Here is a 54,298-nt window from a genome sequence, read left to right on the forward strand (position 1 = left end):
AGGTTGAAGGTGGTAACCCCGTCTCCGGCCCCGTAGTAGGTACCGATCGCTGCGAACAAAGCGGCAAACGTGGTGCGGCTGACTGCAGCCCCGTTACAGCGAAGGGTGCCGACAGGGGCAGTACGGGCGAATGTCTGAATCAGTGTTCCCGCCGGCACGATGCTCTCAGGCTTCAGATTACCGGTGTGGTAAAGCTCGACAGTAGGCGTCCACCCGCCTTCGTCGTGGGTGGATCGGGCATAAAGCCGAGCAATGGGGCCACCCTGTGCCAAGGCCAGCTGAGCGAAGTGTTTGCCACTTGCATACGGTACGTTGATCACGCTGCAGTAGTTAACGAGGCTTGTGTCTCCTGATACCCAGGAATAGAACCCCCCATCGAGGCCCAGCGTGTCCACGTGCCCAATCGGCGCCAGGGTACCAGCGAGCCCCACGGAACCACGCTTGATGGCGTCGGTGATGCCGTAGCCTGCCAGGGTCGTAGGCTTGCCACTGATGACCTTCGACCAGTCAAACCCCGTCAGGGTCAGGTCGACAGAGACGTCCTGCGTACCGTTGAAGCTGACCTGCCCAGTGGCTGCGCCCTCAAAAGCGAAGGTTCTCGCCGTCGCCAGGGCCTTGGCCTTGCCGGCAGGCGTCGTGCCGTCCACGAGCTCCACCACTTTGTCCCGAACCGCGTTCACCGCCTTGACGGTGGCGAAGTGGTGGACCAGTGGTCCCTCGGCAGGCACTACCGTGCGCATGTCCACCACTGTGTCGAGGGTGGGTACGTCATGAAGCAGCACGACGTAGTGCTGCTCGCCAGTCGAATCGACATAGTCGGCCCGGTCAGCGGGATCCTGGAACACCGAGAACGAGGCAACACGGTCATTCAGCTGGCCCTGCAGGCAGACATCCAGCCACAGCTTCGAAGGCAAGGCCCCTGCGTTCACCGAGACGATGTCCTCGGCATTCACGCGGATCCCTTCGATGTATGCCAGGCCTGGCTTTACACCCAGCTGCGCGCCGACCTGGGTGAAGGCAAAGGCCTCCCCGATGAAGCACGCTCGCCCGAAGATGTCGCGGTTGCTCTGCCGTTCGCGCTCATCGATGCCGGCCAGGCGCACGGTGAAGTCGTGCTGCCAGGTGCTCGCATCGATCATGATGCCGGTCAGCTCCTTGGCCCCGCTGTACTCGACCAGGATGTTGCGCGTGGTGTTGTTGCCGATCTGATGCGGCGGGATGTAGCGGCGCTTCTGCTGCAGCGGCACATAGGCCACCGCGAACAGCACGCCCTCGGCGGTTTCCAGGCCCAGCCAGTTCCAGTCGAAGTCCCCGATGCTGCTGTTGAGCATCGAGCTGTACACCACCTGGTTGGGGTTCACGTAGCCGGCACTGGTGGCCGGGATCTCGTGGGTGTAGACGATCTGGTCGGCGGGCGGTTTGAGTGCGGCGCGGTCGATCTCGGCCTGGGGATCGAGGCCGGGCACGTTGGCATAGATAAACCGTACAACGTCCAGCAGCTCGCGACCGGCCTGTTTCTGGGCAATGAGGCTTTCGCCGGCGAGGGTGATTATGGCCACATTCGGCTCCTACAGGCGGGCGACCAGCGTCTGCTGGTCGTCGTTGAAGTCCGCCGCGATCACATGCAGCGAAACAGGGGTGGGGGTGATGAAGTCGTAACGTCGGCAGGTGCGCCCGTATTGTTGGATCAGCACGCGCAGTAGCTGGGGGTTGAGGGCCAGTTGGGCGTCGGAAAGCTGCAGGAGGACAACATCCCAGTCGCGATCGTCCGCACGCTCGCTGATCTCGGCTTTGCCTACGCCCAGGCGCACCAGGATGCGTTTCAGCCCGGCGATGCTGCCCGCGTCAACGGCGTTGATGAAGGCGTGCTTCACGCGCAGGCGGTACAGGGTTTCCGGTTCGCCCTTGAAACGTGTGATGTCGCGCTGCCAGGCCAGCAGGTCGAGGATCGTCTGGTGGCAGGTTTCGGCGTCCAGCTGCTGGAGCGGCCAGCGCATCCAATCGGTAACCCTCATCCACCAGGCCTGTGCGGCGTCCTTGAGCTTTTCCAGCTCCGGACCACCGAGCCAGAACGGCAGCTTCAGCGGGGTCATGGCAATGTCACCTGCAGGCTGCTGATCCGGGGAATGCTCAGCTCCGACAGGATGTCTTCGTTGTCGAAGTGCAGCGACTCGATATCGGGAAAGGCCTGGTGCAGCTCCTCGGCCAGGCGACTGAACGAGAACCGCGACTGCGGGTAGGTCAACGTCGGCTGATAGTCGCTGGTGGTGCTTTCGCGGAACGCAGCCCGGATGAACTGGGTAATGCCATCCTGCAGGGCCTCCAGGCGCGCGGCGGTGAGGTTGACCCGGGGCCAGACCGACAGGCTAACAGCGTGCTGGGTCACGGGCATGACCAGCACCAGGAGGTCATCGCCATGACCGTGGTTGCCGCCATCGCGCACGTGGGCGTTGATCTCGCCCAGGAATGACTCCGCCGGCACGTCGGCCTCGAACAGCACATAGGCATTGGCACTGCCCGGGCCTCGCGGGGCGCCGTGCTCGAAGTACACGCCATCAGGGCGCACACCAGGGAAGGCGGCGATCATGGCCCGGTAGACGGCATCGGTGTGCCACTGGTTGACCGCGCTGAACTGGTTGCGCACGCGCAGGCGAAGTTGGTCGTCCGGCTCCGCGTCGGCACCGGGGGCCGTCATCCAGCCATCGGCGTTCACCACCTGGGCAATGCCCGGGATTGGCTCGGGCAAAACGGCGTAGTAACCGGGCGCCAGGTTGTAGCCGCTGCCCACCGCCTGGGCCTGGACCTTTACGGATAGCTGCAACAGCCCATCGGGGAACACTGCGTCCTCGATCGTCACCAGCTGGTAGACGTGGCCGTTGATCGCTGGCGACTGCACCACGGCACCGGCGCGCATCAGGAGCTCGCCGGCGGTGTTCTCACGGGTGAACAGCAACACGCCCTGGGTCTTGGTAGCGCCCTTGCGCTCGACGTTCACGGCCCAAGCCAGGCTTTCCAGCCAGACGCCGCCGGCAGTCTTCACGAAGAAGTTGGGCAGTACGGTGTCGCTGACGAAGCCAATCAGCCACAGCACCGGTTTGGTCACCAGGGCAGTCACCACACGCCAGAATGGCGAGTAGGCGCTGGTGTTGCTCAGCTTGCTGCCCTGGGCTGCCACCTCGGCCTCCCAAGCCTTGTGCAGGCCCGCTTGGGTCGTGGGAATGCCCGCGTCGGCCAGCGCCTGGCGGAAATCTATGTCGCTCACAGGTACACCTCGATGTCACCGAATTTCAGGGTTCGCGCCGTCACCAGGTACACGCCCGAGCTGTCCTGCAGGATCTGCGCGGTACCGGGCACCAGGCGTTCGTCGTTCTCCACCAGCAGCTCCAGCTGCAGGATGCAGTCGGCTTGCCGCTGACGGCTGCGCTCAGCCACCAGCGTCACCAGCAGCCCGCTGTCGCGGATCATGTGGGCGATGTCCTGGGCGATGCTGGCCCTGTCCTCGATCAGCAGCGGCTGACGGGATGGGTCCAGCACCAGGTCGTTGTGTTCAATCAACAGGTCGATGTAATCGCTCATCAGCCCACCGCCATTTCCATCATCTGTTCCAGCTCCAGCGGGTTCATGGCCTTGCCGGTGTGGATCTCCACCTTGTCCACGTGCATGCGTCGGTCCTGGGCCTGGGTGGTGTTCTGGATACGGGTCATCAGGCCGCCCTGGGGAACGCTGGCGGGGCGGTCTGGCGAGAGGCTAGGCGCGGCCTGGGCCAAGCGCTGGCGAGACTGTTCGGCCTGCGCGATCGGCGCTGTGGTCGCCGGCGAGATGGCTGCAGGCATCGGCATCATCAGCGGGCGCGGTTGCTGCACTTGCTGTAGGGCCTTGGAGTCGGGTAGCGATAGCGAGCTGGTCACCGGGGTGATGCCTACCGGCAGCACCTGGCCAGGCACCTGCGGCACGTCCGGCACCGCCGGCAGATCACCGAAACGGGTCTCGATGTTCACCCCTGGGATCTTGTTCAGCAGCTCGATCACCCCGTTGATCGCGTCGCGAAAGATCGCAACGATGCCGTCCCAGGCCGCGCTGGCCATTCCGGCCCAGCCGCCCATGGAGTCAAACCAGGCGCTGAGCTGCTGCAACTGCTCACTGACCCATTTGAAGGCCGCGCTGTCCAGGAGCGCGGCTGTCAGCTCGTCCCAATACGCGGCCACCAGTACGACGGCCGCGACCAGGGCGACGATGCCGGCGATGACCAGGCCGACCGGGTTGGCCATCAGCGCGGCATTCACCAGCCAGATCGCGCCCTGCCAGGCGAGCATGGCGACCTTCACGATCCCCATCCAGGCGAACATGGCGATCAAGCGCACCATGAAGACCGTCAGCACGAAGGTGTGTTTGAAAAACATGGCGATGCTCTTCCAACCGGTCCAGGTGAGGACCTTCCAGACCGCTACCAGGCCGGTCCAGGTCATCTTGCTGATGCCGACCACGATAGTCAGGGTACTCAGCGCGGCGGTGATACCCAGTACGGACAGGGTCGCGATCCCGAGCACCCGGGTGATGTTGGGGAACAGCTTGGTCCAGCGGGTCAGGGTCTTGCCGATGTCCACCAGGCGGTTCATCAGCGGCTGCAGCATCGGAATCAGCACCTGGCCGAACGAGATGCGCAGGGCATTGACCGCCGCACCCAGTTGTTGCCAGGGATCGACCATGTCCTGGGCCATCTTCTCGGCTTGCTCCAACCCGCGAACCTTTGCCAACTGGTCCATGCCGTTCTTCAGCCGGTCGGTGTCCTGAGCCAGGGCACCGATCACCTGGGCGCCTTCGCCGCCGAAGGCCTCAATCAGCTTGGCGTTAGCCGCGGCGCCGCGAAGATCCCCAAACTTGCCCTGCAGCTTGGCCAGGATGTCGAGCATCGGCAGCACCTTGCCGTTGGTGTCGGTGAACTTCATCCCGAGCTTGTCCGAGGCGTTCTCGATGTTCTCGAAGAACGCCTTGTAGCGTCCGCCGGCGTCGCCGCCTTCCATGGTGCTGGACAGGCTGCCAATCACGGCCATCTGCTCGGCCAGGTCGATGCCGGCGGCGGTGGCAATCGCGCCGGCCTCCTTGAAACCGTCCTTCATCTGCTCGCCGCTGGTGCGGAACAGCTGGACCGCCAGAGCGGTCTGGCCGCCCAGCTTCTCGACCCACTGGCTCTTGCCCATGGCGTCGGCCTGCTGCTTCTGCAGGTTGTACAGCGTGCCGACGTACTCACTCATCACGTCCTGGTCGGACTTGGTGGCCTTGGCCAGCACGCTGCTGGTGTTGGTGAAGGTGGCCAGTTGGGAGCCGGCCAGGCCCTTGATCGCGCCTTCGATCTTGTACGCCGAGGCGACGAAGTCGCGGGCGTTCTCGCCGTAGGCCACGGAAAAGTCCAGGGCCTTGGTGTTGAGCGCGTCCAGGGCATCCTCGGCCACGCCCAGGGAGCGTACATCGCCCAGGGCGCGATTCACTTCCAGGGCGGGCTCCAGCGACGCCTCGATGCCGGTCAGCGAGCCCCACAGGCCCGCCACGCCGGTACCGATCTGCTTGATGTTGGCTTCGCTTTTTTCCGCCAGGTCGTTGAAGCCCTGAGTCACCTTGCCCAGCGGCGCGGTGACCTTGTCGGTCAGGGCCAGGATGAACTCCAGGCGGCTGGATGCGTTGTTCGCGCTCATGGGATGGTCAGCTTCCGTTGAATGCTCGGGCGATGCCGTTGGCTATGGCGATTTCCATGCGCCGCCAGTGCTCGTCCTCCAGCCACTTGGCTGTGCCCAGGTTCTCGGGCGTGGGAGCGGCACCGGGCAGCCAGCGATCAGCCAGGGCCAGCAACTGGCCCAGGCCGTCCTCGGTCAGTCGCTCAGCGTGGCCGAGCGCTTTTTTACGGTGACCTCAACGGTCGGGGCGTACTCCTCGACCAGGGCGCCGGCCAGCTGCAGGACGGTCATCGGGTTGGCCAGCAGCGGCTTCAGCTGCTCTTTGTGTTCAGGCTTCACGGCGTTGACCAGCAGGTTGTTGGCCGGGGCGACCTTGTTGGACGGGGTCAGTGCGTTGATGTACTTGGTCATCAGCGCCGGATCGATGGCGAAGTCCAGGGACAGGTCGCCGACTTCCAGGGTGATCTCGGTGCGTTGGGTCATGGTGCTGCTACTCCGTTGGGGGTTGTGGCGCACAAAGTGCGTTCGCGTTCCTGCAGGCCCAGGATCATTTGCCGACTAAGGGCGAGCTGATCCCGGAGGGTGAAATAAGCCGATCGAGCGTCTGCTGTGAGTTCGGCGGTGGCTGCATCAGCCACGCCGGCGCCGTCGGGATCGGCGGGCACTGCGGGGCAGGTGGCGTTGACGAGCAGCCGCTGATCGCCGCGATCAACAGCGCGCTGCAGATCCTGGTTGCGTTGCTGTGCATGGCTCAGTTCCTGGGTGTGTTTGTTGTCGAGTGCGGCGGCGATGGCCAGGCGCTCGCCGGTGATGCGGGCGGCCTCGCGCAGGCCCTTGGCCTCGCCCTGGGCCAGGTCGCGCTCCGATCGGGCGTTGTCGCGCTGCTGCAGGACCAGATCGAAGGCGAACCAGGCCGCGCCGACGACCAGGACAAGGGCCAGCAGCGGGATCAGGCCGCGCACAGTGCTGCCTCTTCAAGGCGTCGAGCATGCAGCCCTGGTACGAAGACCTTGCGCCCCTTGATGTCGGTGACGTAGGCCCACACGGGACGCCCATCGGCGCCCCAGGCCAGCGCTCGGCAGCCTTCCGCGATGCGCCCCGCGTTGATGAGGCCTACGGCCCGGCTTGCACAAGTCGAGGGCGTCCCGACGTTGTGCCCGTGGCTGGACAGCGCGTCGAAGGTGTTCTGGTTGATCTTGTCGTTGGTCAGGCAATCGGCCAGGCCCAGCTGGCCCTTTTCGACCACCAGTTGCTCCACCTCGGCGCAGCGCTCCGGCGACCAGTAGTCACCGACAATCACAGGGTAAGGGCTGGTATGGCGAGTGATGCCCTTGCACACGGTCGGCAGGCCCCGGGCCAGCTTGTCGGCGTAGGCCACGTTCTGGCCTTCGCCTTCCCACTTGCCCAGGAAGGCCATCAGGGTGCTGCTGCCCAGGGCCAGAGTGATCGCGCCGGTGATGATCTTGTTGCGCAGGCTCATCCCTTGGCCCTCCAGTTGCTGAGCATCTGGCGGTATTTGGGGACCAACAGAACGATCTGCAGCACCATGTACAGCGCGGTCAGCATGTAGGCGACCGCCGACCAATCGACGGCGCCGGTCGCACCGGTGGCAGCCACGCCGATGGCGGGCGCCGCCTTGGCCACGGCAATCGCGGTGTCCTGGGCTGCTTGATTCGCGCTCATCGCTGAACCCCTTTCTCGAAAGTGGACTGGCACGGGACGCAACGAGTCTTGCCGCCCAAGGCGCGGCGCGCCTCGGGGATCTCGCCGTCGCAGTCTTCGCAGTGAGTGAGGCTCGGCCCGGTCGGCGCGGTCTTGCCCCGGGCTGCGGCGATCGCCAGGTCACGTTGACGCTGCTCCAAGGCCTGGGCGCGGTCGAACGGGCAGACCATCAGCTCAGGCCCTCGATCTCTTCGGCGGACAGGTACGGCACGCCGTTGATGTGGATAAAGTCCGGGCTGGTGACATCGAACGGCAGCTTGTGCTTGGTCTTCTCGCCGCCCTTGGGATCGATGTTCAGCAGGCTGGAGATCTTCAGCCGGCAGCCAAAGGCCTCCACGCGGATCTCGTCGGTCGGCGTCTTGGCGTAGAACAGTTGGTCGAAGGTCTCCAGCTGACGGAAGCTGCCGGCCTTGCCGGCGGCCTCGATCAGCAGGTTGAAGTTGGTGGTGTCCACCTCCAGCTCGCCGCTGGCGGATACGTCGCCGGCGACCCAGCCGTCCGGCACGCCCTTGGTCTGTGCCACGGCGCTGTTGTCGGTGATGTCGAGGGTGGCGGTTTCAACGTGGATCTTCAGGTCGCCCACGCTGATGTCGAAGTTCATGCCGCTGATCTTGGCCATGGGTTACTCCTGGTTGTCCTGGGAAAGGTCGAGCGCGATGTTCGCGGTGATGTCCTTGGGGCAGTTGTGCGGGCGGATCTTCAGGAACACCTCGACCTGGTTGCGGCTCTTCCAGGCAATGACCAGGTCGCCGTCCTTGGGTGACTGGATCTCGCCCGGGAACACCTCGCCGGCGAACTTCACGGCCTTGGCCATCTTGCGCAGGGGCGCCATCAACGCGCTGGTGTTGGCGGCCATGCTCGCGGCGCTGTTGTTCAGGCGGCGGTCACCGATGCGGCGGATCAGCAAAGGGCGTACCTGGCGGGCGGCCTTGTCGGCCAGGCGGAGGTATTCCAGGACCTGGAAGTCGCTCGCGGCGGTGTCCAGCATGTTGGCGTCACCCCAGTACACGCCCTCGTAGTCCGGGTAGGTCTGGGAGACGGAAAAGCGCGCCTTGTCCAGCTCGCTACGAATGGCAGACGGCAGCGGTACGCCTTCCTTGTCCTGCGGTACCGCGCCCAGGCCCTGGACTGCGCCGCTGGCCACACGCATGGGGCTGTCCGCGATGCTCCAGGCCGCATTGGCCAGGCGCCCGGCCAGTACGCCCAGGTCATTGCCATGGAGCTGGGGCACGGCGACGACGCGCGGGGCGGCAATGCCGGCGGTGATTGCTTTCTGTTCCACCAGGTATTCGGCCCAGGTGGCGACCGGCAGGATGCCGGCGGACGCGGCCAGGACGAAGGCGCGGCGCCCGTATTTGGCGTTGAGCTGATCGGCGGCGGTGTGCATCGCCTCCAGCTCGGCGCCGGTGGTGACCGGCTTGGTGATTACCACGCCCTCGACGGAAAAGCCTTGTTGCTGGGCGTACTCCAGGGCCGTGGACCAATCACCCTCAACGCCGATCGGCGCCGCCAGGCAGGCCCAGCGGTCGCCGCCGTTGGCCCGGGCGGCGATGATCTGGGTTTTCAGGTCGCTGGCCGCCACGCCCAGGTCGTTGTCCAGGTCGCTGTCGGTGTTCAGTGGCAGCAGCTTGCCGACGTTCTTGCCGGCGGGGCCGATGAAAAGGAAATAGCGCTCGATCTCGATCACGGCACCCTGGCCGAGGTTGAGATTGTTCACGCTGACTTTGCCGAGTGCCATGTGATGCCTCGTTAGCGGGGTGAGTGAAGGATTTGGTCCAGTACCTGGTTCACCAGGTCGCTGGTTTCTTGAGCGCTCGCGCCCAGGAACTGGCGTTTCGGCAGCTTGATTTCCCAGCTGTCGGCGCCGGTGGTCTCGCCGCGTTCCTCGTCCAGGACGCGAATCAGGACGCCGGCTTGCATGTAGCTCACGTGCTCGAGGATCCAGGCGACGCTCGGGCGGCTCAGGCGTTTCTTCCCGGGTTGACGGACCTTGAACCCCAGCCGGAGCAGGCGTTTCGCTTGCTTGGCGGTGGACACGGCACCTTCAGGCACGCGGTTCCAGCGGCGCATCTGCTGCGCGGTGCGCCGCTCCGAGGCGCCGTTGTGTTGCTGTCCCGCGACCCAGCGAGTCAGGCCGTTCTTCCAGCCCAGCACTGCCTGGTCGGGGGTCAGGCTGGTGACCTGCAGCAGCTTGCCCAGGCCGGCCTCCATCTTCTTCTGGCCTGGCTGGGAGCGTTTGCGCGGGGCGAAGGGCGTACCGTCCAGGTTCTCCTGGGCGCGGATCCGCCGGCGGCTCATCGAGCGAGTGCGCTTCGACACGTTGTTGAGCAGGCGCCGGCGCAGGCGCGGGGGCAGCTCCAGCAGGGCGAGCTGCTTCTGGGCGTCCAACATCCCCCGGATGTCCTGCTGCAGAACCCTACTGGCCATGGCTGGCCACCTCGCCGCGCTCGGCAACCCACAGGTCGAACGGCACAAACGACCAGGTCCTGCCGAAGGCCTCGATCTCGCCGGCGTCGTCCTCGGCCAGGTACTGAGGCTCTACAAAGTCCAGGACCAGCTCCACGTCGAACAGGTCGTTGCCCAGGTCCAGCGGCTCGACGTTGAACGCCGGCGTCGGCAGTTCGAACCGGTGGCGCTCGGGATCGTGGGATTCCAGCCAACTGCCCACCAGGGCCATGAGGCGCCCGGGGTGGCCGGTGAAGCGCTCGAAGTCGAACACGGCGCGGTAGCGCATGTTGCCCATCTGCAGGCCGCGTTCGGTTTCAGCCCACACCAGCTGCAGGTCGACCTGTTCCGACCAGGCGTCGAGCTGTTCAGGCGGCACCAGCTCGCGCTCGAGCAAGTAGGCGGTCAGCGCTTTCAACTGGTTCACAGCAACGCCGCCGTGATGCGGCTACGGCCCTGCAGGGCACGCACAGCGCCTTGGCTGTAGGCCAGGTAGGTCTCGGCGCGCTCCGGGGCTTCCTTGCCGGTGTTCTCGGCTACGTCGCGACGGGTCACCGTGGCGTAGTCAGCCAAGCCGGCGGCCTTGGCGCGGCAGTACACGGCACGCTTGTACAGATCGGTCTTCAGCTTGCGCTCTGGCAGTAGCATCGGATCAGCGCTGGCCACGGCGGTCATGCCCAGGCCCTGCCAGCTGGTCATCAGCTTCTGCAGGTCCTGGTTGATCTCGGCCATGGCCACGGTCAGATGAGTGACCAGCGTTTCGCCCAGGTACTCGCCTGGCAGGCGGTAAGCCTTCTGGTACTCAGCCAGGGAGAGGTTCGGCCAGAAGCCGTTGTTCTCGATGGTCTGGTCCAAGACCGTGGTGGGTTTGCCTGAAAAGCTCATCGCTGGCCACTCGAAAAGGGCGGGAAACACCGTTGCCACGGGGCGGGCCATAAATGGCCGACTCGTTTCACGGGTTCCCGCTGGGGGGGTAGTCGGTTATTCGGTGCCGCTGGCGGCGGCTTGCTGCTTGTTCAAAGCCTTGCGGGCATTCTCGATGCGGGTGCCTACGCCGACCTTGGGATAGAGCGCCTGGGCGCGTTCCAGATGCTCGATCGCCTTGGTCCACTCCTGGGCCTCCAGTGCACGGATGCCGATCAGCTTGTGGAATTTGGCCGGGATCTGCTCCGTCAGCTCCCACTCGCCATCGACACGCGGCAGCAAGCTGGACAGGTACGGCTCTGGGCTGCGCTTCGCCTGATACTCGCCATAGGCCCATTCGCAGACGGCATCAGCGACAAAGGTCTGGATGTCGCGGCGCTTGAAGCGCTCGGGCATTTCCTGCCCCTGCTCGATCGCGATGTCTGCCAGCTCCAGGGCGTCCTCGAACTGAGCGGTATCGAATAGCCAGACCATGACCTGGACGAGCACTCGGTTTGGAAAGACCAGGCCGGATTCGACATAGCGCTGGACGTAGTCCTGGTACTTGGGCAGCAGCTCGTTGCGCTTGAGGTCCTGGCGAGTGGATAGGCCCTTGATATCGCTCAGGCGGGCCAGGTCCTCGGCCAGGCCGACCTCCATCAGGGCCAGATGCTTGGCGGCATTCGCCGGGCTGCTCAACGCCTCGCTGGGGGAGTAGGGCAGTGCGGCAGCGGCCAGGTTGCTGGCCAACACCGCCACGCCTTCCTCCAGGATCCGCCGTTTGTGGGCCAGAGCCAGGCTCATCACACAAGCTCCACAGAGCTGGCTTCGAGGCCGGCGAACTTACCCAACTGCTCGATCACGTAACCTTCGTTGCGCCCGTTGTAGTCCTCGGTACGGGAGCGTTTCGGGTTCTCGATCAGGTGGCGCCGCCAGCTGGTGTCTTGGAAGTAGATCGATAGGTTGTCCCAGGAGGTAATGACGATGCCCTTGCTCGGGAAGAACGGGATCAAGAAGGACGGCAGCCCGCCATAGGTGGCGATCACCTGGGCATCCTCGATGCGCTCTTTCTCGGTCGGTGTCTGGCCCTGGGCGGCGTACAGGCGGCCCTTGTCGTGGGCCAGCAGATCCGAGCCGACGATGGCCACCAGGTCGCCCTCGTCGCGGAACACCGGGTCGATCATTTGCTTGACGTCATGCACCGCGGAGTCGAGGTTTTCGTAGTCGCCGCCTTTGCCCAGGGTGATCTTCTTGGCTGGGTCCGATTTCAGGATCTGCTCGGGGATCTGCTCGCGGGCGATCTGCAGCCAGCCCTTGTTCACGTCCTGGAGCATCGGGAAGTTGGCCAGGTCGGTCTGCTTCGCGGCGCTGAGGCCATGCCAGCCGATCATGATGCGGTCCAAGGCGATACGCTTCTGCACCGCCGCCAGGTAGCGCTGGGCGAAGTCCGGGAACTTGGCCCAGGCGTCGATGGTGGCGAATTTCAACGCCACGTCAGTCTCGGTGTGGAACAGCTCGTAGGTGTTGTTTTTCAGGTCGAGCAGGTGACGCGGCTCGCGGTCGTTCTTGTCGGTGTCGGTGCGGCTGGTGGCCGGGCCGTTCAGGCCCAGTAGCACCTTCTCGCCCTTGATTTCGCTGACCGGCACGACGTTGATACGGCCCAGGAAGTCCACTCGCTCGGTGATTTGGTCGTTCAACTCCTGGGCATGGGTTGGCTCCACGGCAAAGGTGCGAGCGGCGTCACCAGTGTTGTAGGCCTCGGCCAGATCTTCCTGGAGCTGCAGGTATTGCGCTGCAGCGCGCTGCGACAGGGCGGCCATTAGCGCAGGCCCTTGCCGCGTTTGGTGTTGGCCGGGCCAGTGGTGCGCGGTACCTGACGGCGGTTCGATGTCTGGTTGAACATCTGGGTCATGGTTTCCTGCAGTTCATCCATGCGGGCGCTCAGCTCCTTGACCTGCTTGTTGCCGCCCTTACCGCCCTTGCGGTTGAACTCGCGGTTTTCGTCGGCTTCATCCACCACGTCCTGGACAGCGGCGCCCACGGCATCGACAGCTTCTTTGTTCTCGCTGTCGTCCACTTCTTCCACGACCGGCTCAAGCACGGCCTGCATGCCGGCCAGCAGGATCACGAATTGGTCATACAGCGCTTTCAGCGCCTTGGCAGTTGCTTCATCCATTGGTTGGTTCTCGTCGGGTGAGGGGGTATCGGGAGTGGTGATGTCGGCGAAGCGCTTGCACAGGCCGGCCAGTCCGGAAAAGAAGCGGCGCAGCTCGCCCTGTTGCTGGCCGCCTTCGCGCAGGGAATCCAGGGGCACGGCGGCGCAGTAGTAGGAGGTCTTGGCGTAGCGGTGCCCCTTGCGGGCGCCACGGGAGAAATACAGCTCTTGGGTGCCCAGGCTGGCGGGTGAATCGGTGACGGCCAGACCGGTGAGGTAGAAGCGACCGGTGTTGGCGAAATTCGGGGTGATCTCCACGCTGGTGAACAGCTTTTCGCCCTGGTCGTTCAGGTGCAGCAGCTTGTCGTTGGGCTTGAGCTGCGCTTCCAGGGCCACCTGGCCGGGCTCCAGCTCGGGGTCGTCGCTCTCGGTGACCAGGCGCAGGGCGAACACGGTGCCGTGGGAGCCTGGCCAACGTTCATGCTCGCTCCAGATTACGGCGGTGTAAGTGGTGAGTTTGTAGGTCTCGGCACAATCGACCAGCTCCTGCACGGTGATCTCGCGGTTGTCGGCGGTGAAGCCGCTGAGCGCGACACGCTTCCAGTAGGAGACGAGGGAACGGGGCATTGTGGGTGGCTCGGTGGTGGTCGATGAGCGCCACGATAGGGAGCCGATCGGCACCGGCCAAACGCTTTGCTTGAGCGAAATTCCTATTTCCACGATCTAGGAATTTCACGCAGTTTTACCCCGCGTTTTCAGGGTTTTCGCCGCATAGACTGCGGCCCATGAACTACTCCATCGAAGTCAAAGAGGCCGCGAAACGCCTCTACCTGCGCCGAGCATCGGTGAAGGAAATCCAGGCTCAGCTGAAGCTGCCCAACGTGCGGATCATTTACTACTGGATCCGCCAGGGCGGTTGGGACGACATGCTGACCGATGAAGAGCCGGTGACCGCTGTGAGCCGGCGAATCACCCTCATCCTGGAGAAGCAGGAAACGCTGACCAAGGCCGAACTGGACGAGCTGGACCGTCTGACCTCAATTCGCGATAAGTTGCTGAAACAGTCGAGCCGGCCAGTTGCGCCGGCGGATGGCGGTGCTCCGCGCAAGCGCCACGAACGCGACCAGGAGCCGCGCCAGGAGCGCCGCGAGCGTGGTAGCAAGAAGCGGGAAAAGGCGCTGAAGAACGACATCAGCCAGCTGACCGAAGTGGACTTCCTGGAGAAGTTCACATCCAGGATGTTCAACTATCAGCTGGAGCTATTCGAGGCCAAGAAGAACCCGCTGACGGCGCGGATTCGCAACATCCTCAAGTCTCGGCAGATCGGCCTGACCTACTACTTCGCAGCCGAGGCCTTCATGGACGCGGTGTTGACTGGGGATAACCAAATCTTCCTGTCGGCTAGCCGTGCCCAGTCCGAGGTGTTCCGCAGCTACATCGTGGAGTTTGCCAGCAAGTGGTTCGACATCGAGCTGACCGGCAACCCGATCAAGCTGAGCAAGGACGGCAAGCCCTGGGCCGAACTGCGCTTCCTGTCCACCAACGCCAACACCGCGCAGAGCTACCACGGGCACCTGTACGTGGACGAAATCTTCTGGATTCCGCGCTTCGACAAGATCCAGGGCGTGGCCAGCGGTATGGCCGCCCATGCGAAGTGGCGGCAGACGTATTTCTCGACCCCCAGCGCGGTCACCCATGAGGCCTATCCGTTCTGGACGGGCGAGACCTTCCGCAACAGCAAGCGGGCCAAAAAGGCCGGCGCCTGGCCCAGCGATGCCGAGATCCACGCCGGCACGCTTTGCCCGGATGGGCAGTGGCGCAAGATCATCACGCTGGAAGACGCCATAGCCGGCGGCTGCAACCTGTTCGATATCGATCGCCTACGCCTGGAGAACGATGAAGAGCGCTTCGAGCAGCTGTTCATGTGCAAGTTCATCGACAGCACCCAGTCAGCGTTCGCGCTGGCCGACCTCGAAAGCTGCTACTCCGACCTCGGTTTGTGGGACGACTACAAGCCTCACGAAGACCGTCCGTTTGGTGATGCTCCGGTGTGGCTGGGATACGACCCCAGCCGAACCCGGGACGATGCGACCTGTGTGGTGGTGGCGCCGCCGGCGGAGCAGGGCGGCAAGTTCAGAATCCTGGAGAAGCACAGTTGGCGGGGCCAGTCGTTCACCTACCAGGCCAACCAGGTGAAGTTGCTGACCGAGCGCTTCAACGTGCAACACATCGGTATCGATACAACCGGCGTCGGCATCGGCGTGTTCGACCTGGTGCACGACTTCTACCCCCGCGCCACGCAAATCCACTACAGCCTGGAGACGAAAACCACGTTGGTGCTCAAAGCCCAAGACGTGATTCGTGCGGCGCGGATCGAGTGGGACGCCGGCTGGACCGACATCGCCCAGGCCTTCCTGACCATCAAGCGCGGCACCACCGGCGGCGGTCAGATCACCTTCAGTGCGTCCAGGACGGATGCCACCGGCCACGCCGACATCGCCTGGGCGGTGATGCACGCCCTGCACAACGAACCCCTGAACACCAACCGGCGGCGCCGTAGCCGCTACCTGATGAGTGCAACCCATGCCCAATCGACGCAGAAAAACCCGGCCCATCCAGCAGAACGCGGAACAGCGAACGCGGGTGTTCACGTTCGGCGAGCCGGAGCAGGTGCTTACTGCCAACATGGGCGAGTACCTGGGCGTGTTTCCTACCGACGACGGACGTTTGTACAAGCCGCCGGTGTCGCGGGGCGGCCTGGCCCGGCTGCTGCGTGCCAACGCCCACCACGGCGCCATTCCCAAGTTCAAACGCAACCTGCTGTTGCGTGAGTTCATCCCCTCGGCGGGCTGCAGCACCCATACCATGGGCTGCGCGGCGATGGACTACATGGTGTTCGGGGAAGCGTTCTTCCTGGTGCACTTCAACTTCGCGGACCACGCCCTGGAGCTGGAGCACCTGCCGGCGCTCAACATGCGTGTGAAGGTGGATGGCGGCTTCACGATGTTGCTGCCGCACAGCAAGGAAGAGGAGTTCGACCAGGACGAGGTTATCCACATCAAGGATTACGACGTGGAGCAGAACATCTACGGCGTGCCCGACTACCTGGGCGGCCTGCAGGCGCTGCTGCTCAACGAGGCCGCGACCCTGTTCCGCCGGCGCTACTACAGCAACGGCGCCCACGCGGGTTACATCTTCTACACCAACGACCCCAACCTGTCGGAGGAAGACGAAGAGAACCTGCAGGCGCAGATCAGCGCGAGCAAAGGTGTAGGTAACTTCCGCTCGATGTTCGTCAATATTCCCGGCGGCCAGGAAAATGCGATCAAGATTATCCCTGTGGGAGACTTCCAGGCGCGGGACGAATTGGAAAAGGTGAAGAACATCACCAGGAACGACATCATCGCGGCCTGGCGTATGAATCCAGCGTTGGCGGGAATCATTCCAGAAAACTCCGGGGGCTTTGGTGATATCGAGAAGATCGACCGTGTTTACACTAACAATGAGATCAGGCCGATCTGCCAGTTGTTCGACCAGGTCAACGAACTGCTGCGAGAGGATCGCCGTATAAGTTGGCGTGAGCCTGCGCCATTTGCGCAATGAAGCCATGGCCCAAGCAGCAGCGGGCACTTTCTTGTGGCAGAATAGTGCCCAATTTGGAACCGGGGTGGATTATGCGAGTGTACTGCAGGGAATGTGGCGGAAAGTGCCGGATCTCTTCCAGAAACGATATCTCCAAGGAGTTCGTTTCCCTCTACTGCGACTGCCAGGATTGTGGCCACCGCTTCGTGTCACACCTCACGTTTTCCCACACGCTGCGGCCATCGGAGCAGATGATGGACCGCCTGGTGTTCGACCGCCTCAGCAGCATGAGCAGGACCCGGCAGCAGGAGATCTTTCAGCAACTCGGCGCCAACGATGCGCGGTAGCGTTTGAACCGAACTTCGATGTCTGTGTAATCCCGCATCAACTCCGACGACAACTGAATCAGGCCAATCCTGCCACGTGGTGAAAGTTCAGATCCATGCACGTCGGTCAGCAACGCAAGGATGTTCCCATGGCTTTCAATATCGTCGGCCAGCTCAGTCAGACAAGGGGCTGGGTGTGTCATGGCGTAACTCCGTTTGCATAATGGCACATGGCTAATATTTTGTGATCCAAAGTTGCATGCGTCAAGGCATTGAATTTCTCTATTTTATGTGGGATTTGGTTTCTTGATAGAGGCATTTATAAACGCTTTAATGAAAATGGGCGCGGATGCGCCCATTTTGGTATTCAATTAATATCCTTTTGGTATCCCTTTAGTTTATGTTTGAGCGAGTTGATGCGAACCACGCCAAACCTTCTATCCCCTGAGCTGTTTTCAAAGTTGACCACCAGCATGTCGGCGGGCAGTGGAATCATCACGGTGCCGTCGCCAGGGTCGTGGTAAAGCCGCTGGGTGGCCTGCATCAGAAAGAAGTCTTCGGGCAGGGCCAGCTGACGCCGCGCCTCGTCTATCTCGATGTCTGTTACCGCCACCAGGTTGCCGTCGATCACCATCACGCGGCCCCCTTCAACTGCAGTCGCGATTCCAACTCCTCGATCCTGCGCAGCAAGATGCCGATCATGCGGGCCTGCTCGTCGTTGAGCTGATCCACGACGGTGGAGCGCTTGAGCCGATGGGTAATTTCGCCGTTCACCGACCGCTCGTTGAGCTGGGCCAGGCCACTGATTTCCTGGGTGACAACCTCGGGCAGAAACACCGTGACCGCGCCGGCCTGGTGCATGTCGTTGTCAGCGTCGATCGACTGCGTGAGGCGGGCGACAATTTCCGAATTCATGCTGCGATGAGCGGCGCTCGCCACTGCGGCGATGCGGCCTCGCAGGCCATCAGGCAGGCGGATCACAAACTTGTCAGCGTTGCGGGAGTTGGTGTGTGTTGTCGTCATCGATGCGTGCTCCTTCAAATCAGGTTGGTGCGTGGCGATGCCGCCAGCAGTTGGTGGACCAAGGCGGCGTCCTGGGTGGACAGGTCGCCCTGCAGGCACGCCGTGTTGGTCACGTTCTCCAGCTGGCTCCTGGCTTCCCGCGTCTTCATGACCAGGAAACCGATGAGGGCGCCGCCTACAATGGCGGTCGCCTGCAGGTGGCGCGGGGTTGTGGTAGCCTTCGAATCGCTGCTGCTTGGGGTAGATGCTTGCAAGGGTGTTTCTCCTTCTCGTGGTGGCTGGTGCCTGGAGTTGCCGCTCCTAGGCACCGTCTATTCCCAACTAGCCCTGCAGGGCTGGATCAAGCTGCGCGCTCTCGCCATAGATGCGCTCGTAGATCTCCTGGCGGTGAACCTCGACGGACTCTGGCGCGGTTACGCCAATGCGCACCTGATTGCCCTTGATGCCCAGTACCGTGACTTCAATGTCGTCATCGATGCGGATGGTTTCGCCGACACGGCGGGTCAGAATCAGCATTTCGGTTTCCTTCTGAGTTGGTTCCGTTGAGTAGAAAGTGCAGCGGCGGTGAACACGGGGCGCAGCTCGCTACGCACTTCGAAAACCCCGAGATCCGAGCCGTCCACCTCCACCAGGTGGACCAGGCTTAGGACGGGCGGCATTACGTCTTGCCGTTGTCGCCAGAAGTCGCTGGCCGCCAGCTCTGCCAGATCCTCCGGTCGTGCTCTCTCCAGGTAGATCGAGGGCAGCGGCAGTTCGCTGGAGGTGCCGTTGACCAGGTAACGCACGATCATTCCCCGACGACCTCTGGCGCCCATCGCTCGATCAGTTGCTGCCAGATTTGGCTGCCACTCTGGATGCGTTCGTGGACCTCCAGGTCCGGGGTGTAATCCATCATCAGCACCTTCAGGCAGTCCTCGAACAGCGGCAGGTCCAGGCCGCGTAGGGCGCTGAGTTCAAAGGGGAAGTCCTCGCCGTTGTAGACCCCCAGCAGGAACCGGCCCAGGACGCGGCTCTGGCCGGTGTCGCGCAGGGCGAGGGGGACCAAGCGGTGTAAGGCCTGGGTGCCGGCGGTAGTGATCGCGGGCAGGCGCTGCTGGTGGGCCTGGGCTTCGGCCATGACGGTGGCCAGGGTGCGGTGGTTGTTGTGCATGACGTCTCTCCTTGAGCGGGTGAAAAAATCACTCGTGTGTAGTCCCCCGTTTTGTCCGGAACATCCGGAACATCGCCGGGGGCGTTTTCTGGAGGCCTTGAAATACGTGGCTTCCAGCTTTTCCAAAACGTTCCGGTACTACCGGAACATGCCGGAACATGGTTTTCCGTGATAATCGCTGTATCCCGCATGGTTGCTGGGCTGCAGCTGAAGTTGACTCAAAGGTCAAAAGCGGAACATTTCCAGAACATGCCGGAACGGAATTTGTTCCGGTGCGTTCCGCTCTGTTCCGGTGCTGCCGGAACGTTTTCAGTTACGTAACTACCTGTATTTATTGATTATTTTTCTATTAATTTAAAAATGTTCCGGATGTTCCGGACAAAACGGGGGACTCCGCACAAATTTCTTTCAACCCCATGGACCCCTCCCTACAGGAGCAAACCCCCTACGTTTCAAGCCCCGCCACGTTTGCTGAAGAACCACAGGTTCAGGGACCGCTTCTCTATGCGTGAGCGGGCTTTGCGTAGCTCGATGAACTTGTGGGTTGTGCTGCTGGCGAGTGCTCGACGCAGCTGGGTGTCGGGGATTACCTCCTGGCCAGCCATCCTGCAGCGCTGCTGGAAGTGCTCGATGTTGATGGCGATCAGCTCTCTGTCGGTGCTGTGGTTCAGCGTCTCCCGGGTTTCCTCCCGTTCACCGTCCGCGTCGATCGTCGTCACCACGTCCTCGTTCAAGTAGTGGTAGATCTGCCAGAACTTCGCGGCCGTGGGGTCTTCCGACTTGCACCGCTGCTGCCGATCGATGGCGCGGGACTCGATGTGTGCCGCCAACTGGTCCAGGTCATGGTTGCTCCAGTCGGGAAAGAACATCTGTGTGGCGTAGGCTGCCGCCAGCACCTGGGCGTGGGACTGATAGATCCGCATTTCGCTGATGGCGGGGTTCTCCATCAGCTTGCGTTCGAACCGTGGGAAGGCCTCGAAATACCGGTCCAACCATGCCTTTTCATTGACCAGGCAGCGGCGCAGGTAACCGCCCAGTTGCGTGGCCTTCATGGCCTTGAGTCGATCGGCTTTGGGCTTGAGGGCGAGGCTGTGGCCGTCCTTCGTGAAGTGGAAGTGCACGATGCGCGATAGCGTTGCTTCGTCACCGGTGACGCTTGCGTTCTGTGCGATGGCCAGCGCGCCGCGCCAAAGGTCCACGCGCTTCTCGTTGCCCGTTGTTTTCGCGCCAGTCACCCGTAGCTGAGCGTGATAGTCGAACATCGGTTTGACGTCGTCCCAGGTGAACTGGATGGTCACGGTGCGCCCTTGTGCATCGATGTAGGTGCGGTCGGACTCGATCAGCACCAGCGGCAGGTTGCTGACCTCTGCGAACGATCGCAGCAGGCCCACAGCGCTGGCGCCAGATCCGCTTGGCTTGATGCCCTCGGTGTTCTCGCGTCCCAGCAAGCGCCAGAGGAAGCGCAGCAGCATGGATTTGCCCGAGCCAGGTTCGCCGCTCAGCTCAAGGAAGCCGAACGACGCCTGCTGACTGGCGATCTGCTGCACAAACAGAGTTGCGGTCCACCAGGACAGAGCAGCAAGGCCATTCAAGCCGGTGACTTCCAGGAAGTCGCGGAACCAGGAGGGGTCGAACTCCTCGCCGCGTTCAAACTTGACGGTGGCCAATGCGGTCTTGATGCCCCGGCCTTTCACCTCGATGAAGCCGTGGCTGTTTACCTGCAGCTCGCGCCCGCTCTGGAATCCAAAGTCGGGGAAGCAGTACGTGCCGGTGTCTTCGTCATAGCCGAGAAACGGCAGGCTTCGTACGGTGCGAACTGGGCGATGTTCGTCGTTCAGCCACTTGGCCTTGAGCCATGCCAATTCCCGCGCGCCGCCTTCGAAGTTGCCGCCAGGTGTGAAGTCCAGCATACCCTTCACAAAACCCCGAGGATCTGCGATCGATCCCGAGGACAGCGCGGCCTGGCAGTTACGGGTCTGATCGGGGAACGCAAAGCTAAAGTGGTACCGCTGTTCACCGGTGATGACGTCCTTCTCCAGGTAGTCGAGATCCGGAACACAGTTCGATACCTGCTCCACTTTTGATGCGCCAATGAAGATGTCCCTATTGCCTTCCAGCTTGTCATCGCCCAGGGCCTTGGTCAGCTCGGCCTGGTTGACCCGGACAGAAAACAGCTGGTTGTTGAACTCGACCAGGTAGAAACCCGACTCTTTGCGCAGATACACCAGGTAAGCGAGCTTGCGGGCGCTTTCTGCAGTGAACAGGCGCCCGCGATAGCAGGCATCTTCGATGAACAACTGATCGAGCTTGCCGTCTCGATAGACGTCGTCCCAGTCCAGTTTTCCAGCCAGCGCGACCCAGCCGATTTCCTTCTTGGAGCGCAGCTCTTTCAGGTGTTTGCGGATGTAGGTGCGACCTGCCTTGTCGTCATCCAGGGCGATCACCCAGGTGACGAGCTTGCCCGCGTTGGCCTCGACAATGTCCCAGGGGAAGTTCACACAGCTGATCGCGGCGATCGTTTTGAAACCGGCCAGGTGCAGCGCGATGGCGTGGAAGATGCCTTCTACGATGTACACACGGTCGTGCTTTTCGATCGTCTGGCCAGGCGGTACCCAACCGGCGTTGGTGTAGCGCATTCCAGCTTTGATACCCGCCTTCTGATCCTCATTGCCGGCGATGGCACGCGCATCGATGATGCGTTCCCAATATCCATCGCAGAGGGGGAAGCGAACGGTGTCGGCCCAAACCCCGGAAGGTTTCATCTGGCGGCGACCCTGGGTGTACCAGCCCTGGAGCTTCTTGATGTCGAAGCCGCGGGCCCGGCTCAGGTAGGCGTCAGCGGTGGCGTTGGGGTTCTCAGGTGTGGACGGGAAGCGCTCACTCAGGTTTTCGAACAGGTGCTGATAGCGGTCGCGGGTGCGTTCCTCGTAGCCGCAGTTGTTCAGCCTGTTGCACTTGAGCTGATAGGGCTTTTCCTTTTTGACGAAGACTGAGCGTTTACCACAGCTTGGGCACATGCCCTTGTTCAGGTACTCCTTCGTCTCGTCCTTGGCCTGGAAGCCCAGCTCCGGATCGTGCTCGAGGGCGGGAATCACGTCCTCGAGGTAGATGCGGTCGAAGTGCTCCGGGTTGATGCGTGCGCTCATTTTCGACCCTTACCGCTTGGCTTCTACACGAACACGTTCAGCTTGCTCGGCGGCTTCCATAGCGAGGTAGACCATGTTGATCAGAACTGCCGACTTCGAGCCCTCGACCTTGGGGCGGATGATGTAGCGGCCCTGCTCGATCTCGCGACGAATGGCGGAATCGGACTGGCCGGAGCGCTTGGCGTACTCGCCTACCGTGACGTAGGGCGTGTCGATGGCGATCTGCATTCTGTTAACCTCTTGGCAAAATATTGGGGCTAAATGTTCCTTGCGAGGAACATTGTTGTTCCGCGTAAGGAACAAGTCAAGAGGACGTGATGGATTTTCCAACCAAGCTCAAAGCAATCCGGAAAGCTGAGGGACTGACGCAGCGTGAGTTCTGCGAGGTGCTGGAGTTCAGCGAAAGCACCTTCAGAAAGTACGAGGCGGGGATCATCGAGCTGGGGGCGCCGGCGCTGCTCAAGATCGCCAATCACCCCCGCTTCAAGAAGTACACGTTATGGCTGATGACGGGCGATACCGCGCCGGATGGCGGACAAATCAGCCCACACTGACGCATACCTACAAGGACAGATTCATGAACAAGGAATACCCGTCGTTCAAGGCCCCTATGGGGGGCGTTGTCGTGATCGATCTGCTGATGCTTTGGTACTTCGACTGGGCCACCTGGGCCTGGGTCGTCGCGGTAGTGCTTGTTATTGCCGTGCTCGTCGGATGGCTGAATGAAGCGCTAGAGGTTCATCGTGCGAACCAGGAGTACACGCCCCAACGTGAACTGGGTGCGACGGGGTACCAGCCGGCACGCTCGACCTACTCGTACTCCGACGATGATGACCTGATGGATAGCGGTCGAGTGCTGTGGCAAGGGCAACGACAGATCAGGTTCGCCTACCAGAGCTTCGACACTGGCGATTCAGACCGTGAAGTCACGGTACACAAGGTGGTTTCTAAGGGGCGGGGCAACAGCAGCACCTACTTCAAGGGCTTTTGCCACATGCGAGGCGAGCCACGGACCTTCCGGCTCGATCGTATCAAGGGGCGGGTCACCGATACTTCCACCGGTGAGATGGCCACTTTCCGACAGCTGTTTGAGTTGAGTTCACGGTAGGCCCGTATGTCGATCAAAAAACAGGACGACGGGCAGTGGCTTGTCGATTGCCGCCCCGAGGGTCGAGCTGGCCCGCGTATTCGCCGACTGGTGAAGTCGAAGCAAGAAGCTATGCACGTCGAACGCCGGATCATGGGCGATGGTTCCAAGGGCGAGTTCAAGAAGAAGCCGAAGCTCGATGAGCGGAAGCTGAGTGATCTGGTCCGGCTTTGGTACCGGCTACATGGCCAGAACCTGAAAACAGGTGAAGAGCGCGAACGCCTGCTCCTGGCTATGGCAGAGCGAATGGGTGATCCGAAGATGCATAAATTTACGGCCAATCACTTTGCTGCGTATCGAGCCGAGCGTGCTGAGGGTAAGTACACTAGGAGTACACCAGGTCGGGGTTTCAGCAAGAAGGGAGACGTGGCCAAACCGATTAGCCCCAACATGCTCAATCACGAGCTTGCTTATCTGCGTGCGGTGTTCAACGAGCTTGAGAGGCTTGGCGAATGGTCAGGTGAAAATCCACTAGCCAAAGTTCGCAAGCTGAAATTCGATGAAGCAGAGATGGCTTATCTGGATGCAGAGCAGATCCGACCACTTTTGGATGCCCTTGGCCATAGAGACGCGGATGTCAGGTTGATTGCCGAGGTTTGCCTCTCGACGGGTGCGAGATGGGGAGAGGCCGAGGGCCTGGCGCTCCGGCAAGTCCGCAATGGTCTAATTCATTACAGTAAAACGAAGTCCAGTAAAAACCGCACCGTTCCGATCACTGCGCACCTCCAAGAGCGCTTAGCCGAAGCTCTGCCTTTCAAGTCAAGCTACTCCAAATTTCGGGATGTAGTAGAGGCGATTGGTCTGGAACTGCCAGAAGGGCAACTGACCCACGTATTGCGGCACACGTTTGCTAGCCATTACATGATGAATGGCGGTGACATTCTGACCCTGCAAAAGGTTCTGGGTCATGCCACATTGGCGATGACCCAAAAATACGCTCACTTCAGCCCTGGGCATTTAGCTGAAGTCGTACATCTCAACCCACTGTCAAAATATGGAGACATCGGCAATGCCTAAGTTTGTGAAAGTCATGGACAAAACGGATTTGGAGCTTGTTATAAATGTGGATGAGATTCGCGACCTTACCCCCTTCCAGCGCGATTGGCTCAAGGGCGCGATCATTCACATGAAGACTGGAAACGACTACACACTTAGGCCAATTGATGGCCAGAACCTTCGCGACTTCTTGCTTAACCTGTAGCGATGTGGACGTTATGTGGACGCTGGAAATCTGCCTAGCTCCACTTTTCCAAATTCCAGAAGCACGAAAGCCGCGCAATGCGCGGCTTTGAAGGTGGTGGGCCCACACGGACTCGAACCGTGGACCAAAGGATTATGAGTCCTCTGCTCTAACCAACTGAGCTATAGGCCCTCAGCAGGTGCGCAGGATTATAACGAGGGTTTCGATAGCGTGCCATCCGAAAGATCCGTTTGTGCTATGCGAAGAAAGGTCGCCGCGAACTCGTTCGGCGGCAGCGGCAGGCTGACGATGTAGCCCTGGATCTGTTCGCAGCCTTCGGCGGCCAGGAAGCGCTGTTGCGCCTGGTTTTCCACTCCTTCGGCAATGATCGTCAGCTGCATGCTGCGGCCCAGGGCGATGATGGCGCGGGCGATGGCGGCGTCGTGGGGATCGTCCGGCAGGCCGCGGATGAACGACTGGTCGATCTTGAGGATGTCCAGCGGCAGGCGCTTGAGGTAGCTGAGCGAGGAGTAGCCGGTGCCGAAGTCGTCGATGGCCAACTGCACGCCCAGCAGCTTGAGCTGATGCAGCACGCTCAGCGCTTCCTCGGCCTGGCTCATGATGAAGTTCTCGGTGATCTCCAGCTGCAGGTCGCCGGCCTTGAGCTGATAGCTGCGCAGCAGCTGTTCGATACGCCGGGCCAGGCTGGGCTGGCGCAACTGGGCACCGGCCAGGTTGATCGAGAGCGGGCCAAAGGCATGGTAGGCCTTCTTCCAGGCGTGCATCTGCCGGCAGGCCTGCTCCAGCACCCAGTCGCCGAGCTGCAGGATGGTGCCGTTCTCCTCGGCCAGGTGGATGAACTGCTCGGGCGGCACTTCGCCGAAAGTGGGATGGGTCCAGCGGACCAGCGCCTCTGCGCCGACCAGGCTCTGGGTCTTGAGGCTGAACTTGGGCTGATAGCACAGGCTCAGCTCGTTGCGCTCGATGGCGCGGCGCAGCTCGTGTTCCAGGGCAATGCGTTCGCTGGCCTGGGTGGTGAGCTCGCGGGTGTAGGCCTCGACGCGGTTGCGACCCTTGGCCTTGGAACGGTACATCGCGGCGTCGGCGTTGCGGATCAGGCTGGCGACATCGGTACCGTCCTGCGGGTACAAGCTGATACCGATGCTGGCGCTGGTGAAGAACTCGTGCTCGCCGGCCTGGAACGGCGCGTGGAAGCCGGCCAGCAGCTTGTTGGCGATGGCGCTGGCATCACTGGGCTTGTGCAGGCCGGGCAGGAGGATGATGAACTCGTCGCCGCCCAGGCGGGCCACGGTGTCCACGTCGCGCACCTGCTCCTTGAGGCGCTGGGCGATGCCCTTGAGCAGCAGGTCGCCCACCGGGTGGCCGAGGCTGTCGTTGATGTGCTTGAAGCGGTCGAGGTCGAGGAACAGCACCGCGCCCTGGCGATTGGATATCTGGGCGCAGTTCAGCGCGGCCTGCAGGCGACTTTCGAACAGGGCGCGGTTGGGCAGGCCGGTGAGCGGGTCGTGGTGGGCCTGGTAGTCGAGCTTGGCCTGGGCGTGCTTGAGGCTGGAGATGTCGGCGAACACGGCGACGAAGTGGGTGATCTCGCGCTCGTGGTTGCGCACGGCGCTGATGGTCAGCCAGCCGGGGTACAGCTCGCCGTTCTTGCGTTTGTTGAAGATCTCGCCCTGCCAGTGCCCCTCGGCGGTCAGCTGGTGCCACATGGCAACGTAGAAGGCACTGTCGTGCTGGCCGGAGGCGAGCAGGCGCGGGGTCTGGCCAAGGGCTTCGATCTCGCTGTAGCCGGTGATCTCGCTGAAGGCGCGGTTGACCGCGCTGATGCGCTGGTCGGTGTCGGTTATCAGCACGCCTTCGGCGGTGTTCTCGAACACCGTGGCGGCCAGTTGCAGCTTCTCCTGCATCAGGTGGCGCTCGGTAATGTCGCGGGCGATGGTCAGCATGCAGTCGACGCCGCCGATCGGCAGTGGCCGGGCGGACAGCTCGCAGAGGCGGATCTGTCCGTCGCTGCGGCGGATATGGCAGCTGAAGTCGCGCACGAAGCCATCGCGCTGTAGTTGATCGACCAGGCGCTGGCGTTCTCCGAGGTCGACCCAGATACCGAGGTCCAGCGAGGTCTGGTCAACCGTCGTGCTGACATCGTAGCCGGTCAGGCGGCAGAAGCCTTCGTTGACCTCCAGCAGCAGGCCGTCGCTCTGGCGCGACAGCAGCAGCCCGTCGGGGGAGGCGTGGAAGGCCTTGGCGAACTTCTCCTCGGAGGTCTGCAGTTGCTGCTGGGTTTCCTTGAGCTGGCTGATGTCGCGGATCGCCACCACCAGTGCCGGCATGCTGTCCAGTTCGAAGGTTTCGGCCGAGGTCAGGCCGGTGAACAGCTCGCCGTTGTTGCGCCGGAAGGTCATTTCCAGGTTGCGGATGCCGCCGCGGTGCAGGCGTTCGAGCAATGCCGGGCCGGTGCCGGCCACACCCCACAAGCCGAGCTCGGTGGCGGTGCGGCCGATCACTTGCGCAGGATTCAGGCCGATCAGCTCCTCGAACGCTTCGTTGACCTCCAGCAGGCAGCCGTCGCTGTGCCGGGCGATGATCAGGATGTCCGGGCATTGCTGGAACACCGAGGCGAACTTCTGCTCCGACAGGCGCAGGGCATCCTCGGTATGCTTGGTCTCGCTGATGTCGATCATCAGCCCGCGCATCAGCGACTTGTGGCCGTGCTCGATCATGCTGACGATATTGCGCACCCACAGGGTATGGCCGTCGGCGCGGATCACCCGGTAGTCGAGGCTGTGATCGCGTCCGGCCGCCGTTTCACTGTCGCAGTAGGCCTGCGCCCAGAGGGCATCCTCCGGGTGCAGGATGCTGCGCCAGAAGCCGGGCTTGAGCCACTCGCCCGTGGGGTAACCGAGCAGGTCCTCGGCGTGGGGCGAGACATAGCTGTAGCTGAAGTCGTTGGCATCGGCCTCCCAGGCCACCGCCGACAGGCTCTCGATCAGGCCGCGGTAGTGGTACTCGCTGCTGCGCAGCTCCTGTTCCAGGGCGATACGCCGGGAAATCTCCGAACTCAGGCGGCGGTTGATGCGGATCACCACCGCCAGGATGGCCATCAGCACCAGCACCGCCGGCAGGCCATAGAGCAGTACATCGTGCCAGAAGGTCCGCTGATCGACGACATTGCCCACCCAGCGTTGCTGGATATGGCTGACTTCACTGCTGCTCATGTCGGCCATCACCTTGTCGAGGATGCCGACCAGCACCTTTTGCTGGCGGGGCACGGCCATGGCCAGCTGGTAGCGGTAAGGGGTCTCGCCGCTGACGTACAGGCCGTCCAGCTTTAGCTGACGCAGGCTCCAGATGCTCGAGGCGAGGTCGCCGACCACCGCGTCGACCTCGTCGGTGGCCAGGGCCTGCAGGGTCGAGCTGACGTTGGGCATGGCCACCAGGTTGAGATCCGGGTGGTGGGTGCGCAGCAGTTCGTGGGGCGCGTAGTTCTCCACCACGGCGATCTTCAGGCCGTAAAGGTCCTTGAGGTTGCGCGGTTGCGCGCCGCCGGAATGGGCAAGGATGACGATCGGGAAGTCCAGGTAGGGGCGGGTGAAGGCCAGGTAGTTCTGGCGCTCCGGGGTGGACATGATCCCGGGAAGCAAGTCGAGACGGTTGCTGCGTGCCTGTGCGAGCACTTCGGTCCAGCTGCTGGGCTCGATCGGCTTGAGGGTGATCCCCAGGCGTTCCTGGATCAGGGCGATGTAATCGGCGGCCAATCCCTGGTAGCGACCTTCCTGGTCGCGAAATTCGAACGGCGGCCATGAAGCATCGACGCCCAGGCGCAGCTGCGGGTGGGCGCTGAGCCAGGCTTGTTCCTCGTCGGTCAGGGTCAGGGCGCCGGCCGTTGTGTTCCAGGCGAGCAGGAGCAGCAACAGGAAGGCCGGCATCATGGGCATAGCGGCCTCTCGATCAGGGGGACTGATTCGAGTGTAGACGGGCATCTCGCCCGCTGGGTAGACAGTGGCAACGACCTTCTGTCACATAAGAAAAACCCCGGCCTGGGCCGGGGTTCGTCTTTACTCGTCGAGGAAGGAGCGCAGATGCTCGCTTCGCGTCGGGTGGCGCAGCTTGCGCAGCGCCTTGGCTTCGATCTGACGGATCCGCTCGCGGGTCACGTCGAACTGCTTGCCTACCTCTTCGAGGGTGTGGTCGGTGTTCATGTCGATGCCGAAACGCATGCGCAGCACCTTGGCTTCGCGCGCGGTCAGGCCCGAGAGCACGTCACGGGTCGCTTCCTTGAGGCTTTCGACCGTGGCCACGTCGATCGGGGACTGCATGGTCGAGTCCTCGATGAAGTCGCCCAGGTGCGAATCTTCGTCGTCACCGATCGGGGTCTCCATGGAGATCGGCTCTTTGGCGATCTTCAACACCTTGCGGATCTTGTCCTCAGGCATCTCCATGCGCTCGCCCAGCTCTTCCGGGGTCGGTTCGCGACCCATTTCCTGCAGCATCTGCCGGGAAATGCGGTTGAGCTTGTTGATCGTCTCGATCATGTGCACCGGAATACGGATGGTGCGCGCCTGGTCGGCGATCGAGCGGGTGATCGCCTGGCGGATCCACCAGGTGGCGTAGGTCGAGAACTTGTAGCCGCGACGGTATTCGAACTTGTCCACCGCCTTCATCAAGCCGATGTTGCCTTCCTGGATCAGGTCGAGGAACTGCAGGCCGCGGTTGGTGTACTTCTTGGCGATCGAGATCACCAGACGCAGGTTCGCCTCGACCATTTCCTTCTTGGCGCGGCGGGCCTTGGCTTCGCCGATGGACATGCGACGGTTGATGTCCTTGATCTCGGCGACGGTCAGGCCGGTCTCGGTCTCGAGGTCGATCAACTTCTGCTGGCAGGCAACGATGGCGGCGTCCTTTTCACCCAGGGCGGCGGCCCATTTGGTGTTGCGCTTGGCCAGGTCACCGGACCAGGTCTGGTCGGTTTCGTTGCTCGGGAACAGGCGCAGGAAGTCGGCGCGCGGCATGCGCGCGTCACGCACGCACAGCTGCATGATGGCGCGTTCTTGCTGGCGCAGGCGGTCAAGGGCGCCGCGTACACGCTCGACCAGTACGTCGAACTGCTTCGGTACCAGCTTGATCGGCATGAACAGGTCAGCCAGGGCCTGCATGGCGCCGATGCTGTCCTTGTGGCCTCGACCGTGCTTCTTCAGCACCTTGAGGGTGTCGACCAGCTGATCCTTGACCGCACCGAAGCGCTGCGCGGCAACGACCGGATCCGGACCGCTTTCGGTCTCTTCCTCGTCATCGCTGCTTTCAGCGTTTTCGTCGTCGTCGTCTTCTTCTTCCTTCGCAGCGGCGGCCTTGGCACCTGGAATCGGTACTTCTTCGGTCGGCGCGGCGATGTTGTCGTCAGGGTCGATATAACCGCTGAGGACATCGGACAGACGGCCGCCTTCGACGGTGACGCGGTCGTATTCGCTGATGATGTAGTCGACGGTGCCCGGGAAGTGAGCGATGGCGCCCATGACTTCACGGATGCCTTCCTCGATACGCTTGGCGATTTCGATCTCGCCTTCGCGGGTCAGCAGCTCGACGGTACCCATTTCGCGCATGTACATGCGCACCGGGTCGGTCGTGCGGCCGATATCGGTCTCTACTGCCGCCAACGCTGCGGCGGCTTCTTCGGCTGCGGCTTCGTCGGTGTCGGCTTCCGCCAACAACAGGGCATCCGCATCCGGAGCACTCTCGAATACGTTGATCCCCATGTCGTTGATCATGCGGATGATGTCTTCCACCTGTTCCGGATCTGAAATATCCTCAGGCAGGTGGTCGTTGACCTCCGCGTAAGTCAGGTAGCCCTGCTCACGACCGCGGGTGATCAACTCTTTGATACGAGATTGCTGTTGCGCTTTTCCGGACATAACACCCTATCCACTGAAGGTCTTGGCGGGCAAAAAACAAGCCGAGGATTATACCCGAACCTGGACCTCACGCGCCAGATGAGGTCGGGTTTTGTGCGGGAACATTGCGGCTCAGCAGGGCGAGCAGCTGAGATTTTTCCTCTGTACTCAGTTCACTTAGACGCGCTTTCCTGAGCAGATGTTCCAGGCTGCGCTCGCGTTGGCGAGCGGACAAACTAGTTATAGTGTCGAAAAACTGTTGTTCAAGGTTGTCGGCATCGATCAACCACTCCTTTTCTGCCAGGGCGCGCAACAGGCGGCCCTGTTCGGTGCCGTGCCAGCGTGCGATCAGCTGCATAGAGCTTAGCTTAGGATTCTTCTGCGCGGCCTCGATCAGTGCCACCAGCAGCTGGCTGTACAATTGTTCTTCGTCGGCGAAGTGACTGGCGTCCTCGACCTTGCCGGCCAGCAACGGGTGGTGCAGCAGGGTGCGCAGGGCCGACAGCGTCGGCGGCTCGACCGGCGCCGGTACCCGTGGCGGGGCTTCGCCGCGCTGGCCGTCGCGTTGCCAGGGCTTGCCGCCTTTCTTGTCCCACGGCTTACCGTCCCATTGTTTCTTGCCGCCGCCCTTGTTCGGCGTCCAGGGGCGTTGTTCCTGTTGCGCCGGGGGGTAGTCGGGCTGGTAGTGCATGTCGCCATGGTCCGGCGTGTAGCTGACCATCGCGTCGTAGTCGTAGCCGGGGTCGTAATCCGGAGTGCTGGGCGTCGGCGCACTCTGCGCCAGTTGCTCCATCTGTTGCGGGTCGAGGCCGGTAATGTCCTTCAGGCGGTTGCGCATGAGTTGGCGCAGGTTGGCGCCCGGGACTTTTTCGATAAGCGGTGCGGCCAGGGTGACCATGTGCGCCTTGCCTTCCAGCGAGCGCGGGTCGGCCTCGTTGCTCAACTGTTCGAAGAAGTAGTCGGCCAGTGGCTGGGCGTGCTGGTTGATGCGGGCCTGGAAGGCGTCGGTGCCTTCAGCGCGCACCAGGCTGTCCGGGTCTTCGCCCTCGGGCAGGAACAGGAAGCGCGCACGGCGGCCATCCTGCAGGCTCGACAGGGTCGCCTCCAGGGCGCGCCAGGCAGCCTTGCGTCCGGCCTGGTCGCCGTCGAAGCAGAACAGCACGCTGGGCACCACGCGGAACAGGCGCTTGAGGTGCTCCTCGCTGGTGGACGTGCCGAGGGTGGCCACCGCGTTGCGCAGGCCCTGCTGGGCCAGGGCGATGACGTCCATGTAGCCCTCGACCACGATGATCTCGTCGAGGTTGCGGTTGTGCTTGCGTGCCTCGTACAGGCCGTACAGTTCCTGGCCCTTGTGGAACACCGGGGTTTCCGGGGAGTTCAGGTACTTGGGCTTGTCGTCGCCCAGTACCCGGCCGCCGAAGGCGATGACCCGGCCACGGCTGTCGCGGATCGGGAACATCACCCGGTCGCGGAAGCGGTCGTAGCGCTTGCCGCTTTCAGCATTCTCGATCAAGAGGCCTGCGTCGATCATCACTTTCTGCTGCAGCGAGTCGGCGCCCAGGTGCTTGAGCAGGTTGTCCCAGCCCGGCGGGGCGAAGCCCAGGCCGAAGTCGCGGGCGATCTCGCCGGACAGGCCGCGGCCCTTGAGGTAGTCCACCGCCGCCTTGCGGGTGGCGTGGCCGCGCAGGGCCTGGCGGTAGAACTCGCTGGCCGCCTCCAGCAGCGGGTACAGCGGTGAATCGGTTGGCTGGCGCGGCTTCTGTCCGCGACGGCCTTCTTCCCGCGGGACTTCCATGCCGGCCGCGCGGGCCAGTTCCTCGACCGCCTGGGGGAAGTCCAGGTTGTCGTGATCCATGATGAAGCCAAGCGCGTTGCCGCCGGCGCCGCAGCCGAAGCAGTAGTAGAACTGCTTGTCGGGGCTGACGGTGAAGGAAGGGCTCTTTTCCTTGTGGAACGGGCAGCAGGCGGACAGGTTCTTGCCGGTCTTCTTCAGCTGGACGCGCGAACTCACCACATCGACGATGTCGGTGCGGTTGAGAAGGTCATCGATGAAGCTCTGGGGAATCAGCCCGGCCATGGCAGTCTCGTCATCTGGCAACTGGCAAGTCTAAACGCTTGTGCGCGGGTTTGGCGTGGGGTATCGCAGGAAGAGGAGTGTGCTCGTCACCAGCCCGTTAAGGGCTCGTCAGAAAGGACGTGCACGCCTGGTCGAGGACCAGTTCTGACGCGTTGAAGCAGGTTGCCCATGGCTTTTGCCGGGGCGCCCATGGCGCATGGCCAAGGGTTTGAAACGACCGCTGCCATCAGCCCGGCACGAGGCCGGGCATGGCAGAAGCTTTGCGTAGAACGGCTGTACTTAGTACAGACGAACGGCGCGGCGCTGTTCGCGCTGAACCTTCTTGGCGTGACGCTTTACAGCGGCAGCGGCTTTGCGCTTACGCTCGGCGGTCGGCTTCTCGTAAAACTCGCGGCTACGAACTTCAGCCAGTACACCGGCTTTTTCGCAGGAGCGCTTGAAACGACGCAGAGCTACGTCGAAGGGTTCGTTCTCTTTAACTTTGACGGCTGGCATCCAGGGCTACCTTAATTCATTACCGGGGTAGACGTGCTCCTGGCAAAACATAAGGTGTGCTGGAGAACGTCGGTTTTCAAGGGTTGCGGATGTTAACCCTTAGCTGGCCGGAATGCAAAGCCTCTGATCGAAAACCGCTGGTCGGCACCGGACACGGGGACTATCATGCGCGCCTTCGAATTCAGCCTCGACAAGGCACGGACCCATGCTAGTACTGGGATTGGAAACATCCTGCGACGAAACTGGCGTCGCATTATACGACAGTGAGCGCGGCCTGCTGGCCGACGCGCTGTTCAGCCAGATCGACCTGCACCGCGTCTATGGCGGCGTGGTGCCCGAGCTCGCCTCGCGCGACCACGTCAAGCGCATGCTGCCGCTGATCCGCCAGGTGCTGCAGGAAGCCGACTGCGTCGCCACCGAGATCGACGCCATCGCCTACACCGCGGGTCCCGGCCTGGTCGGCGCACTGCTGGTGGGCGCCTCCTGCGCCCAGGCGCTGGCGTTCGCCTGGGATATTCCGGCGATCGGCGTGCACCATATGGAAGGCCATCTGCTGGCGCCGATGCTCGAGGAGCAGCCACCGGAGTTTCCGTTCGTCGCTTTGTTGGTGTCGGGCGGCCACACCCAGCTGGTGCGGGTCGATGGCATCGGCCAGTACGAGCTGCTGGGCGAGAGCCTGGACGACGCCGCTGGCGAAGCTTTCGACAAGACCGCCAAGCTGATCGGCCTCAATTATCCGGGTGGGCCGGAAATCGCCCGCCTGGCCGAGCAAGGCACGCCCGGGCGCTTCGTGTTCCCGCGACCGATGTGCGATCGGCCAGGCCTGCAGTTCAGTTTCAGCGGCCTCAAGACCTTCGCCCTGAACACCTGGCAGCAATGCCGCGACGCCGGGGACGACAACGAGCAAACCCGTTGCGACGTGTCGCTGGCGTTCCAGCAGGCGGTGGTGGAGACTCTGACCATCAAGTGCAAGCGCGCCCTCAAGCAGACAGGCCTCAAGCGTCTGGTCATCGCCGGTGGCGTGAGTGCCAACACCGCCTTGCGTGCTTCGCTGGAAGACATGCTGGCCAGCATCAAGGGCAATGTCTATTACGCCCGTCCACGGTTCTGCACTGACAACGGCGCGATGATCGCCTACGCCGGTTGCCAGCGCCTGCTGGCCGGGCAGCAGCAGGACCTGGCCATCAGCGTGCAGGCGCGCTGGCCGATGGAGCAGTTGCCGGCGGTGTGAGCCGCGCCGGGGTCATGCGCGCGCCTCAGAAATGGCGTTCGCGCCCGGCGAACAGGTCACGCAGGTTGTTGCGGTGGCGCCAGACGATCAGGATCGTCAACACCGTCATCGGCAACAGCGCTTCGGGCTCTCGCCAGGCCAGCAATGGCAGCGTCAGCGGCGTGGCGATCAAGGCTGCCAGCGAGCTGGTGCGGGTCAGGTAGAAGGTCAGCAGCCAGGCGCCGATGGCCAGCAGTGCGGCGGGAAAGTACAACGCCATGAGCATGCCGGCGGCGGTGGCCACGCCCTTGCCGCCCTGGAAACGGAAGTACACCGGGAACAGGTGGCCGAGCACCGCGCAGATGCCGACCCAGGCCTGTTCCTGCTGGTCGAGCCCGGCCAGGCGGGCCAGCAGTACTGGCAACATGCCCTTGCACAGGTCGCCGAGCAGCGTCAGGATCGCCAGCTTGCGGCCTGCCAGGCGTAGCATGTTGGTCGCGCCGGCATTGCCCGAGCCGCTGGAGCGCGGGTCGGGGCTGCCGCTGAGGCGGCTCAGGACGATGGCGAAGGACAGAGAGCCGAGCAGGTAGGCAAGCAGCGCCAGTGACCAAAACATGCTAACTATTCCGGGCGAGGACGCCCTGATTCTAACGGCGCCCGTCGCCCTTGTCGTGCTGTGGAGAGAAGTGCTTGGACAGAGTGTTCATCGAAGGCCTGGAAGTCGATACCGTCATCGGTGCCTATGACTGGGAGCGGGATATTCGCCAGTGCCTGCGCCTGGACCTGAGTTTCGCCTGGGACAACCGCCCGGCGGCGGCCGGTGACGACCTGTCACTGGCGCTGGACTATGCCAGTGTCTCGGCGCGCGTCCAGGCCTTTGCCGAACAGGCCCGCTTCGAGCTGGTGGAGACCTTCGCCGAGCGTCTGGTGGCGGTGCTGATGGCCGAGTTCAACATCCCCTGGGTGCGGCTGAAGCTGACCAAGCCGGGCGCGGTGCCTGCGGCCCGTGGCGGTGTAGGCGTGGAGATCGAGCGCGGATGTCTCTGAGTACGGTATATCTCGGGCTGGGCAGCAACATCGACCGCGAGCGGCACTTGTGTGCGGGACTCGATGCGTTGGCAGGCATGCTCAGTGACATGCACTGCTCCGCAGTGTTCGAGAGCCAGGCCGTGGGAATCAAGAGCGGCCCGTTTTACAATCTGGTAGTGCGCGGATGCACCGACCTGCCGCTGCTGGAACTCGACCGCCGGCTCAAGTTCATCGAGGCTGAAAACGGCCGCTACGCCCCGGATCGCAAGGGGCTGCCGCTGGATATCGATGTACTGATGTTCGATGACCTGTGTGGCACGTTCAATGGTCTGGTGCTGCCGCGGGCGGAGATCGTGAAGAACGCCTTTGTGCTGTGGCCGTTGTCGTTGCTGGCACCGGAACTGGTGCATCCGGGCGAGGGCAAGTCCATGGAGCAGCTGTGGCGGGAGGCGAGCATTGAACAGGTACTGGCGCCGGTGCCGTTCGAATGGCGAGGGTTGCAGCTGACTCTGATGTAAGCCAGTACCGCCCTCTTCGCGGGTAAACCCGCTCCCACAGGTATCGCGCCGCTGTTGAGGGCGGTGAAAAACCTGTGGGAGCAACTGTCTTGCTCAATTTTTAGAATCTGGCGCGATCCCTGTGGGAGCGGGTTTACCCGCGAAGGGCGGGGGCGGATCAAGCTGATTGGTATGCTTCGAGCGCCTTCAGCCGTTTGTCTTTCAGTGCGTCACCCAAGGCCTTTCCGGTCATTCCTTTCTCAACCAGCGACTTCACCTCCACTGCCCGCGCCGCTTCAGCGGCTCCCCGCAGGTACATGCCCTGAGGGTACGCCGAGCCTGGCGCAGCCATCTCGCACGCGGCGATGAAATCCTCGAAGCGTTGCGGTCGTCGATACACATCGAACTTCTGCAGCAACTCCAGCAGGCTTGTCGGCTCCAGTGCCTGGGCTTCATCGGCCCGTTCGGCGAACTCTCCTACCAGTACTGCCAGTTCCTGGCATTCGCGTGGGACCTTGAAGCGCTGGTTGAGTGCCTTGATCGCCGTTGGCTCCAATCCGCGCAGCAGGCATGCCCAACGCACCGGCAGTGATTGCTGGTGCCTGGCCGCCTGGTGCAACGCAGCCAGTGTATCGGCGCCGTGCTCCAGCTCTGGCATCAGCTCGTTCAGCGCGCCGCAACTGCGCAGCACCTCGATGAACACCTGTGGCTCGCTTTCCATCAATGCCCGTTCGATCTCCTTCCAGCTGCGCTCGGCGGTCAGTGCCTGCAGCTCGCCCGACTCGGCGATCTGGCGCATCAGTTTCAGGGTGTCGTCGGCGACGTGGAAACCCAAGGGCGCGTAGCGGGCCGCAAAGCGCGCAACGCGCAGAACCCGCAGGGGATCTTCGGCGAACGCCGGGGAAACATGGCGAAGGATCCGCTGCTCGAGATCGGCCTTGCCGTGATAGGGATCGTGCAGTACGCCGTGTTCATCCTCGGCCATGGCATTGATGGTCAGGTCGCGACGAACCAGATCTTCTTCGAGGGTGACTTCGGGGCTTGCGTGAAAGGTGAAACCGCCATAACCGCGCCCGCTCTTGCGCTCGGTACGGGCAAGGGCATATTCCTCACCGGTCTTCGGGTGCAGGAACACCGGGAAATCGGCGCCGACCGGGCGGAATCCCTGGGCCTGCATCTGTTCGACGGTGGCGCCAACCACCAACCAGTCGACGTCGCTGACCGGACGGCCAAGCAGGCGGTCGCGCACGGCGCCGCCAACCTTGTAGATCTGCATGTGAAACCTCCATTTCTGCCGACAGGATACCTTGTCGGCAAAAATGGTGCGGGCCGGGCTAGAGGTGGTGCACCACGGCCAGGTCCATGCGCCCGTAGTCGCCGGCCTCGCTGTGCTCGCTGCGCGGTGGCATGTGGTGGGTCTTCATCACCTGGTCGCCCTGCACGGTCTCCAGGTGGATATCGAAGCCCCACAGGCGGTGCAGGTGCTTGAGCACCTCGTCGGTGGAGTCGCCCAGCGGTTTGCGGTTGTGCTGCTGGTGACGCAGGGTCAGCGAGCGGTCGCCGCGCCGGTCGATGCTCCAGATCTGCACGTTGGGTTCGCGGTTGCCCAGGTTGTACTGCGCGGCCAGCTGCTCGCGGATGGTGCGGTAGCCGTCCTCGTCATGAATCGCCGGCACCAGCAGGTCGTCACGCTGGTCGTCATCGAGGATGCTGAACAGCTTGAGGTCGCGCATCACCTTGGGTGACAGGTACTGCAGGATGAAGCTTTCATCCTTGAAGCTGCTCATGGCGAACTTGATCGTCGACAGCCAGTCGCTGCCGGCGATCTCCGGGAACCAGCGGCGATCCTCATCGGTGGGGTACTCGCACATGCGGCGGATGTCGGTGTACATGGCAAAGCCCAGGGCATAGGGGTTTATGCCGCTGTAGTAGGGGCTGTCGAAGCCAGGCTGGAACACCACGCTGGTGTGCGACTGCAGGAACTCCATCATGAAGCCTTCGGTGATCAGCCCCTCGTCGTACAGGTCGTTCATCAGGGTGTAGTGCCAGAAGGTCGCCCAGCCTTCGTTCATCACCTGAGTCTGGCGCTGTGGGTAGAAATACTGGGCGATCTTGCGCACGATGCGCACCACTTCGCGCTGCCAGGGCTCCAGCAGCGGGGCGTGCTTCTCGATGAAGTAGAGGATGTTCTCCTGGGGCTCGGCCGGGAAGCGCGCGTCGTCTCTCTCGCCGCCTTTTTCGGCGCCCTTGGGGATGGTGCGCCAGAGGTCGTTGATCTGCCGTTGCAGGTGCTCCTCGCGCTCCTTCTGCCGGCGCCGCTCTTCCTCGGCGGAAATGGGGTAGGGGCGCTTGTAGCGGTCCACGCCGTAGTTCATCAGGGCGTGGCAGGAGTCGATCAGGTCCTCGACGGCATCGATGCCGTGGCGCTCCTCGCATTGAGCGATGTACTGCTTGGCGAACACCAGGTAGTCGATGATCGAGCTGGCGTCTGTCCAGGTGCGGAACAGGTAGTTGCCCTTGAAGAAGCTGTTGTGGCCGTAGCAGGCGTGAGCAATCACCAGTGCCTGCATGCACATGGTGTTTTCTTCCATCAGGTAGGCGATGCACGGATCGGAGTTGATCACGATCTCGTAGGCCAGGCCCATCTGGCCGCGGCTGTAGGACTTCTCGGTGCTGAGGAATTGCTTGCCGTAAGACCAGTGGTGATAACCCAGCGGCATGCCCACCGAGGCGTAGGCGTCCATCATCTGCTCGGCGGTGATCACCTCGATCTGGTTGGGGTAGGTGTCCAGGGCGTAGCGGGCGGCCAGGCGACTGATCTCGCGGTCGTAGGTCTGGATCAGCTCGAACGTCCATTCGGAGCCGGTGGAGATGGGCTGGCGTCTCTGCTCTCTGGCGGTCATGTGGCTAACCTGCGCTGGAAGAGTTCACGGAAGACCGGGTAGATATCGCCGGCCGATACCAACTGCTGCTGGGCGAAGGTGTCGGGGAACGCTTCGCCGATGCGCTCGTACTCGTACCACAGCGCCTGGTGTTCGCGTGGGGTGATCTCGACGTAAGTGTAGTACTGCACGTGCTGCATGATCTGGTTGGCGAGGATGTCGCGGCAGATCGGCGAGTCGTCGTTCCAGTTGTCGCCGTCCGAGGCCTGGGCGGCGTAGATGTTCCAGTCGCTGGCCGGATAGCGCTCGGCCATGATCTCCTGCATCAGCTTGAGCGCGCTGGAGACGATGGTGCCGCCGGTCTCGCGGGAGTAGAAGAACTCTTCCTCGTCCACTTCGCGGGCGCTGGTGTGGTGGCGGATGAACACCACCTCGATGCGGTCGTAGTTGCGCTTGAGGAACAGGTACAACAGGATGAAGAAGCGCTTGGCGATGTCCTTGGTGGCCTGGGTCATGGAGCCGGACACGTCCATCAGGCAGAACATCACCGCCTTGGAGCTGGGGTTGGGCTGCTTGACCAGCAGGTTGTACTTCAGGTCGAAGGTGTCGAGGAACGGCAGGCGGTTGATGCGCGCCTTGAGCCGCTCGATCTCGATCTCGGTGTCCTGGATGTCGGTGAAGTTGTCCGGTTCCTCGACCTTGAGCCGGTCCAGCTCCTTCTGCGCCTCGCGCAGCAGGGCGCGGCTGCTGCCGGTCAGGGCGATGCGCCGGGCGTGGGCCGAGCGCAGGGTGCGGACGATGTTGATGCGCGACGGGTTGCCCTCGTTGGCAATGCCCGCGCGTACGGTCTTGAAGGTGTCGGCACCGGTCAGGTGGCGCTTGACCAGGTTGGGCAGCTCCAGGTCCTCGAACATGAATTCGAGGAATTCTTCCTGGGTGATCTGGAACACGAAGTCGTCCATGCCCTCGCCGGAGTTGCCGGCCTTGCCGCGGCCACTGCCACCGCCGCCACCTTGTGGCCGGGCGATGTGTTCGCCGGCGGTGAATTCCTTGTTGCCGGGGTGGACGATGGTCTGCTTGCCGCCACGACCGTGGTGCAGCACCGGTTCGTCGATGTCACGACCCGGGATGCTGATCTGTTCGCCATGCTCCATGTCCATGATGGAGCGGCGGCTCACGGCCTCTTCGACGGCCTTCTTGATGTGTTCACGGTAACGCCGCAGGAAGCGCTGGCGATTGACCGTGCTCTTGTTCTTGCCGTTCAGGCGTCGGTCGATTACGTAGCTCATGGTCCCTCCGGTAGCTGGGAACAGCTGCATGCTTCAAGCTACGAGCTGCGCGTAAAAGCAGCCGCCGCCGTCCGGGCCGGCAAGGCCAGCCTCGGACGCACGGCGTGTAGCGTGTCGCCTTATTGCGATTTCCTGACCCGCAGGTACCATTCCGACAGCAGTCGAACCTGCTTGTCGGTGTAGCCACGCTCCACCATCCGGGTGACGAAGTCGTTGTGCTTCTGTTGATCCTCCTTGCTGGCCTTGGCGTTGAAGCTGATGACCGGCAGCAGGTCCTCGGTGTTGGAGAACATCTTCTTCTCGATCACCACCCGCAGCTTCTCATAGCTGAGCCAGCTGGGGTTCTTGCCGTTGTTGTTGGCCCGGGCGCGCAGCACGAAGTTGACGATCTCGTTGCGGAAATCCTTCGGATTGCTGATGCCGGCCGGCTTCTCGATCTTCTCCAGCTCCTCGTTGAGGGCGATGCGGTTGAGGATCTCGCCGGTTTCCGGGTCGCGGTATTCCTGGTCCTGGATCCAGAAGTCGGCGTACAGCACGTAACGGTCGAAGATGTTCTGGCCGTACTCGCTGTAGGACTCCAGGTAGGCGGTCTGGATTTCCTTGCCGATGAACTCGATGTAGCGCGGTGCCAGGTATTCCTTCAGGTAGCGCAGGTAGCGCTCGCGCACCTCGGCGGGGAACTGCTCCTGCTCGATCTGCTGCTCCAGCACATACAGCAGGTGCACTGGGTTGGCCGCCACCTCGTGAGGGTCGAAGTTGAACACCTTGGAAAGGATCTTGAAGGCGAAGCGGGTCGACAGGCCGTTCATGCCCTCGTCGACGCCCGCAGAGTCGCGGTACTCCTGGATCGACTTGGCTTTCGGGTCGGTGTCCTTGAGGTTCTCGCCGTCGTACACGCGCATCTTCGAGTAGATGTTGGAGTTCTCGGGCTCTTTAAGGCGCGAGAGCACGGTGAACTGGGCCAGCATCTTCAGGGTGTCCGGCGCGCAGTGCGCCTTGGCCAGGGAGCTGTTGATCAGCAGCTTGTCGTAGATCTTGATCTCGTCGCTGACGCGCAGGCAGTACGGCACCTTGACGATGTAGATCCGGTCGATGAACGCCTCGTTGTTCTTGTTGTTGCGGAAGGTGTGCCACTCCGATTCGTTGGAGTGGGCCAGCAGGATCCCGGAGTAGGGGATCGCGCCCAACCCCTCGGTGCTGTTGTAGTTGCCTTCCTGGGTCGCGGTGAGCAACGGGTGCAGGACCTTGATCGGCGCCTTGAACATCTCGACGAATTCCATCAGGCCCTGGTTGGCCCGGCACAGGGCGCCCGAATAGCTGTAGGCGTCGGCGTCGTTCTGCGGGAATTCCTCGAGCTTGCGGATATCCACCTTGCCCACCAGGGCAGAGATGTCCTGGTTGTTCTCGTCGCCCGGCTCGGTCTTGGCGATGGCGATTTGGTTGAGGATGGATGGGTAGAGCTTGACCACCTTGAACTTGCTGATGTCGCCGCCGAACTCCTGCAGGCGCTTGGTGGCCCAGGGCGACATGATGGTGTTGAGGTAGCGGCGCGAGATGCCGTATTCCTCTTCGAGGATCTGGCCGTCCTCGGCGGCATTGAACAGGCCCAGGGGCGATTCGAATACCGGCGAGTCCTTGATGGCGTAGAACGGCACCTTTTCCATCAGCTGCTTGAGTTTCTCGGCCAGCGACGATTTACCGCCGCCCACCGGGCCCAGCAGGTAGAGGATCTGTTTCTTCTCTTCCAGGCCTTGGGCGGCATGGCGGAAGTAGGAGACGATCTGGTCGATGCACTCTTCCATGCCATGGAAGTCGGCAAAGGCCGGATAGCGGCGGATCACCTTGTTGGAGAAGATCCGCGACAGCCTGGAGTTGCTTGAGGTGTCGATCAGCTCTGGTTCGCCGATGGCCAGCAACAGCCGCTCGGCCGCCGAGGCATAGGCGCTGCGATCCTCTTTGCACAGCTCGAGGTACTCCTGCAGCGAAAGTTCTTCCTGGCGGGTGGACTCGAAACGTTGTTGGAAGTGGCTAAAAATGCTCATGACGTCACCTCGCTCGATACGTGGAGACGACGCCGGATCAGTCAGCTGATGCTGGCATGCAACCGGGCTCGCCGATTGCTGTATACCCCCCAGAACACCTTGGAACGCTACCGATGACCCGCACGCCGGTGTACCGGCTCTCCCCTTTTTTGGATGGCCTGGGCTTAAGGATAGTTGGTTATACGCAAGGTCAAGGGCGGGGAGCCGAGAAGAGGCCTGCGACCGTTCGTCAGGTCGGGCGCAAGCCCGCGCCAAGCGCGGGCTGGAGGAAAAATGAAAAAATTATTCGGCGCTGCCCTGGGCGGTTTCCGCCGGGTAGGTGTTGCGCCACAGCTCGAAGCCACCGTCGATGCTGTAGACGTTGGAGAAGCCCTGGCCGACCAGGTAGGCGGCAGCGCTCTGGCTGGAATTGCCGTGGTAGCAGACAACCAGTGTAGGCGCGTCCAGGTCGGCGTTGCGGATGAAATCGGCAACCGAGTGATTATCCAGATGAGTGGCGCCGGCGATGTGCCCGGCGGCATAGGCCTGCGGGTCGCGAATGTCGACCACGACCGCGCCTTGCGCACGCAGGGCGAGGGCTTGCTCTGGGGTAATGCGCTTGAATTCGCTCATGGGTGCGGTTCCTTCAGGGGTGTTCGTTGAGTGGAGCCGGCGGGCGCGGGGTGCCCTCGCGGGTGCAGTCGCAGCGGTGGAACTCACCACTGTCGACATTGTACAGGGTCATCGCGCCGCCCCAGACGCAGCCGGTGTCCAGGGCGATCACGCCGGGCACATCGACACGGCCTTCGAGGGCGGCCCAGTGGCCGAAGATGATCTTCACATGACGCGAGCGACGGTCCGGGTGATCGAACCACGGCTTGTAGCCTTTGGGGGCGCTGTCGGCGCCTTCCTTGGTCTTGAGGTCGAGCTTGCCGGCGGCAGTGCAGAAGCGCATGCGGGTGAAGTAATTGGTGATCACCCGCAGGCGCTCGACGCCGGCCAGGTCCTTGCTCCACTTGTTCGGCTCGTTGCCGTACATGCCGTCCAGGTACAGCTTCAGGCGGCCGTCGTCGCGCAGCACTTCCTCGACCTCGGCCGCCAGCTCCAGCGCCTTGCCCAGGGTCCATTGCGGCGGGATGCCGGCATGGACCATGGCAATGCCGCGGGTTTCGTCGTAGTGCAGCAGCTTCTGCCGGCGCAGCCAGTCGAACAGCTGGTCGGCGTCCGGGGCCTCGATGATTTCGCGCAGGGTGTCGCTTTTCTTCAGGCGCTCGACATTGTGCCAGGCCGCCAGCAGGTGCAGGTCGTGATTGCCCAGCACGCAGACCAGCGCATGGCGGATCGAATAGAGGTAGCGCAGGGTCTCGAGGGACTCGGGGCCACGGTTGACCAGGTCACCCACCAGCCACAGCCGGTCGACCGCCGGGTTGAAGCGTACGCGTTCGAGCAGGCACTTGAGCGGTTGCAGGCAGCCTTGCAGGTCGCCGACCGCGTAGGTGGCCATCAGTGCAGGGCCCCGGGCACGGCCAGGCGGAAGGGGGCAATCGTGGCGTCGAAGCGCTTGCCGTCCTCGGCGAACATCTGGTAGCTGCCCTGCATGGTGCCGACGCGGGTGCTGATGACCGCGCCGCTGCTGTAGGTGTGGCTCTGGCCGGGTTCGATCAGCGGTTGCTGGCCGATCACGCCGGCGCCGCGCACTTCCTCGACCTCGCCGTCACCGTTGGTGATCAGCCAATGGCGGGACATCAGCTTGGCCGTGACCGTGCCGTTGTTCTGCACGGTGATGGTGTAGGCGAAGGCGAAACGGCTGCTTTCGGGGTCGGATTGGTCTTTGAGATAGCGGGTCACGACGCTGACGTCGATCTGATAGCGGGGGTCGGACATGCAAGGGCCTTGGGCGAACTGACGCAATAACGCAGTCTAGGCCATTGAGAGGGGGGAGGGCCAGCGGGGTGGGGCTTGAGATCGTTGTTATCAGTACCGGCCTCTTCGCGGGTAAACCCGCTCCCACAGGAATCGCACGCGGTCACTGTGGGAGCGGGTTTACCCGCGAAGAGGCCGGTACAGGCGATATCAGGCTTGCTGATCAGCCAACTGGTCAGCCAGGCGCACGAAGGCGGCCAGGTCCAGCTGCTCGGGGCGCAGGCTGCCGTCCACACCGGCGGCTTCGATGGCCGCGCTGTCGAGCAGACCTTTCAGGGTATTGCGCAGGGTCTTGCGGCGCTGGTTGAACGCCTCGCGTACCACCTGTTCCAGCAGTCGCGCATCCTTGGCCGGATGAGGCAGCACTGCGTGCGGTACCAGGCGGACGATGGCCGAGTCCACTTTCGGCGGCGGATTGAAGGCGCCAGGGCCAACGTTGAACAGGTGCTCGACCCGGCAGTGGTACTGCACCATGATCGACAGGCGCCCCCAGTCACCGCCACCCGGGCCGGCAGCCATGCGCTCGACCACTTCCTTCTGCAGCATGAAGTGCATGTCGCGGATCAGCCCGGCGTGGCTGAGCAGATGGAAGATCAGCGGGGTGGAGATATTGTAGGGCAGGTTGCCGACCACCTTCAGGCTACGCTCTGGCACGCCCAACTGGTTGAAGTCGAACTTCAGGGCATCACCCTGGTGCAGGCGGAAGTTGTCGCGCCCGGCGAACTTGTGTTGCAGGATCGGCACCAGGTCCTTGTCCAGCTCCACCACGTCCAGCTGTGCGCCGCTGCCCAGCAGCCCCTCGGTCAGGGCGCCCTGGCCCGGGCCGATTTCAAGCAGGTGTTCGCCGGCCTTGGCGTTGATTGCCCGCAGGATGCGGTCGATGATTCCGGCGTCATGCAGGAAGTTCTGGCCGAAGCGCTTGCGCGCCCGGTGTTGGTAGTGCTCGGTCATGGTCGGTTCTCGGCCATCTGGTAGGCGGTTTCCAATGCGACGCGCAGGCTGCCGGTATCGATTCGACCGGTGCCGGCCAGGTCCAGGGCAGTGCCGTGGTCGACCGAGGTACGGATGATCGGCAGGCCCAGCGTCACGTTGACCGCGGCGCCGAAGCCCTTGTACTTGAGTACGGGCAGGCCTTGGTCGTGGTACATCGCCAGCACCGCATCGCAGTGCTCCAGATATTTGGGGGTAAACAGGGTATCGGCCGGCAGCGGACCGCGCAGGTCCATGCCTTCGGCGCGCAGGCGCTGCAGCGCCGGCTCGATGATGTCAATTTCTTCGCGGCCCAGGTGGCCGCCTTCTCCGGCATGCGGGTTGAGCCCGCAGACCAGGATGCGTGGGTTGGCGATGCCGAACTTGTCGCGCATGTCCGCATGCAGGATGCGGGTGACGCGCTCCAGGCGTTCGCCGGTGATGGCGTCGGCAATATCGCGCAGGGGCAGGTGGGTGGTCACCAGGGCCACGCGTAATCCTCGGGTGGCCAGCATCATCACCACTTGCGCGGTATGGGTGAGGTCGGCGAGGAATTCGGTGTGACCGGAGAAGGCAATGCCACTCTCGTTGATCACACCCTTGTGCACGGGGGCGGTGATCATCCCGGCGAACTGCCCGTCGAGGCAGCCCTGGCCGGCCCGGGTCAGCGTCTCCAGCACGAACGCGGCGTTGGCTTTGTCCAGCTGTCCGGCCACCACCGGGTTGGCCAGTGGTGTGTCCCAGACGTACAGGCTGCCGGCGGGGGCTGGCAGGCTGGGGAAACTGTCGGGGGTGACGGGCAGCAGGCTGACGGCCAGCCCCAGCTGCGTGGCCCGCTCGGCGAGCAGGTCACGGCTGGTGATGGCGATCAGGGGGTGGGGCTGGGCCTCGGCGGCGAGCAGCAGGCACAGGTCGGGACCTATGCCGGCCGGCTCGCCGGGCGTGACGGCGAAGCGCTGGGGCTTCACTGGGCGGCCTGGTCGACGCCAGGCAGCTTGATTTCAACGTAGGCTTCGTCGCGGATCTGGCGCAGCCAGTTCTGCAGCTCTTCGTCGTACTTGCGGTTGCGCAGGACGTTCATGGCCTGCTGCTCGCGCGCCTGCTCGGTGCTGTCGGTGGCGCGGCGGCCCAGGACTTCCAGCACATGCCAGCCGTACTGGGTCTTGAACGGCTTGGTCACCACGCCTTGCTGGGCGTTGGCCATCTGCTCGCGGAACTCCGGCACCAGGCTGTTCGGGTCGACCCAGTTGAGGTCGCCGCCGTTGAGCGCGGAGCCCGGGTCTTCCGAGAAGCTCTTCGCCAGTTCGGCGAAGTCTTCACCGTTCTGGATCCGGTCGTACAGACGCTCGGCCAGTTGCTCGGTGGCGGCTTCGCTGCGGATCTCGCTCGGCTTGATCAGGATGTGGCGTACATGCACTTCGTCGCGCAGGATGCTCTCGCTGCCACCGCGCTTCTCCTCGAGCTTGAGGATGATGAAGCCGTTGGGGATGCGGATCGGTTGGGTGATATCGCCAATGGCCATGCTGCTGAGCATCTTGGCGAAGTCAGGTGGCAGCTGGCCAGCCTTGCGCCAGCCCATCTCGCCGCCTTCCAGGGCGTTCTCGCTGGCGGAACGCTCAATGGCCATCTGGCCGAAGTCCTTGCCCTGCCGGAGTTGCTGGTAGACATCGCCGACTTGGCGGGCGGCAGCCTGGATGGCGTCCGAGTTGGCGCCTTCCGGGGTCGGGATGAGGATGTTGGCCAGACGGTACTCTTCGGACATCTGCATCTTGCCCAGGTCCGAGTTGAGGAAGTTCTTCACTTCCTGCTCGGACACCTGGATACGCTCGGCTACCCGGCGCTGACGCACGCGGCTGATGACCATCTCGCGCTTGATCTGCTCGCGGGCATCGTCGTACGACAGGCCGTCGTGGGCCAGGGCGGCGCGGAACTGCTCCAACGACATGCCATTGCGCTGGGCAATGGTGCCGACGGCCTGGTTCAGTTCTTCGTCGGTGATGCGGATACCCGAGCGCTCGCCGATCTGCAGTTGCAGGTTTTCGACGATCAGGCGTTCCAACACTTGCTGTTCCAGCGCGCTGGTTGGCGGCACACCGCCGCCACGCTTGGCGATGGTCTGCTGCACTTCGCGCACGCGCTGGTCCAGCTGGCTCTGCATGACCACGTCATTGTCGACGGTGGCCACGATGCGGTCGATGGGTTGCACCGCGGCATGCACCGCGCCACTCAGCATTGCGGCGCCCAGCATCAGCGGGCGCAGACGATCAATAAGCTTGCTCTTCACGGGTACGGTAACCTTGAATGCCTTGGTCCAGGAACGATTCGACCTTGTTGCCGACTACACCACCGAGCCCTTTGAGCACGATCTGCAGGAAGATCCCGTGGTCGCCCTTTTCGTTTTCAGGTATTGCTTGGCTGAAGTCGTCGTAGTCCATCCAGTAGCGATTGATCAGGCGCAGTTTCCAGCAGCAGTTGTCGTACTCGAAGCCGCCCATCGCTTCCAGCGTGCGGTTACGGTTGTAGTCATGCTGCCAGCGGGCAATGACGCTCCATTGCGGCACGATCGGCCAGATGACCGAGAAGTCGTGCTGCTGGATCTTGTAGTAGTCCTTGATGTAGCCCGGCGTGCCCGGCGTACCGTAGTCACCACCGCCGACCTTCCAGTTACCGGTCTGCGAGTCGTAGGTGATCAGGTCGTTGCGGTAGCGATAGCCGAGGTTGACGACCTTGTTCGGGTTGTCCTCGGGCTGGTAGTGGAACATCGCGCTGCCCGAACGAGGGCTGTGGGTGTCCGGATCCCAGTTGTAGTCCGAATTGAAGCGCCAGTCGCGGTTGAAAGCGTATTCGTATTCAAGCGCGTACGGCGAGACATCCGACTTGCTGTCCACTCGGGTGCGGTAGTCGATACCTGGCAGCTGGACCTTGCGATCCTTGAAGTAGAAAGCCTGGCCGATACTGAAGCGCTGGCGCTGGAAACCGTTGTCTTCGATCCAGCGGTTGGTCACGCCCAGCGACAGCTTGTTCTCGTCGCCGATGCGGTCGGTGCCGGTGAAGCGGTTGTCGCGGAACAGCGACGAGTAGTTGAAGGTGCTCTCGCCGGAGTCGAACAGCGGGATGTCGGTCTGGTCCTTGTACGGCACGTAGAGGTAGAACAGACGCGGTTCGAGGGTCTGGCGGTAGTTGGTCCCGAACAGCTGTGTATTGCGATCGAAGTACAGGCCACTGTCGACACTGAAGACCGGAATATCGCGGTTCTGATTGCTCTTGAAGTCGCCATACACGTCGAGCATGCCCGGGTTGTCGGCGAGGTCTTTCTTGCCCTTGCTGTCGAGGTCGAGGTCATAGTGCGTGTAGACGTACTTCAGCTTGGGCGTGACATAGCCGTAGCTGGCCTCGAGCGGCAGGCTGATCGAGGGTGCGAAGTTGAGGCGGGTGCCGTTGGAGCGGGCAACGCCGAAGAGGTTTTCATCCAGCCGGCGGCCAGGGAGGCCGGCAGAGGCATCCGGATTACCATCTTTGTCCAGGACGAAGTCATTCTTCAGGTCACGATCGAAGCGTACCGCCTCGGCTTCGTAACCAAAGTCCAGGCCGCCCGGGTGGAATGGCAGCATGCCGTTGAGGGTCAGCTGAGGCAGGCGGTCGTAAGGCGTGATCTGCGAAATGGTTGCCAGCTCATAGGCGTGCACGTTCAGGCCAGCGGTGTAGGAGTCGCCACGGTAGGTGAGCGTGCCACGCTGGTTGATGTAATCACGGCTCTGCACGCCGATCTGGTCGGTTTCCAGGTCCTGGAAGTAGAACGGGTCGCTGATGTCGGTGTAGTCGACCTCGGCCATCAGGCGCTGGTCCAGGCCGCCCTTGTGCTGCCAGTTGACCATCCAGCGATCTTTCTTGTAGTCCGTCTGCAGTTCGCGGTCGTTGTCCTTGTCGTTCAGGAAAGCGCCGCCGAACTGCCCTTCGCTGGACTTGGTCAGGTAGCGGAACTCGCCTTCCATCAGCATGCCGCGCTTGGCCATGTAGCGCGGGTACAACGTGGCGTCGTAGTTAGGCGCCAGGTTGAAGTAGTACGGCGTGACCAGCATGAAGCCGGTGTCGCTGCTGGAGCTGAACGACGGCGGCAGGAAGCCGGACTGGCGACGGTCGTCGATCGGGAAGTAGATGTACGGTGTGTAGAACACCGGGAAATCCTTGACCCGCAGCGTCACGTTGGTCGCGGTGCCGAAGCCGGTGGCCGGGTTCAGGGTGATGTTGTTGCCCTTGAGCTGCCACGCGTTGCTGCCCGGCTCACAGGTGGTATAGGTACCGTCCTTGAGGCGGATGATCGCGTTCTCGGCGCGCTTGGCGTACAGCGCGTTGCCGCGGATGTGCGACTTGTGCATCACGTATTCGGCGTTGTCGACCCGGGCTTCGCCGGTGTCGAGCTGGATCTGCGCCTCGTCGCCGACCACCAGCGAGCCGTTGTCGCGGATCTTGACGTTGCCCTTGAGCTCGCCGCGGTTCTCGGCCTGGTACAGGTTGGCCTCGTCCGCCTCGGCCTGCATGCTGCCCTGGCGCATGACCACGTCACCGGCGAGGGTGGCGATCTGCTGCTCCTGCTGGTACTTGGAGACCTTGGCGTTGATGTAGGTGGGCGACTCGTCCTTGGGCGTGGAGTCGTTCATGCCTGGGCGGGTCGGCTCGATGTAGGCGCCGCCGCAGTACGGGCCGGTCTCGGCCAGCTGCGCAGCGGTGAGCTTCTCGCGCGGGACCCAGTCCAGGTGGCTGTAGTCTTCGCTGCGCGATTTCAGGCCGCGGCCCTTGGCCTCGGTGACCAGCATCGGCTTCTCGGCCTCGGGTGCGGCGGCTTCGCCAGGCGCTTCGGCGCCCGAGCTGGCAGCGGCAGCACCCGGATGAACCGGGCGCGGAGGCAGGTTGGCGGAGGTCTTGGGCTTGCAGTCCCAGCCACCGGAAGCGGAAACTTGGCAGTCGAACTGCTCGGCCGCCACCACGTACGACGTGGCCAGGGGTTGCAGGGCCAGCAGACCGCCTGTCACCAGCAATGGAAACTTTCTACGAAACGCGGGGGATTTCAATGCCATCTTATTAGTCCGGGCTTCCTGCGTGCCATCTGCCCGCGTGTGGGGGCCGCACGCCTCTCGATGGTCTGAAAAAGATGCTGGATAATAAAGCATGACCCGCTTGACGGCTAGGGCCGTCGGAGAACCCTTGTAATGCCCGATCACGATGTACGCCTGCAACAACTGACCGCCTGGCTTGCCGGGCAACTGGAGAGCCTGTTCCTTAGCAACGCCTGGGGCGAAGTGCCCCCCGGCAGCCTGACCGCCGCCAGCAGCGATGCGAGTTTCCGTCGTTATTTCCGCTGGGAGGGCGCTGGCCACAGCTTCGTGATCATGGATGCGCCGCCGCCGCAGGAAAATTGCCGTCCGTTCGTCGATATCGATCACCTGCTGGCCACGGCGGGCGTGAACGTGCCGGTCATTCATGCCCAGGACCTGGAGCGTGGTTTCCTGTTGTTGGGCGATCTGGGTCACCAGACATACCTGGACATCATTGATTCGGACAACGCTGACGCACTGTTCGCCGATGCCATCGATGCGCTGCTGGCGTTCCAGCGGCTGCCGATGGACGCGCCGCTGCCCAGCTATGACGTTGCCCTGCTGCGCCGCGAGGTGGAGCTGTTCCCCGAGTGGTACGTGGGTCGCGAGCTGGGACTGGGCTTCAGCGAAGCGCAGCAGGCCACCTGGCAACGGGTCAGCCAGGTGCTGATCGACAGCGCCCTGGCCCAGCCCAAGGTGTTGGTGCACCGCGACTACATGCCGCGCAATCTGATGCAGAGCACCCCCAACCCAGGCGTGCTGGACTTCCAGGATGCCGTCTACGGCCCGGTTACCTACGACATCACCTGCCTGTTCAAGGACGCCTTCCTTAGCTGGCCGCAGGCGCGCGTGGAAGGCTGGCTGCGTGGTTATTGGGAGAAGGCCCGCGCCACCGGCATCCCGGTGCAGCCTGAGTTCGAGGCGTTCCACCGTGCCAGCGACCTTATGGGGGTGCAGCGCCACCTCAAGGTCATCGGTATCTTTGCCCGCATCTGCCACCGTGACGGCAAGCCGCGCTATCTCGCCGACGTGCCGCGTTTCTTCGCCTATATAGATGAAGTGGTCGCTCGCCGTCCCGAACTGGCCGAGCTGGGGCAACTGATTGCCGAGCTCAAGGGCGAGGCGCGTTCATGAAGGCGATGATCCTGGCGGCAGGCAAGGGCGAGCGCATGCGCCCGCTGACCCTGCATACGCCCAAGCCACTGGTGCCCGCGGCCGGCAAGCCGCTGATCGAATACCACCTCGAGGCACTGGCCCGCGCCGGTATCCGTGAAGTGGTCATCAACCACGCCTGGCTCGGCCAGCAGATCGAGGACCACCTGGGCGACGGCAGCCGTTTCGGACTGAGCATCCGCTACTCCCCGGAGGACGAGCCACTGGAAACCGGTGGCGGGATCTTCAAAGCGTTGCCGCTGCTTGGGGATGCGCCGTTCCTGCTGGTCAACGGTGATGTCTGGACCGACTACGACTTCACAGGCCTGAATGCTCCCCTGCAAGGGCTGGCGCACCTGGTGCTGGTGGACAATCCCGGTCATCACGGCCGTGGCGACTTCCGCCTGGCGGATGGCCAGGTGAGCGATGGTGACGAAGCGCCGGGAACGCTGACCTTCAGCGGCATCTCGGTGCTGAGTCCGGCCCTGTTCGAGGGTTGCCAAGCCGGCGCGTTCAAGTTGGCCCCGCTACTGCGCAAGGCCATGGTCGAGGGGCGGGTGAGCGGTGAGCACTATCGTGGCCACTGGATCGATGTCGGCACCCTCGAGCGCCTGGCCGATGTCGAGCGCCTGATCGGCGAGCGTGCCTGACATGTGGTGGCCGAGCACAGTGATTGGTGCCGGTGCCGGTTTCGCCGTGGCCAGCATCCCGGGGGCATTGCTGGGGGCGTTGCTGGGACAGGCCATGGATCGGCGCCTGCGACTGCAGGGTTGGGAGGATGTGCGCGAGCGCCTGGGTGGGCGCCCGGCGCTGCGTGACGAGGAACTGCTGTTTGTCCTGCTCGGACGCCTGGCCAAGAGCGACGGCCGGGTGCTCGAGGGGCATATCCAGCAGGCGCGTCAGGAGATGTCGCGGCTGGACCTGGCCGAGCCTGCGCGGATGCGGGCGATTGCCGCGTTCAACCGCGGCAAGTCGGGCAAGGGCCGGCTGGGTCACTACCTGCGCCGGATCAAGCTGCAGCCTCACGCTGCCGAGGGTACCCTGCGTGCCTGTTGGCGCATGGTCTGGGCCGACGGCAAGGCAGGGCGCCAGGAGCGCGACCTGCTGTTGGGCTGGGGGCAGCAGTTGGGGCTCAGTCGCAACCAGGTGCAGGCCATGTCGCTGGAGTATGAACCGCGCAAGTCGGCGGTCGAGGGCGGTGCCATGACCTATGCGGCGGCGTTGAGGCTGCTGGGGGTGGAACCGGATACCGAGGCGGACAAGGTCAAGCAGGCCTACCGACGTTTGCTCAGCCGACATCACCCGGACAAGCTGGTGGGCAGTGGCGCCAGTGAGGCCAAGGTGCGCGAGGCGACCGAGCATACCCGCGAGTTGCATCAGGCCTATGCCATGATTCGCAAGCGGCGCGGGCTTTAGGTTTGCCATCGCAGGGCAAGCCCGCTCCCACGTTGTTGGAGTTGGCTTGTCCCTCGATACGCGTCACTCTTCCTTGGGCTTCAGCCAGCCGCGCACCCGGCGCAGCAATTGCTCCTGCTCGGCGGCCTTGTTGCCTGGAACGACCATCAGCGACAGCTGCCGGTACTGGCTGTTCTTCTCGCGCTTGCTGGCTTGCAGGCGTTGTTGGGCAGCCAGTCGATCCTGGCTGCGGGTTGTGTAGTACAGATCCGCCGTTGGTACTTTCAGGGTCGGCGTCAGGCTCAGCAGGTCGTGCTCCACCCGCGCCGGCATCTGTGCGGCGACCATCACCAGCTTCTGTACCTGGGGCGGCTGCTTCTCGCTGAGGTAGCGCGCGGCCCAGTACGCGCCACTGCCGTTACCCAGCAGCACGATGCTGCGCGCTTTCTGCTGCTGGGCATAAGCCACGGCGGCATCGAGGCGGGCGAAGATGCGTTCGGCATCCTCCTCACTGGTGTGCTCGTCGGCCTCGACCGCGTCGGTGCTGTCGGCTGCGTCCGCCTCGGGCGCGGTCGCCTGGGCGACATTGGCATTGGCGTCTGCTGGCGTGTCCTTGGCTGGAGCCGACTCGCCTTCTTCCTTTTTCGGTTCGACCACCGGCTTGGCTTCGACCCGGGCCTGCGGGCGTTCTGCAAGCAGATCGGGCAGGCTCAGGCTCAGGGTGCTCCAGCCGACATCGGGGAAGCCACGGCGCAGCGGGCCGACGGTGGTTGGCCAGTCAGCACTTTCGCCGGCACCGGGAACAATGATCACCGCGCCTTGCGGATCGCTGTCGTTGGCTGGCTTCCACAGGGCCAGGAAGTTCTCGCCATTGGCCTGCAAGGTCTGTTGCTCGGCCTTGGGCACCTGGCGCTCAAGGGCCAGGGCGTCGTCCTGGCTGCGTTCAAGCAGCGCTGGTCGGGGAGCGGGGGCCGCAGTTTCGGCGGCATCCTGCGGTTTTTCGGCGTCGGCGGCCCGAGCGCCGAGCGGCAGGAGCGAAGCCAGGCAGAACATTGCCAGCGTCGTGCGATAAAGTGTGAACATCGATCAATCCAAGGCCAGAATCATACCGGCAGCCTAATGGTATTTGCCCGCGACGGCCACGCCAGGCGGCCGTCATTGCCAAGACGAGCGTAGAGATGAAGCGAGTGCGTTGCCTGTGGGTTATCGGCTGGTTGTGTCTACCCTTGATCGCCCTGGCAAAGCCGGAGGCGCCGCCACCCGTGGTGCTGGAACCGGCCCAGCAGCAGTGGCTGGACGAACACCGCGGCCTGCGCGTCGGCCTGGTACTGCAGGCGCCCTATGCTCAGTTCGACCGCCGACTGCAGCAATTCTACGGGGCCAACGTCGAACTGATCGACGCACTGTCCCAGGCACTGCGGCTGGACCTGACCTGGCGCGGCTTCCCGGATCAGGCGGCGCTGGAGCACGCGTTGCAGGCGGGAGAGATCGATTTCGCTCCAGGCCTGACGCAGACACCCACCAGCCTGCGGCTGTGGTTGTTCAGTGACCCTTACATGCGTGTGCCGCAGTTGGTGGTGGGGATGCGCAGCGGCGCGGTGGCCGTGGAGCTGGAGAAGCTGGCCGCCAACGAGCGGATGGCTGTGCGCATGCCAGGTGCCCTGGCGGACTACCTGCGGAGCAATTACGGCAACCTCAATCTGCAGGGCGTGCCCAACGAGCGGGAGGCGCTGCAGCTGGTGCTGGGCGGGCAGGCCAGTTTCGCCGTGCTGGACGAGGCGCAACTGAGCCGGCTGTCCCGCGAAGGCGAGTTCGCCGACCTGGCGGTGGTGGGTGACATCGGTTTGCCGCAGTTGTTGCGGGTCGGTTCGCGACGCGACTGGCCCGTGCTCGCCGATATCCTTGAGCGCGCCTT

General features: G+C 63.1%; 59 protein-coding genes and 1 tRNA gene (2 of these 60 cut by a window edge). 14 read left to right on the top strand and 46 right to left on the bottom strand.

Features of this window, described 5'->3' with window-relative positions:
- The 19 genes from POF53_RS01015 to POF53_RS01105 form a co-directional block, all read right to left on the bottom strand.
- On the bottom strand, positions 1-1,559 hold the 5' portion of the coding sequence (locus tag POF53_RS01015) for a phage tail-collar fiber domain-containing protein (RefSeq protein ID WP_498965939.1). It extends 421 nt beyond the left edge of the window; only the first 1,559 of its 1,980 coding nucleotides appear in the window; the start codon lies at positions 1,557-1,559; the stop codon falls past the left edge of the window.
- 9 nt (positions 1,560-1,568) lie between these two features.
- Positions 1,569-2,093: a phage tail protein gene (locus POF53_RS01020; protein ID WP_498965941.1), complete on the bottom strand. Its 525-nt coding sequence runs from the start codon at positions 2,091-2,093 to the stop codon at positions 1,569-1,571.
- Positions 2,090-3,262: a baseplate J/gp47 family protein gene (locus POF53_RS01025; protein WP_498965942.1), complete on the bottom strand. Its 1,173-nt coding sequence runs from the start codon at positions 3,260-3,262 to the stop codon at positions 2,090-2,092. The genes POF53_RS01020 and POF53_RS01025 overlap by 4 nt, the downstream gene beginning before the upstream one ends.
- A complete protein-coding gene (locus tag POF53_RS01030; RefSeq protein WP_498965944.1) occupies positions 3,259-3,576 on the bottom strand; it encodes a DUF2590 family protein in 318 nt (105 codons plus the stop codon). The genes POF53_RS01025 and POF53_RS01030 overlap by 4 nt, the downstream gene beginning before the upstream one ends.
- Complete coding sequence (locus POF53_RS01035) at positions 3,576-5,690, bottom strand: phage tail tape measure protein (RefSeq protein ID WP_498965946.1); 2,115 nt, start codon at positions 5,688-5,690, stop codon at positions 3,576-3,578. Before POF53_RS01035 ends, POF53_RS01030 begins: the two co-directional genes overlap by 1 nt.
- Before the next feature lie 7 nt (positions 5,691-5,697).
- A complete protein-coding gene (locus POF53_RS01040) occupies positions 5,698-5,844 on the bottom strand; it encodes a DUF6890 family protein (RefSeq protein ID WP_371349832.1) in 147 nt (48 codons plus the stop codon).
- A gap of 20 nt (positions 5,845-5,864) precedes the next feature.
- Positions 5,865-6,152 carry a putative phage tail assembly chaperone gene (locus POF53_RS01045; protein WP_498965948.1) on the bottom strand — a complete coding sequence of 96 codons (288 nt, stop codon included), beginning with the start codon at positions 6,150-6,152 and terminating at the stop codon, positions 5,865-5,867.
- Positions 6,149-6,631 carry a lysis system i-spanin subunit Rz gene (locus tag POF53_RS01050; RefSeq protein ID WP_498965950.1) on the bottom strand — a complete coding sequence of 161 codons (483 nt, stop codon included), beginning with the start codon at positions 6,629-6,631 and terminating at the stop codon, positions 6,149-6,151. Before POF53_RS01050 ends, POF53_RS01045 begins: the two co-directional genes overlap by 4 nt.
- A complete protein-coding gene (locus tag POF53_RS01055) occupies positions 6,619-7,149 on the bottom strand; it encodes a lysozyme (protein WP_498965952.1) in 531 nt (176 codons plus the stop codon). The genes POF53_RS01050 and POF53_RS01055 overlap by 13 nt, the downstream gene beginning before the upstream one ends.
- Positions 7,146-7,352, bottom strand: a complete 207-nt coding sequence (locus POF53_RS01060) for a hypothetical protein (RefSeq protein WP_498965954.1) — start codon at positions 7,350-7,352, stop codon at positions 7,146-7,148. The genes POF53_RS01055 and POF53_RS01060 overlap by 4 nt, the downstream gene beginning before the upstream one ends.
- Positions 7,349-7,561, bottom strand: a complete 213-nt coding sequence (locus POF53_RS01065; protein WP_498965956.1) for a TraR/DksA C4-type zinc finger protein — start codon at positions 7,559-7,561, stop codon at positions 7,349-7,351. The genes POF53_RS01060 and POF53_RS01065 overlap by 4 nt, the downstream gene beginning before the upstream one ends.
- Positions 7,561-8,010: a phage protein gene (locus tag POF53_RS01070; RefSeq protein WP_232853482.1), complete on the bottom strand. Its 450-nt coding sequence runs from the start codon at positions 8,008-8,010 to the stop codon at positions 7,561-7,563. The genes POF53_RS01065 and POF53_RS01070 overlap by 1 nt, the downstream gene beginning before the upstream one ends.
- Positions 8,011-8,013: 3 nt before the next feature.
- Complete coding sequence (locus POF53_RS01075; protein WP_498965958.1) at positions 8,014-9,129, bottom strand: DUF2586 domain-containing protein; 1,116 nt, start codon at positions 9,127-9,129, stop codon at positions 8,014-8,016.
- Between the two features lie 11 nt (positions 9,130-9,140).
- Positions 9,141-9,818, bottom strand: a complete 678-nt coding sequence (locus tag POF53_RS01080) for a phage virion morphogenesis family protein (protein ID WP_498965960.1) — start codon at positions 9,816-9,818, stop codon at positions 9,141-9,143.
- On the bottom strand, positions 9,808-10,263 hold the full coding sequence (locus POF53_RS01085) for a phage tail protein (RefSeq protein WP_498965962.1): 456 nt from the start codon (positions 10,261-10,263) through the stop codon (positions 9,808-9,810). The genes POF53_RS01080 and POF53_RS01085 overlap by 11 nt, the downstream gene beginning before the upstream one ends.
- Positions 10,260-10,721, bottom strand: a complete 462-nt coding sequence (locus POF53_RS01090; RefSeq protein WP_498965964.1) for a head completion/stabilization protein — start codon at positions 10,719-10,721, stop codon at positions 10,260-10,262. Before POF53_RS01090 ends, POF53_RS01085 begins: the two co-directional genes overlap by 4 nt.
- A gap of 96 nt (positions 10,722-10,817) precedes the next feature.
- Positions 10,818-11,543, bottom strand: a complete 726-nt coding sequence (gpM, locus tag POF53_RS01095; protein ID WP_498965966.1) for a phage terminase small subunit — start codon at positions 11,541-11,543, stop codon at positions 10,818-10,820.
- Positions 11,543-12,559: a phage major capsid protein, P2 family gene (locus tag POF53_RS01100; RefSeq protein WP_094011488.1), complete on the bottom strand. Its 1,017-nt coding sequence runs from the start codon at positions 12,557-12,559 to the stop codon at positions 11,543-11,545. Before POF53_RS01100 ends, gpM begins: the two co-directional genes overlap by 1 nt.
- On the bottom strand, positions 12,559-13,521 hold the full coding sequence (locus POF53_RS01105) for a GPO family capsid scaffolding protein (RefSeq protein ID WP_498965969.1): 963 nt from the start codon (positions 13,519-13,521) through the stop codon (positions 12,559-12,561). Before POF53_RS01105 ends, POF53_RS01100 begins: the two co-directional genes overlap by 1 nt.
- A 158-nt stretch (positions 13,522-13,679) precedes the next feature.
- Here POF53_RS01105 and POF53_RS01110 point away from each other — a divergent pair, with 158 nt between their 5' ends.
- From POF53_RS01110 to POF53_RS01120, 3 genes are all read left to right on the top strand, one after another.
- Complete coding sequence (locus tag POF53_RS01110) at positions 13,680-15,725, top strand: terminase large subunit domain-containing protein (RefSeq protein ID WP_498965971.1); 2,046 nt, start codon at positions 13,680-13,682, stop codon at positions 15,723-15,725.
- Positions 15,637-16,497 (top strand): phage portal protein, encoded by an 861-nt coding sequence (locus POF53_RS01115; RefSeq protein ID WP_498966042.1) that lies wholly within the window; start codon positions 15,637-15,639, stop codon positions 16,495-16,497. Before POF53_RS01110 ends, POF53_RS01115 begins: the two co-directional genes overlap by 89 nt.
- A 71-nt stretch (positions 16,498-16,568) precedes the next feature.
- Positions 16,569-16,823, top strand: a complete 255-nt coding sequence (locus tag POF53_RS01120) for an ogr/Delta-like zinc finger family protein (RefSeq protein WP_313650330.1) — start codon at positions 16,569-16,571, stop codon at positions 16,821-16,823.
- On the opposite strand, the gene POF53_RS01125 is transcribed toward POF53_RS01120, so the two are convergent.
- The 9 genes from POF53_RS01125 to POF53_RS01165 all read right to left on the bottom strand — a co-directional run bounded on the left by POF53_RS01125 (position 16,793) and on the right by POF53_RS01165 (position 22,349).
- Positions 16,793-17,005, bottom strand: a complete 213-nt coding sequence (locus tag POF53_RS01125; RefSeq protein ID WP_313650332.1) for a hypothetical protein — start codon at positions 17,003-17,005, stop codon at positions 16,793-16,795. The genes POF53_RS01120 and POF53_RS01125 overlap by 31 nt on opposite strands.
- 164 nt (positions 17,006-17,169) lie before the next feature.
- Entirely contained in the window at positions 17,170-17,439 is a 270-nt protein-coding gene (locus POF53_RS01130) for a hypothetical protein (protein WP_498965974.1), read from the bottom strand.
- Positions 17,436-17,825, bottom strand: coding sequence for an Arc family DNA-binding protein (locus POF53_RS01135; protein ID WP_498965976.1), 390 nt, complete (start codon positions 17,823-17,825; stop codon positions 17,436-17,438). The genes POF53_RS01130 and POF53_RS01135 overlap by 4 nt, the downstream gene beginning before the upstream one ends.
- A gap of 14 nt (positions 17,826-17,839) precedes the next feature.
- On the bottom strand, positions 17,840-17,974 hold the full coding sequence (locus POF53_RS01140; RefSeq protein WP_498965978.1) for a hypothetical protein: 135 nt from the start codon (positions 17,972-17,974) through the stop codon (positions 17,840-17,842).
- Between the two features lie 172 nt (positions 17,975-18,146).
- Positions 18,147-18,341 carry a carbon storage regulator CsrA gene (gene csrA, locus POF53_RS01145; protein WP_498965980.1) on the bottom strand — a complete coding sequence of 65 codons (195 nt, stop codon included), beginning with the start codon at positions 18,339-18,341 and terminating at the stop codon, positions 18,147-18,149.
- Positions 18,335-18,616: a hypothetical protein gene (locus tag POF53_RS01150; protein ID WP_313650289.1), complete on the bottom strand. Its 282-nt coding sequence runs from the start codon at positions 18,614-18,616 to the stop codon at positions 18,335-18,337. The genes csrA and POF53_RS01150 overlap by 7 nt, the downstream gene beginning before the upstream one ends.
- On the bottom strand, positions 18,613-18,975 hold the full coding sequence (locus POF53_RS01155) for a DUF7673 family protein (RefSeq protein ID WP_498965982.1): 363 nt from the start codon (positions 18,973-18,975) through the stop codon (positions 18,613-18,615). Before POF53_RS01155 ends, POF53_RS01150 begins: the two co-directional genes overlap by 4 nt.
- A gap of 452 nt (positions 18,976-19,427) precedes the next feature.
- The gene (locus POF53_RS01160) at positions 19,428-22,121 is read right to left on the bottom strand and encodes a toprim domain-containing protein (RefSeq protein WP_498965984.1); all 2,694 of its coding nucleotides are present in this window, start codon (positions 22,119-22,121) and stop codon (positions 19,428-19,430) included.
- A gap of 9 nt (positions 22,122-22,130) precedes the next feature.
- Complete coding sequence (locus POF53_RS01165) at positions 22,131-22,349, bottom strand: hypothetical protein (protein ID WP_498965986.1); 219 nt, start codon at positions 22,347-22,349, stop codon at positions 22,131-22,133.
- 89 nt (positions 22,350-22,438) lie between these two features.
- Between POF53_RS01165 and POF53_RS01170 the strand changes: the two genes are divergently transcribed.
- From POF53_RS01170 to POF53_RS01185, 4 genes are read left to right on the top strand one after another with little or no spacing between them, the layout of a single operon-like run.
- Positions 22,439-22,675, top strand: a complete 237-nt coding sequence (locus POF53_RS01170) for a helix-turn-helix domain-containing protein (protein WP_498965988.1) — start codon at positions 22,439-22,441, stop codon at positions 22,673-22,675.
- Positions 22,676-22,698: 23 nt separating this feature from the next.
- Positions 22,699-23,229 carry a WYL domain-containing protein gene (locus POF53_RS01175; RefSeq protein ID WP_498965990.1) on the top strand — a complete coding sequence of 177 codons (531 nt, stop codon included), beginning with the start codon at positions 22,699-22,701 and terminating at the stop codon, positions 23,227-23,229.
- Between the two features lie 6 nt (positions 23,230-23,235).
- Complete coding sequence (locus POF53_RS01180; protein ID WP_498965992.1) at positions 23,236-24,285, top strand: phage integrase; 1,050 nt, start codon at positions 23,236-23,238, stop codon at positions 24,283-24,285.
- A complete protein-coding gene (locus tag POF53_RS01185) occupies positions 24,278-24,469 on the top strand; it encodes a hypothetical protein (RefSeq protein WP_498965994.1) in 192 nt (63 codons plus the stop codon). The genes POF53_RS01180 and POF53_RS01185 overlap by 8 nt, the downstream gene beginning before the upstream one ends.
- A gap of 94 nt (positions 24,470-24,563) precedes the next feature.
- Here the strand turns inward: POF53_RS01185 and POF53_RS01190 are convergent.
- From POF53_RS01190 to rpsU, 5 genes are all read right to left on the bottom strand, one after another.
- Positions 24,564-24,640 (bottom strand) — tRNA-Ile (locus tag POF53_RS01190).
- A gap of 17 nt (positions 24,641-24,657) precedes the next feature.
- On the bottom strand, positions 24,658-28,401 hold the full coding sequence (locus tag POF53_RS01195) for an EAL domain-containing protein (protein ID WP_498965996.1): 3,744 nt from the start codon (positions 28,399-28,401) through the stop codon (positions 24,658-24,660).
- Positions 28,402-28,521: 120 nt separating this feature from the next.
- Complete coding sequence (gene rpoD, locus POF53_RS01200; protein ID WP_498965998.1) at positions 28,522-30,372, bottom strand: RNA polymerase sigma factor RpoD; 1,851 nt, start codon at positions 30,370-30,372, stop codon at positions 28,522-28,524.
- 67 nt (positions 30,373-30,439) lie between these two features.
- A complete protein-coding gene (dnaG, locus tag POF53_RS01205; protein ID WP_498966000.1) occupies positions 30,440-32,428 on the bottom strand; it encodes a DNA primase in 1,989 nt (662 codons plus the stop codon).
- A gap of 279 nt (positions 32,429-32,707) precedes the next feature.
- Entirely contained in the window at positions 32,708-32,923 is a 216-nt protein-coding gene (gene rpsU / locus POF53_RS01210; RefSeq protein WP_003255575.1) for a 30S ribosomal protein S21, read from the bottom strand.
- A 205-nt stretch (positions 32,924-33,128) separates the two neighbouring features.
- Between rpsU and tsaD the strand changes: the two genes are divergently transcribed.
- Entirely contained in the window at positions 33,129-34,154 is a 1,026-nt protein-coding gene (gene tsaD / locus POF53_RS01215) for a tRNA (adenosine(37)-N6)-threonylcarbamoyltransferase complex transferase subunit TsaD (RefSeq protein ID WP_203649916.1), read from the top strand.
- Positions 34,155-34,179: 25 nt separating this feature from the next.
- On the opposite strand, the gene plsY is transcribed toward tsaD, so the two are convergent.
- Positions 34,180-34,749, bottom strand: a complete 570-nt coding sequence (gene plsY / locus POF53_RS01220) for a glycerol-3-phosphate 1-O-acyltransferase PlsY (protein WP_050703505.1) — start codon at positions 34,747-34,749, stop codon at positions 34,180-34,182.
- 83 nt (positions 34,750-34,832) lie between these two features.
- On the opposite strand from plsY, the gene folB reads away from it, so the two are divergent.
- Both folB and folK read left to right on the top strand, forming a co-directional pair.
- Positions 34,833-35,180, top strand: a complete 348-nt coding sequence (folB, locus tag POF53_RS01225) for a dihydroneopterin aldolase (RefSeq protein ID WP_498966044.1) — start codon at positions 34,833-34,835, stop codon at positions 35,178-35,180.
- On the top strand, positions 35,171-35,680 hold the full coding sequence (gene folK, locus POF53_RS01230; protein WP_498966003.1) for a 2-amino-4-hydroxy-6-hydroxymethyldihydropteridine diphosphokinase: 510 nt from the start codon (positions 35,171-35,173) through the stop codon (positions 35,678-35,680). Before folB ends, folK begins: the two co-directional genes overlap by 10 nt.
- 157 nt (positions 35,681-35,837) lie before the next feature.
- Here the strand turns inward: folK and POF53_RS01235 are convergent, their stop codons facing one another.
- From POF53_RS01235 to POF53_RS01285, 11 genes are all read right to left on the bottom strand, one after another.
- The gene (locus tag POF53_RS01235; protein ID WP_232855074.1) at positions 35,838-36,935 is read right to left on the bottom strand and encodes a tRNA nucleotidyltransferase/poly(A) polymerase-related protein; all 1,098 of its coding nucleotides are present in this window, start codon (positions 36,933-36,935) and stop codon (positions 35,838-35,840) included.
- A 58-nt stretch (positions 36,936-36,993) separates the two neighbouring features.
- A complete protein-coding gene (locus POF53_RS01240) occupies positions 36,994-38,562 on the bottom strand; it encodes a SpoVR family protein (protein WP_232855075.1) in 1,569 nt (522 codons plus the stop codon).
- The gene (locus POF53_RS01245; RefSeq protein ID WP_203649924.1) at positions 38,559-39,830 is read right to left on the bottom strand and encodes a YeaH/YhbH family protein; all 1,272 of its coding nucleotides are present in this window, start codon (positions 39,828-39,830) and stop codon (positions 38,559-38,561) included. Before POF53_RS01245 ends, POF53_RS01240 begins: the two co-directional genes overlap by 4 nt.
- Before the next feature lie 119 nt (positions 39,831-39,949).
- Entirely contained in the window at positions 39,950-41,872 is a 1,923-nt protein-coding gene (locus POF53_RS01250) for a PrkA family serine protein kinase (protein WP_203649925.1), read from the bottom strand.
- Between the two features lie 282 nt (positions 41,873-42,154).
- Positions 42,155-42,484, bottom strand: a complete 330-nt coding sequence (gene glpE, locus POF53_RS01255) for a thiosulfate sulfurtransferase GlpE (protein WP_050703512.1) — start codon at positions 42,482-42,484, stop codon at positions 42,155-42,157.
- A 13-nt stretch (positions 42,485-42,497) separates the two neighbouring features.
- A complete protein-coding gene (locus POF53_RS01260; protein WP_254464609.1) occupies positions 42,498-43,355 on the bottom strand; it encodes a symmetrical bis(5'-nucleosyl)-tetraphosphatase in 858 nt (285 codons plus the stop codon).
- The gene (gene apaG / locus POF53_RS01265; RefSeq protein WP_186712684.1) at positions 43,355-43,735 is read right to left on the bottom strand and encodes a Co2+/Mg2+ efflux facilitator ApaG/CorD; all 381 of its coding nucleotides are present in this window, start codon (positions 43,733-43,735) and stop codon (positions 43,355-43,357) included. Before apaG ends, POF53_RS01260 begins: the two co-directional genes overlap by 1 nt.
- A 189-nt stretch (positions 43,736-43,924) precedes the next feature.
- The gene (rsmA, locus tag POF53_RS01270; RefSeq protein ID WP_232855077.1) at positions 43,925-44,725 is read right to left on the bottom strand and encodes a 16S rRNA (adenine(1518)-N(6)/adenine(1519)-N(6))-dimethyltransferase RsmA; all 801 of its coding nucleotides are present in this window, start codon (positions 44,723-44,725) and stop codon (positions 43,925-43,927) included.
- Complete coding sequence (gene pdxA / locus POF53_RS01275; RefSeq protein WP_232855078.1) at positions 44,722-45,711, bottom strand: 4-hydroxythreonine-4-phosphate dehydrogenase PdxA; 990 nt, start codon at positions 45,709-45,711, stop codon at positions 44,722-44,724. The genes rsmA and pdxA overlap by 4 nt, the downstream gene beginning before the upstream one ends.
- The gene (locus POF53_RS01280; protein WP_232855079.1) at positions 45,708-47,027 is read right to left on the bottom strand and encodes a peptidylprolyl isomerase; all 1,320 of its coding nucleotides are present in this window, start codon (positions 47,025-47,027) and stop codon (positions 45,708-45,710) included. Before POF53_RS01280 ends, pdxA begins: the two co-directional genes overlap by 4 nt.
- On the bottom strand, positions 47,008-49,773 hold the full coding sequence (locus POF53_RS01285; RefSeq protein ID WP_498966009.1) for an LPS-assembly protein LptD: 2,766 nt from the start codon (positions 49,771-49,773) through the stop codon (positions 47,008-47,010). Before POF53_RS01285 ends, POF53_RS01280 begins: the two co-directional genes overlap by 20 nt.
- 177 nt (positions 49,774-49,950) lie before the next feature.
- On the opposite strand from POF53_RS01285, the gene POF53_RS01290 reads away from it, so the two are divergent.
- From POF53_RS01290 to POF53_RS01300, 3 genes are read left to right on the top strand one after another with little or no spacing between them, the layout of a single operon-like run.
- Positions 49,951-50,970, top strand: a complete 1,020-nt coding sequence (locus POF53_RS01290) for an aminoglycoside phosphotransferase family protein (RefSeq protein WP_498966011.1) — start codon at positions 49,951-49,953, stop codon at positions 50,968-50,970.
- Positions 50,967-51,638, top strand: coding sequence for an N-acetylmuramate alpha-1-phosphate uridylyltransferase MurU (murU, locus tag POF53_RS01295; RefSeq protein ID WP_498966013.1), 672 nt, complete (start codon positions 50,967-50,969; stop codon positions 51,636-51,638). Before POF53_RS01290 ends, murU begins: the two co-directional genes overlap by 4 nt.
- Before the next feature lies 1 nt (position 51,639).
- On the top strand, positions 51,640-52,404 hold the full coding sequence (locus tag POF53_RS01300; protein ID WP_203649933.1) for a TerB family tellurite resistance protein: 765 nt from the start codon (positions 51,640-51,642) through the stop codon (positions 52,402-52,404).
- A gap of 63 nt (positions 52,405-52,467) precedes the next feature.
- On the opposite strand, the gene POF53_RS01305 is transcribed toward POF53_RS01300, so the two are convergent.
- Positions 52,468-53,466, bottom strand: a complete 999-nt coding sequence (locus POF53_RS01305) for an alpha/beta hydrolase family protein (RefSeq protein ID WP_498966015.1) — start codon at positions 53,464-53,466, stop codon at positions 52,468-52,470.
- 95 nt (positions 53,467-53,561) lie between these two features.
- Here POF53_RS01305 and POF53_RS01310 point away from each other — a divergent pair, with 95 nt between their 5' ends.
- On the top strand, positions 53,562-54,298 hold the 5' portion of the coding sequence (locus POF53_RS01310; RefSeq protein ID WP_498966017.1) for a PAS domain-containing sensor histidine kinase. It continues 1,651 nt past the right edge of the window; 737 of the gene's 2,388 nt are visible here — the first part of the coding sequence; its start codon is at positions 53,562-53,564; its stop codon lies off the right edge, out of view.

Origin of the sequence: Mitsuaria sp. RG (assembly GCF_028369275.1) — a bacterium.
Classification (GTDB): domain Bacteria; phylum Pseudomonadota; class Gammaproteobacteria; order Pseudomonadales; family Pseudomonadaceae; genus Aquipseudomonas; species Aquipseudomonas peradeniyensis.

What these genes read in the sequence shown, in the direction of transcription:
- POF53_RS01160 (WP_498965984.1), bottom strand. Translation starts at nt 22,121, where the DNA reads ATGAGCGCACGCATCAACCCGGAGCACTTCGACCGCATCTACCTCGAG.
- POF53_RS01030 (WP_498965944.1), bottom strand. Translation starts at nt 3,576, where the DNA reads ATGAGCGATTACATCGACCTGTTGATTGAACACAACGACCTGGTGCTG.
- POF53_RS01020 (WP_498965941.1), bottom strand. Translation starts at nt 2,093, where the DNA reads ATGACCCCGCTGAAGCTGCCGTTCTGGCTCGGTGGTCCGGAGCTGGAA.
- tsaD (WP_203649916.1), top strand. Translation starts at nt 33,129, where the DNA reads ATGCTAGTACTGGGATTGGAAACATCCTGCGACGAAACTGGCGTCGCA.
- gpM (WP_498965966.1), bottom strand. Translation starts at nt 11,543, where the DNA reads ATGAGCCTGGCTCTGGCCCACAAACGGCGGATCCTGGAGGAAGGCGTG.
- POF53_RS01070 (WP_232853482.1), bottom strand. Translation starts at nt 8,010, where the DNA reads ATGGCCAAGATCAGCGGCATGAACTTCGACATCAGCGTGGGCGACCTG.
- POF53_RS01080 (WP_498965960.1), bottom strand. Translation starts at nt 9,818, where the DNA reads ATGGCCAGTAGGGTTCTGCAGCAGGACATCCGGGGGATGTTGGACGCC.
- POF53_RS01260 (WP_254464609.1), bottom strand. Translation starts at nt 43,355, where the DNA reads ATGGCCACCTACGCGGTCGGCGACCTGCAAGGCTGCCTGCAACCGCTC.
- POF53_RS01140 (WP_498965978.1), bottom strand. Translation starts at nt 17,974, where the DNA reads ATGAAGACGCGGGAAGCCAGGAGCCAGCTGGAGAACGTGACCAACACG.
- POF53_RS01235 (WP_232855074.1), bottom strand. Translation starts at nt 36,935, where the DNA reads ATGCAGATCTACAAGGTTGGCGGCGCCGTGCGCGACCGCCTGCTTGGC.
- POF53_RS01035 (WP_498965946.1), bottom strand. Translation starts at nt 5,690, where the DNA reads ATGAGCGCGAACAACGCATCCAGCCGCCTGGAGTTCATCCTGGCCCTG.
- plsY (WP_050703505.1), bottom strand. Translation starts at nt 34,749, where the DNA reads ATGTTTTGGTCACTGGCGCTGCTTGCCTACCTGCTCGGCTCTCTGTCC.
- POF53_RS01135 (WP_498965976.1), bottom strand. Translation starts at nt 17,825, where the DNA reads ATGACGACAACACACACCAACTCCCGCAACGCTGACAAGTTTGTGATC.
- POF53_RS01045 (WP_498965948.1), bottom strand. Translation starts at nt 6,152, where the DNA reads ATGACCCAACGCACCGAGATCACCCTGGAAGTCGGCGACCTGTCCCTG.
- POF53_RS01300 (WP_203649933.1), top strand. Translation starts at nt 51,640, where the DNA reads ATGTGGTGGCCGAGCACAGTGATTGGTGCCGGTGCCGGTTTCGCCGTG.
- POF53_RS01180 (WP_498965992.1), top strand. Translation starts at nt 23,236, where the DNA reads ATGTCGATCAAAAAACAGGACGACGGGCAGTGGCTTGTCGATTGCCGC.
- POF53_RS01055 (WP_498965952.1), bottom strand. Translation starts at nt 7,149, where the DNA reads ATGAGCCTGCGCAACAAGATCATCACCGGCGCGATCACTCTGGCCCTG.
- csrA (WP_498965980.1), bottom strand. Translation starts at nt 18,341, where the DNA reads ATGCTGATTCTGACCCGCCGTGTCGGCGAAACCATCCGCATCGATGAC.
- murU (WP_498966013.1), top strand. Translation starts at nt 50,967, where the DNA reads ATGAAGGCGATGATCCTGGCGGCAGGCAAGGGCGAGCGCATGCGCCCG.
- POF53_RS01170 (WP_498965988.1), top strand. Translation starts at nt 22,439, where the DNA reads ATGGATTTTCCAACCAAGCTCAAAGCAATCCGGAAAGCTGAGGGACTG.
- POF53_RS01195 (WP_498965996.1), bottom strand. Translation starts at nt 28,401, where the DNA reads ATGCCCATGATGCCGGCCTTCCTGTTGCTGCTCCTGCTCGCCTGGAAC.
- POF53_RS01120 (WP_313650330.1), top strand. Translation starts at nt 16,569, where the DNA reads ATGCGAGTGTACTGCAGGGAATGTGGCGGAAAGTGCCGGATCTCTTCC.
- POF53_RS01175 (WP_498965990.1), top strand. Translation starts at nt 22,699, where the DNA reads ATGAACAAGGAATACCCGTCGTTCAAGGCCCCTATGGGGGGCGTTGTC.
- folK (WP_498966003.1), top strand. Translation starts at nt 35,171, where the DNA reads ATGTCTCTGAGTACGGTATATCTCGGGCTGGGCAGCAACATCGACCGC.
- rpoD (WP_498965998.1), bottom strand. Translation starts at nt 30,372, where the DNA reads ATGTCCGGAAAAGCGCAACAGCAATCTCGTATCAAAGAGTTGATCACC.
- glpE (WP_050703512.1), bottom strand. Translation starts at nt 42,484, where the DNA reads ATGAGCGAATTCAAGCGCATTACCCCAGAGCAAGCCCTCGCCCTGCGT.
- dnaG (WP_498966000.1), bottom strand. Translation starts at nt 32,428, where the DNA reads ATGGCCGGGCTGATTCCCCAGAGCTTCATCGATGACCTTCTCAACCGC.
- POF53_RS01240 (WP_232855075.1), bottom strand. Translation starts at nt 38,562, where the DNA reads ATGACCGCCAGAGAGCAGAGACGCCAGCCCATCTCCACCGGCTCCGAA.
- POF53_RS01185 (WP_498965994.1), top strand. Translation starts at nt 24,278, where the DNA reads ATGCCTAAGTTTGTGAAAGTCATGGACAAAACGGATTTGGAGCTTGTT.
- apaG (WP_186712684.1), bottom strand. Translation starts at nt 43,735, where the DNA reads ATGTCCGACCCCCGCTATCAGATCGACGTCAGCGTCGTGACCCGCTAT.
- rsmA (WP_232855077.1), bottom strand. Translation starts at nt 44,725, where the DNA reads ATGACCGAGCACTACCAACACCGGGCGCGCAAGCGCTTCGGCCAGAAC.
- POF53_RS01060 (WP_498965954.1), bottom strand. Translation starts at nt 7,352, where the DNA reads ATGAGCGCGAATCAAGCAGCCCAGGACACCGCGATTGCCGTGGCCAAG.
- POF53_RS01110 (WP_498965971.1), top strand. Translation starts at nt 13,680, where the DNA reads ATGAACTACTCCATCGAAGTCAAAGAGGCCGCGAAACGCCTCTACCTG.
- POF53_RS01165 (WP_498965986.1), bottom strand. Translation starts at nt 22,349, where the DNA reads ATGCAGATCGCCATCGACACGCCCTACGTCACGGTAGGCGAGTACGCC.
- POF53_RS01250 (WP_203649925.1), bottom strand. Translation starts at nt 41,872, where the DNA reads ATGAGCATTTTTAGCCACTTCCAACAACGTTTCGAGTCCACCCGCCAG.
- POF53_RS01090 (WP_498965964.1), bottom strand. Translation starts at nt 10,721, where the DNA reads ATGAGCTTTTCAGGCAAACCCACCACGGTCTTGGACCAGACCATCGAG.
- POF53_RS01065 (WP_498965956.1), bottom strand. Translation starts at nt 7,561, where the DNA reads ATGGTCTGCCCGTTCGACCGCGCCCAGGCCTTGGAGCAGCGTCAACGT.
- POF53_RS01150 (WP_313650289.1), bottom strand. Translation starts at nt 18,616, where the DNA reads ATGATCGTGCGTTACCTGGTCAACGGCACCTCCAGCGAACTGCCGCTG.
- POF53_RS01075 (WP_498965958.1), bottom strand. Translation starts at nt 9,129, where the DNA reads ATGGCACTCGGCAAAGTCAGCGTGAACAATCTCAACCTCGGCCAGGGT.
- POF53_RS01125 (WP_313650332.1), bottom strand. Translation starts at nt 17,005, where the DNA reads ATGACACACCCAGCCCCTTGTCTGACTGAGCTGGCCGACGATATTGAA.
- POF53_RS01100 (WP_094011488.1), bottom strand. Translation starts at nt 12,559, where the DNA reads ATGGCCGCCCTGTCGCAGCGCGCTGCAGCGCAATACCTGCAGCTCCAG.
- POF53_RS01155 (WP_498965982.1), bottom strand. Translation starts at nt 18,975, where the DNA reads ATGCACAACAACCACCGCACCCTGGCCACCGTCATGGCCGAAGCCCAG.
- POF53_RS01290 (WP_498966011.1), top strand. Translation starts at nt 49,951, where the DNA reads ATGCCCGATCACGATGTACGCCTGCAACAACTGACCGCCTGGCTTGCC.
- POF53_RS01305 (WP_498966015.1), bottom strand. Translation starts at nt 53,466, where the DNA reads ATGTTCACACTTTATCGCACGACGCTGGCAATGTTCTGCCTGGCTTCG.
- rpsU (WP_003255575.1), bottom strand. Translation starts at nt 32,923, where the DNA reads ATGCCAGCCGTCAAAGTTAAAGAGAACGAACCCTTCGACGTAGCTCTG.
- POF53_RS01245 (WP_203649924.1), bottom strand. Translation starts at nt 39,830, where the DNA reads ATGAGCTACGTAATCGACCGACGCCTGAACGGCAAGAACAAGAGCACG.
- POF53_RS01105 (WP_498965969.1), bottom strand. Translation starts at nt 13,521, where the DNA reads ATGCCCCGTTCCCTCGTCTCCTACTGGAAGCGTGTCGCGCTCAGCGGC.